This is a genomic window from Lentzea sp. NPDC036955 (genome assembly GCF_055608005.1).
Window position 1 is genome coordinate 118,449 of sequence record NZ_JBVJRC010000013.1, and the last position, 57,671, is coordinate 176,119.

The 57,671-nt window shown below is 71.5% G+C and carries 46 protein-coding genes (1 of these 46 only partly in view); 25 read left to right on the top strand and 21 right to left on the bottom strand.

Annotation, left to right across the window (positions count from 1 at the left end):
- Positions 1-302, bottom strand: a 302-nt coding sequence (locus ACZ7CF_RS36940) for a hypothetical protein (protein ID WP_470371961.1), incomplete at its 3' end; no start/stop codon positions are given.
- Between the two features lie 344 nt (positions 303-646).
- On the opposite strand from ACZ7CF_RS36940, the gene ACZ7CF_RS36945 reads away from it, so the two are divergent.
- Genes ACZ7CF_RS36945 through ACZ7CF_RS36960 form a run of 4 tightly spaced genes read left to right on the top strand, consistent with a single transcriptional unit; the run spans position 647 to position 3,782 of the window.
- The gene (locus ACZ7CF_RS36945) at positions 647-1,177 is read left to right on the top strand and encodes an EF-hand domain-containing protein (RefSeq protein WP_360401029.1); all 531 of its coding nucleotides are present in this window, start codon (positions 647-649) and stop codon (positions 1,175-1,177) included.
- Between the two features lie 27 nt (positions 1,178-1,204).
- A complete protein-coding gene (locus ACZ7CF_RS36950; RefSeq protein ID WP_360401026.1) occupies positions 1,205-2,281 on the top strand; it encodes an isocitrate/isopropylmalate family dehydrogenase in 1,077 nt (358 codons plus the stop codon).
- The gene (locus ACZ7CF_RS36955) at positions 2,278-2,925 is read left to right on the top strand and encodes a cysteine hydrolase family protein (RefSeq protein WP_470371962.1); all 648 of its coding nucleotides are present in this window, start codon (positions 2,278-2,280) and stop codon (positions 2,923-2,925) included. Before ACZ7CF_RS36950 ends, ACZ7CF_RS36955 begins: the two co-directional genes overlap by 4 nt.
- Complete coding sequence (locus ACZ7CF_RS36960; RefSeq protein ID WP_360401020.1) at positions 2,892-3,782, top strand: class I SAM-dependent methyltransferase; 891 nt, start codon at positions 2,892-2,894, stop codon at positions 3,780-3,782. Before ACZ7CF_RS36955 ends, ACZ7CF_RS36960 begins: the two co-directional genes overlap by 34 nt.
- An 8-nt stretch (positions 3,783-3,790) precedes the next feature.
- Here ACZ7CF_RS36960 and ACZ7CF_RS36965 read toward each other — a convergent pair whose 3' ends face one another.
- The 7 genes from ACZ7CF_RS36965 to ACZ7CF_RS36995 all read right to left on the bottom strand — a co-directional run bounded on the left by ACZ7CF_RS36965 (position 3,791) and on the right by ACZ7CF_RS36995 (position 11,543).
- A complete protein-coding gene (locus tag ACZ7CF_RS36965; protein WP_470371963.1) occupies positions 3,791-4,783 on the bottom strand; it encodes a hypothetical protein in 993 nt (330 codons plus the stop codon).
- Between the two features lie 48 nt (positions 4,784-4,831).
- Positions 4,832-5,866 carry a S1 family peptidase gene (locus tag ACZ7CF_RS36970; RefSeq protein ID WP_470371964.1) on the bottom strand — a complete coding sequence of 345 codons (1,035 nt, stop codon included), beginning with the start codon at positions 5,864-5,866 and terminating at the stop codon, positions 4,832-4,834.
- A 207-nt stretch (positions 5,867-6,073) separates the two neighbouring features.
- Entirely contained in the window at positions 6,074-6,505 is a 432-nt protein-coding gene (locus ACZ7CF_RS36975) for a hypothetical protein (protein WP_470371965.1), read from the bottom strand.
- A 55-nt stretch (positions 6,506-6,560) separates the two neighbouring features.
- A complete protein-coding gene (locus tag ACZ7CF_RS36980; RefSeq protein ID WP_470371966.1) occupies positions 6,561-8,678 on the bottom strand; it encodes a discoidin domain-containing protein in 2,118 nt (705 codons plus the stop codon).
- Between the two features lie 211 nt (positions 8,679-8,889).
- Entirely contained in the window at positions 8,890-10,020 is a 1,131-nt protein-coding gene (locus tag ACZ7CF_RS36985) for a cytochrome P450 (protein WP_470371967.1), read from the bottom strand.
- A gap of 376 nt (positions 10,021-10,396) precedes the next feature.
- Positions 10,397-11,137 (bottom strand): glycine-rich domain-containing protein, encoded by a 741-nt coding sequence (locus ACZ7CF_RS36990; RefSeq protein ID WP_470371968.1) that lies wholly within the window; start codon positions 11,135-11,137, stop codon positions 10,397-10,399.
- 205 nt (positions 11,138-11,342) lie between these two features.
- Positions 11,343-11,543: a hypothetical protein gene (locus tag ACZ7CF_RS36995; protein ID WP_470371969.1), complete on the bottom strand. Its 201-nt coding sequence runs from the start codon at positions 11,541-11,543 to the stop codon at positions 11,343-11,345.
- A 39-nt stretch (positions 11,544-11,582) separates the two neighbouring features.
- On the opposite strand from ACZ7CF_RS36995, the gene ACZ7CF_RS37000 reads away from it, so the two are divergent.
- Positions 11,583-12,734, top strand: a complete 1,152-nt coding sequence (locus ACZ7CF_RS37000; RefSeq protein ID WP_360388414.1) for a histidine decarboxylase — start codon at positions 11,583-11,585, stop codon at positions 12,732-12,734.
- Between the two features lie 10 nt (positions 12,735-12,744).
- Here ACZ7CF_RS37000 and ACZ7CF_RS37005 read toward each other — a convergent pair whose 3' ends face one another.
- From ACZ7CF_RS37005 to ACZ7CF_RS37015, 3 genes are read right to left on the bottom strand one after another with little or no spacing between them, the layout of a single operon-like run.
- Positions 12,745-13,230 (bottom strand): phenolic acid decarboxylase, encoded by a 486-nt coding sequence (locus tag ACZ7CF_RS37005; RefSeq protein ID WP_360388417.1) that lies wholly within the window; start codon positions 13,228-13,230, stop codon positions 12,745-12,747.
- Between the two features lie 5 nt (positions 13,231-13,235).
- Positions 13,236-14,423, bottom strand: a complete 1,188-nt coding sequence (locus ACZ7CF_RS37010; RefSeq protein WP_360388420.1) for a carboxylate-amine ligase — start codon at positions 14,421-14,423, stop codon at positions 13,236-13,238.
- Positions 14,420-15,961: an HAL/PAL/TAL family ammonia-lyase gene (locus ACZ7CF_RS37015; RefSeq protein WP_470371970.1), complete on the bottom strand. Its 1,542-nt coding sequence runs from the start codon at positions 15,959-15,961 to the stop codon at positions 14,420-14,422. The genes ACZ7CF_RS37010 and ACZ7CF_RS37015 overlap by 4 nt, the downstream gene beginning before the upstream one ends.
- Positions 15,962-16,303: 342 nt before the next feature.
- Between ACZ7CF_RS37015 and ACZ7CF_RS37020 the strand changes: the two genes are divergently transcribed.
- From ACZ7CF_RS37020 to ACZ7CF_RS37040, 5 genes are all read left to right on the top strand, one after another.
- Positions 16,304-17,530, top strand: a complete 1,227-nt coding sequence (locus ACZ7CF_RS37020; RefSeq protein WP_458432089.1) for a metal-dependent hydrolase family protein — start codon at positions 16,304-16,306, stop codon at positions 17,528-17,530.
- Positions 17,531-17,662: 132 nt separating this feature from the next.
- Entirely contained in the window at positions 17,663-18,871 is a 1,209-nt protein-coding gene (locus tag ACZ7CF_RS37025; RefSeq protein WP_360388428.1) for an acyltransferase domain-containing protein, read from the top strand.
- Between the two features lie 4 nt (positions 18,872-18,875).
- Entirely contained in the window at positions 18,876-21,119 is a 2,244-nt protein-coding gene (locus ACZ7CF_RS37030; protein ID WP_470371971.1) for a beta-ketoacyl [acyl carrier protein] synthase domain-containing protein, read from the top strand.
- On the top strand, positions 21,116-23,512 hold the full coding sequence (locus tag ACZ7CF_RS37035) for an SDR family NAD(P)-dependent oxidoreductase (RefSeq protein ID WP_470371972.1): 2,397 nt from the start codon (positions 21,116-21,118) through the stop codon (positions 23,510-23,512). The genes ACZ7CF_RS37030 and ACZ7CF_RS37035 overlap by 4 nt, the downstream gene beginning before the upstream one ends.
- Positions 23,509-24,723, top strand: coding sequence for a cytochrome P450 (locus tag ACZ7CF_RS37040; RefSeq protein ID WP_470371973.1), 1,215 nt, complete (start codon positions 23,509-23,511; stop codon positions 24,721-24,723). The genes ACZ7CF_RS37035 and ACZ7CF_RS37040 overlap by 4 nt, the downstream gene beginning before the upstream one ends.
- A gap of 37 nt (positions 24,724-24,760) precedes the next feature.
- Here the strand turns inward: ACZ7CF_RS37040 and ACZ7CF_RS37045 are convergent, their stop codons facing one another.
- From ACZ7CF_RS37045 to ACZ7CF_RS37060, 4 genes are all read right to left on the bottom strand, one after another.
- Entirely contained in the window at positions 24,761-25,936 is a 1,176-nt protein-coding gene (locus ACZ7CF_RS37045) for a winged helix DNA-binding domain-containing protein (protein ID WP_470371974.1), read from the bottom strand.
- Positions 25,933-26,985 (bottom strand): aldo/keto reductase, encoded by a 1,053-nt coding sequence (locus ACZ7CF_RS37050; protein ID WP_470371975.1) that lies wholly within the window; start codon positions 26,983-26,985, stop codon positions 25,933-25,935. The genes ACZ7CF_RS37045 and ACZ7CF_RS37050 overlap by 4 nt, the downstream gene beginning before the upstream one ends.
- Positions 26,986-27,130: 145 nt before the next feature.
- On the bottom strand, positions 27,131-27,757 hold the full coding sequence (locus ACZ7CF_RS37055) for a DJ-1/PfpI family protein (RefSeq protein WP_360388445.1): 627 nt from the start codon (positions 27,755-27,757) through the stop codon (positions 27,131-27,133).
- A gap of 97 nt (positions 27,758-27,854) precedes the next feature.
- Positions 27,855-28,838 (bottom strand): GlxA family transcriptional regulator, encoded by a 984-nt coding sequence (locus ACZ7CF_RS37060; protein ID WP_470372019.1) that lies wholly within the window; start codon positions 28,836-28,838, stop codon positions 27,855-27,857.
- A gap of 191 nt (positions 28,839-29,029) precedes the next feature.
- Between ACZ7CF_RS37060 and ACZ7CF_RS37065 the strand changes: the two genes are divergently transcribed.
- The 4 genes from ACZ7CF_RS37065 (at position 29,030) to ACZ7CF_RS37080 (ending at position 33,355) form a co-directional block, all read left to right on the top strand.
- Positions 29,030-30,115 (top strand): sporulation protein, encoded by a 1,086-nt coding sequence (locus ACZ7CF_RS37065; protein WP_470371976.1) that lies wholly within the window; start codon positions 29,030-29,032, stop codon positions 30,113-30,115.
- 111 nt (positions 30,116-30,226) lie between these two features.
- Positions 30,227-31,444 (top strand): heparan-alpha-glucosaminide N-acetyltransferase domain-containing protein, encoded by a 1,218-nt coding sequence (locus ACZ7CF_RS37070; protein WP_470371977.1) that lies wholly within the window; start codon positions 30,227-30,229, stop codon positions 31,442-31,444.
- Between the two features lie 157 nt (positions 31,445-31,601).
- A complete protein-coding gene (locus ACZ7CF_RS37075) occupies positions 31,602-32,255 on the top strand; it encodes a response regulator transcription factor (protein ID WP_360388454.1) in 654 nt (217 codons plus the stop codon).
- Positions 32,252-33,355, top strand: coding sequence for a sensor histidine kinase (locus ACZ7CF_RS37080; RefSeq protein WP_360388457.1), 1,104 nt, complete (start codon positions 32,252-32,254; stop codon positions 33,353-33,355). Before ACZ7CF_RS37075 ends, ACZ7CF_RS37080 begins: the two co-directional genes overlap by 4 nt.
- Before the next feature lie 13 nt (positions 33,356-33,368).
- Here ACZ7CF_RS37080 and ACZ7CF_RS37085 read toward each other — a convergent pair whose 3' ends face one another.
- Entirely contained in the window at positions 33,369-35,102 is a 1,734-nt protein-coding gene (locus ACZ7CF_RS37085) for an ABC transporter ATP-binding protein (protein ID WP_470371978.1), read from the bottom strand.
- A 453-nt stretch (positions 35,103-35,555) separates the two neighbouring features.
- On the opposite strand from ACZ7CF_RS37085, the gene ACZ7CF_RS37090 reads away from it, so the two are divergent.
- From ACZ7CF_RS37090 to ACZ7CF_RS37110, 5 genes are all read left to right on the top strand, one after another.
- A complete protein-coding gene (locus ACZ7CF_RS37090; RefSeq protein WP_470371979.1) occupies positions 35,556-43,364 on the top strand; it encodes an RHS repeat-associated core domain-containing protein in 7,809 nt (2,602 codons plus the stop codon).
- A 12-nt stretch (positions 43,365-43,376) separates the two neighbouring features.
- Positions 43,377-43,832 carry a hypothetical protein gene (locus ACZ7CF_RS37095; protein WP_458432079.1) on the top strand — a complete coding sequence of 152 codons (456 nt, stop codon included), beginning with the start codon at positions 43,377-43,379 and terminating at the stop codon, positions 43,830-43,832.
- The gene (locus tag ACZ7CF_RS37100; protein ID WP_360388468.1) at positions 43,829-44,746 is read left to right on the top strand and encodes a Dyp-type peroxidase; all 918 of its coding nucleotides are present in this window, start codon (positions 43,829-43,831) and stop codon (positions 44,744-44,746) included. The genes ACZ7CF_RS37095 and ACZ7CF_RS37100 overlap by 4 nt, the downstream gene beginning before the upstream one ends.
- Before the next feature lie 161 nt (positions 44,747-44,907).
- On the top strand, positions 44,908-45,639 hold the full coding sequence (locus ACZ7CF_RS37105; protein ID WP_360388471.1) for a substrate-binding periplasmic protein: 732 nt from the start codon (positions 44,908-44,910) through the stop codon (positions 45,637-45,639).
- Position 45,640: 1 nt separating this feature from the next.
- Complete coding sequence (locus ACZ7CF_RS37110; RefSeq protein ID WP_470371980.1) at positions 45,641-46,594, top strand: cation diffusion facilitator family transporter; 954 nt, start codon at positions 45,641-45,643, stop codon at positions 46,592-46,594.
- Between the two features lie 55 nt (positions 46,595-46,649).
- On the opposite strand, the gene ACZ7CF_RS37115 is transcribed toward ACZ7CF_RS37110, so the two are convergent.
- Positions 46,650-47,435: an alpha/beta fold hydrolase gene (locus ACZ7CF_RS37115; RefSeq protein WP_470371981.1), complete on the bottom strand. Its 786-nt coding sequence runs from the start codon at positions 47,433-47,435 to the stop codon at positions 46,650-46,652.
- Between the two features lie 23 nt (positions 47,436-47,458).
- Between ACZ7CF_RS37115 and ACZ7CF_RS37120 the strand changes: the two genes are divergently transcribed.
- Together ACZ7CF_RS37120 and ACZ7CF_RS37125 are read left to right on the top strand one after the other, a co-directional pair.
- A complete protein-coding gene (locus ACZ7CF_RS37120; RefSeq protein ID WP_470372020.1) occupies positions 47,459-48,091 on the top strand; it encodes a DUF998 domain-containing protein in 633 nt (210 codons plus the stop codon).
- An 8-nt stretch (positions 48,092-48,099) separates the two neighbouring features.
- On the top strand, positions 48,100-48,657 hold the full coding sequence (locus ACZ7CF_RS37125) for a hypothetical protein (RefSeq protein ID WP_470371982.1): 558 nt from the start codon (positions 48,100-48,102) through the stop codon (positions 48,655-48,657).
- A gap of 97 nt (positions 48,658-48,754) precedes the next feature.
- On the opposite strand, the gene ACZ7CF_RS37130 is transcribed toward ACZ7CF_RS37125, so the two are convergent.
- Both ACZ7CF_RS37130 and ACZ7CF_RS37135 read right to left on the bottom strand, forming a co-directional pair.
- On the bottom strand, positions 48,755-52,441 hold the full coding sequence (locus ACZ7CF_RS37130) for a hypothetical protein (protein WP_470371983.1): 3,687 nt from the start codon (positions 52,439-52,441) through the stop codon (positions 48,755-48,757).
- Entirely contained in the window at positions 52,438-52,764 is a 327-nt protein-coding gene (locus tag ACZ7CF_RS37135) for a hypothetical protein (protein WP_470371984.1), read from the bottom strand. The genes ACZ7CF_RS37130 and ACZ7CF_RS37135 overlap by 4 nt, the downstream gene beginning before the upstream one ends.
- Before the next feature lie 286 nt (positions 52,765-53,050).
- Here ACZ7CF_RS37135 and ACZ7CF_RS37140 point away from each other — a divergent pair, with 286 nt between their 5' ends.
- The 3 genes from ACZ7CF_RS37140 to ACZ7CF_RS37150 are packed head-to-tail and all read left to right on the top strand — an operon-like array spanning position 53,051 to position 56,134.
- Positions 53,051-54,181 (top strand): acyltransferase family protein, encoded by a 1,131-nt coding sequence (locus tag ACZ7CF_RS37140; RefSeq protein ID WP_470371985.1) that lies wholly within the window; start codon positions 53,051-53,053, stop codon positions 54,179-54,181.
- Between the two features lie 34 nt (positions 54,182-54,215).
- Entirely contained in the window at positions 54,216-55,508 is a 1,293-nt protein-coding gene (locus tag ACZ7CF_RS37145; RefSeq protein WP_470371986.1) for a sensor histidine kinase, read from the top strand.
- Positions 55,505-56,134 (top strand): response regulator, encoded by a 630-nt coding sequence (locus ACZ7CF_RS37150; RefSeq protein WP_470371987.1) that lies wholly within the window; start codon positions 55,505-55,507, stop codon positions 56,132-56,134. Before ACZ7CF_RS37145 ends, ACZ7CF_RS37150 begins: the two co-directional genes overlap by 4 nt.
- A 202-nt stretch (positions 56,135-56,336) precedes the next feature.
- Here ACZ7CF_RS37150 and ACZ7CF_RS37155 read toward each other — a convergent pair whose 3' ends face one another.
- Positions 56,337-56,723, bottom strand: a complete 387-nt coding sequence (locus tag ACZ7CF_RS37155) for a nuclear transport factor 2 family protein (RefSeq protein ID WP_470371988.1) — start codon at positions 56,721-56,723, stop codon at positions 56,337-56,339.
- Positions 56,724-56,793: 70 nt separating this feature from the next.
- Here ACZ7CF_RS37155 and ACZ7CF_RS37160 point away from each other — a divergent pair, with 70 nt between their 5' ends.
- Complete coding sequence (locus ACZ7CF_RS37160; RefSeq protein WP_470371989.1) at positions 56,794-57,090, top strand: ArsR/SmtB family transcription factor; 297 nt, start codon at positions 56,794-56,796, stop codon at positions 57,088-57,090.
- 76 nt (positions 57,091-57,166) lie between these two features.
- On the opposite strand, the gene ACZ7CF_RS37165 is transcribed toward ACZ7CF_RS37160, so the two are convergent.
- A protein-coding gene (locus tag ACZ7CF_RS37165; protein WP_458432066.1) for a cellulase family glycosylhydrolase crosses the window boundary here: on the bottom strand, positions 57,167-57,671 show its end. The gene runs 986 nt beyond the window's last position; the window shows 505 of its 1,491 coding nt (coding positions 987-1,491); the start codon falls outside the window, past its right edge — the gene reads right to left on this strand; its stop codon occupies positions 57,167-57,169.

A 57,671-nucleotide genomic window follows, 5' to 3' on the forward strand; every position in this document is an offset into this window, starting at 1 on the left:
ACCGCACCGGCCTTCCCGCTCACCTGCTCGGCAACCGCACCGGCCTTCCCGCTCACCTGCTCGGCAACCGCACCGGCCTTCCCGCTCACCTGCTCGGCAACCGCACCGGCCTTCCCGCTCACCTGCTCGGCGACCGCACCGGCCTTCCCGCTCACCTGCTCGGCGACCGCACCGGCCTTCTCACCGACCTGACCCGCGATGACGGTCGCCTTCTCGCTCACCTGAGCGGCCACGGCGGTCGCCTTCTCGCGGACCGCGCCGGCCTGCTCGGCCGCGTCGGCGGGGACGTTCTTGTCGCTCATCGGTGTGCCCTTCACTGGTGGGGTTGTCCGCAACTCGATCTCCTCTACCCCGAAGGGCGCCGGTCTACGCCTGCACGGTGCGTCGCAGGCCGCCCCCCGATCGGGAGAACGACCGCGGCGAGGCGAATCGTTCGCAGTAACGGAAGAACCCGGCAGTGCGCCTCCGACGACGACCATGCGCTCCAGATGTGCCGAGACCCGGGAGCAACACCCACATCCGGGGGATTCGGACGGCTCCAGCCGAAATTCACACTTTGCGGTCATGACCGGTCAGTCGCGTGCCTTCTCCGGGCTACGGTCGCCACGGTTCCTGATCACGTTCACCCGGAAAGAGTGGTCCAGCAATGCAGAGCAACGCCCTCGACCGCGTCGCGGTCGTCTTCAGCCTCTTCGACCGCAACGGGGACGGCCACCTCCAGGCCGAGGACTTCGAGATCATGGCGGACGATGTCGTGGCGGCGGCACCGCAGTCAGGCCAGGCGGCCAAGAGCGCGATGCGCGAAGCGTTCGAGCGCTACTGGGAGACCCTGGTCACCGAACTGGACGCCGACCGCGACGGCACGATCACCTTCGAGGAGTTCACGGCCTGCGTGCTGGCGCCGGAGCGGTTCGACCACACGATCAGCGAGTTCGCCGAGGCGCTCGCCGACCTGGGCGACCCGGACGGCGACGGGCTCATCGAACGGCCCGTCTTCCTGGCGCTCATGACCGCGATCGGGTTCGAGCAGGACGCGATCCACGCGCTGTTCGACGCCTTCGGGCCCACGCCGGACGACGAGATCACCGTGTCGACCTGGGTCGCCGGGATCAAGGACTACTACAGCCCCGCGAAGACCGGCATCCCCGGCGACCACCTGGTCACCAGCAGGGTCTGACCGGCCGACGAGCAGGAGAGGAACGCCTTGGTCCCCACCATCGGGCTCGCCGTCGGCCGCGGCACCGGTCCTGAGCTCGCCGACGTCTTCGAACGGGTCGTGACCACGTTCGGGGACGTCCGCATCGTCCGCTCCCCCAGGCTCTACCACTCGTACTTCTCCCTCAAGGCGGAGGCGAGCGGGGTCGCGGAGGTCGGGCTGCTGACCGGGCAGGACGCCGACCACTACGAGCAGTTCTGCCGCGAACAGGCACGCGCGGGCACGACCGCGGTCTTCCGCACCGCGATCAACGCGCAGTCGCTGTACCTGGTCCGCGAACGGCTGCAGGCGGTGAAGGTCGACCTCATCGCCGGCCGGGACACCTCGCTGCTCCTGGTCCGCGACCAGGCCCAGGGCTTCTACACCGGCGAGAACCACCACGAGCCCGGCGTCGTGCGCCGCACCACGGTCTTCAGCAGGGAGATCACCGAGAAGGTCGTCCTCGCCGCGCTGCGGCAGGCCAGGCGGTACTGGCCGGGCGAACCGCTGGGGCAGGTCGTCATGGCCTACAAGTTCCACCTGCTCGACGGTGCGCTGGGCGAGTGGGTGGCCGACATCGGTGCGCGGCACGGCGTGGACCTGCGGCTCGCGCAGCCGGACACGGTCAACCGCAACATCATCGAGCACGGACTGCCCGCCCGCAGCGTCGTCATCGGGTCCAACGAGTGGGCCGACGTCATGCACGTCGTCCTGCTCGACCGGCTGGGCCGCGAGCGCCAGGAGAACCGCTGCACCGAGAACCTCCACCTGCACCCCGACGTGCAGAACCTGGTGGAGTACCAGACGGTGCACGGCTCTGCCGACGACCTGGAGGGCCTGGGCATCGTCAACCCGACGGCGACGATCCGCGCGGCAGCGGCCATCGCGGAGCGGCACGCCGGGGCCACCGGTGCGATCGCGCGTGCGGAAAGCGCTCTCACCGCCGTGGCGAACCAGGGTGTGCGCACCCCGGACCTCGGCGGGCGGAACTCGACCGGCGAGGTGGTGGCCGCGGTGCTCGAACTGCTGCGGGAGCCGGGTCATCGCGGCCGGCACGCGGCACCGGTGCCGGCGGGCGAAGCGTGAGCACGACGGCGCTCGTCGTCATCGACCTGCAGAACGACTTCTGCACCGGCCCTGCCGTCGCCGCCCGGTACCGGGGCGACCCCGCCGCGCTGGACGCGGTGGCCGGCAACGCCGCCCGTGCCGTCGCCGTGGCGAGGAACCGGGCGGTGGAGGTGCTGTTCGTGCGGTTCCACGGCGACGTCGAGCACCAGGGCCCGAGCTGGCGGCGGCGCGACCTGGTGCTCGGCAAGAGTCCCAAGTGCCTGGAGGGCACGTGGGGAGCCGAGTTCCACCAGGTGCGGCCGTTGCCGGGAGAACGCGTGTTCACCAAGCAGGCGCGGTTCGACGCGTTCCTCAGCGACGGTTTCGAGGAGCACCTGCGCCGCACGGGCGTCGAGCACCTGGTGTTCGCGGGCCTGTACGCCGACGTCTGCGTGGACACCACGGCGCGAACGGCGTTCCAGCACGGTTTCCACGTGAGCGTGCTGACCGACTGCACGACGAGCCTGCACCTGCCCGACGACACGGTCCAGCGGTTCATGGCCACCGTCTACGGCGCCCGGCTGACGACGCTGGCCGACCCGGACGTGTGGTCGGCGCCGGTGCGGCACGACCAGGAGAGGCAGGACAGGTGCCGGGTACCGGACACGGCAGCCAGACCGTAGAGCACGGGGTCGCGCGCACCGCCCTCATGGTCGCCGCGGCCCGTGCCATCGAGACCCACCGGCCGGACTCGCTCGCACGTGACGAGTACGCCGAGCACTTCGTGCGCGCGGCCGGCACCTGCGAGGACTGGCCGCTGCGCCTCGACGCGGTCCCGGACGGCGACGACGACCCGTTGTGGGGCAGGCTCGGGCGGTACTTCGGCCTGCGGACGAGGGTGCTCGACGACTTCGTGCTGCGGTCGGCGCAGACCGGGGCACGGCAGGTGGTGCTGCTGGGCGCCGGTCTCGACACGCGGGCCTTCCGGCTGGGCTGGCCGCGGCGCTGCGTGGTGTTCGAGCTCGACCAGGACCCGGTGCTGCGCTTCAAGCAGAACGTGCTCGACGACCTCGGTGCGAGGTCACGCGCACACCGGGTGCCGATCGCGGTCGACCTGCGCGACGACTGGAAGACGTCGTTGCGCGACGCGGGGTTCGATCCCGCCGCGCCGAGCGTCTGGCTCGCCGAGGGCCTGCTGCTCTACCTGCCCGGCGACGCGGAACGGCGCGTGATCGACGTCGTCGACGAGCTGAGCGCGCGGGGCAGCTCGATGGCGTTCGAGGTCAAGCTCGGCGTGGAACGGCCGGAGGTCCGCTCCAGCGCCGTGTACTCGGCGGCGAGGCAGCGGATCGGCGTCGACCTGCTCAGGCTGTTCGACGCCGAACCGCGCCCGGACTCCGCCGGTGATCTCGCGAACAGGGGCTGGGTCACGCGGGTGACGACCCCGTTCGACTTCACCGCGGAGTTCGGGCGCGGTCCGCGACCGGAGCCCGACGACGCGCTGGCGAGCAACCGGTGGGTGTTCGCGGCCCGGCTCTGACGAAGCCGTCAGAGCGCTCGTGCGATGGCGATGTTGCCCGCGAGCCGGTCTCCTGCTTCGTAGATCATGTACTCGTGGCCTTGGTAGGTGCCGAACGAGGGTGCGGCGGAGCGGCCGTTGTCGGGTGCGCCGGTGAGGGAGTCGTGGAAGACGCCGAGGTGGCGGCGCTGGGTGAAGTCGCGGCCGAGTTCGGTGATGAGGATGTTGCCGCCGCTGCCGATGTCGGTGTTGTAGACGACGTAGGCGCTGTTGTTGCGGAAGAGCAGGTGGGGTCCGCCGATGTTGACGGCGCCGACGTCCTGGTGGCGGACGAGCGGGGTCTGGGAGAAGGTCCAGTCGCGGGCATTCGGTGACCAGCCCCAGCCGATGTCGCGGTGGTTGGTCTTGTTGTTGATCATGAAGACCATGACGTAACGGGCGCCGCGGGCGGGCAGGTCGTGGCGGAAGACCCTGGCGTAGGAGGTCTCGGTGGTGCCCGCGGGCATCAGCCGGGTGGACAGGACCTCCTTCTCGTAGCGGAAGTTGATGCCGTCGGCGGAGCTGGCCAGCCGGGTCACGGTGTTCTCGCCGTGGAAGTACAGGTACATGCGCTTGACGTCGTCGTTCCACATCGCGTGCGGTGAGGACACGTGGCTCACGCTGTACTCGCCGGGCCAGCTGCGGGTGATGATCGGGTTGCCCGGGTACTCGGTGAACTCCTCGTCGAGGGTGTTGGCATAGGCCAGGCAGATCCCGCCCGGTGCGTCGTGCGGCGCGTAGTACAGGTAGTAGGCCGCCCTGGCGCCGGGGATGCGGTCCTTGGTGCCGCGGATCGTCGGGAAGATCAGCTCACCGGTCGGGTTGTACCGCAGCTTGCTCTTGACCAGGGCGAGCCTGCGGTAGCGGTAGTCGGGAAACCCCGCCGGCGCCGCGGCGGCGGTACCGGCCGCACCGGTCGCACCCGCGGTGCCCGCCAGCAGAGCCGCACTGCCCAGCAGAAGACGGCGACGGTTGACTGTCATGGAACGCTCCTCGACGCTGAAGAATCCATTGTGGAGTGACGGTGGACGTCAGTAGATCGCCACGCCGTAGGCACGGAGGGCTTCGGTGACGGGCTGGTAGAACGACCGGCCGCCGCTGGCGCAGTTGCCGCTGCCACCCGAGGTCAGGCCGAGTGCGGTGTTGTCGGCGAACAGCGGCCCCCCGCTGTCGCCGCCCTCGACGCAGACCGTCGTCGCGATCATGCCGGTCACGGTGGTGCCGTCCGCGTAGTTCACCGTGACGTTCAGGCCGGTGACCTTGCCCCGGTGGAACCCGGTGGTGCTGCCGCTGCGGCCGACGGTCTGCCCCACCACGGGGTCGCCGGCGCGGGCGATGTCGCGCTGGGAGCCGTTGTACAGGTTGACCGAGCCGGGCCGGCTGATGCCGCTGGTGTAGCGGAACAGGGCGTAGTCGTTGCCGGGGAAGCTGGTTCCCGTGCGGGACGCGACGACCTGACCGCCGGAGGTGCTCCAGGTGGACGTGAGGTTGCCGCAGTGACCGGCGGTCAGCAGGTAGGCGGTGCTGGTGCCGGGCGTCTTGACGTTGAACCCGAGCGAGCACCGCACGCCGCCGCCGAGGATGGCGTCACCGCCGGTGATGGTGGGCCGGAACGAGCCGCCGACCTGCTCCAGCCGTGCCGTGTCGCCGAGACCGCCGACCACGGACCTCAGCCGGGCGAGCGCGGAGCCGGTGACGGTCGCGTCGGCGGACACCACGACCTGGTTGGTCGCGGGGTCGATCCCCCAGGAGGTGCCGGGAATCCGCGCCGTGCGGTCCAGGACGGCGGCGCTGGCACCGAGAGTCGCCGCGCTGTGCTTGACGATCTCGGCACGCGCACCGGTCGCGGTGACGGTGTCCGCCGCGGCCCGGTCGGTCACCGTGACGACGAGTCTTCCTCCCCCGTCCACGTAGGACCCGGCGCTCGCGGCTCCGAGCCGGTCTGCGAGGACGTCAGCCAGCTGGCCGGGATCGGCTGCGGCGTGCGCGACGGGCGCGGTCACGACCAGACCGGCTGCCAGGGCCACGACCGATGCCAGCTTGAGGGCGGCGGTGCAACCGTTCATCGTCTCTCCTCGGCTGTTCTCGACGGACGGCGGGCGGCGCGCCGGGTGTGCACAGCAGAGTGCTCGACCAAAAGAGGGACGTCCAGACGATAATATTTATTTCCCGCAGGTCACGAGATCAGCGAGAGCGTCAAGCCGCAAAGGGCGGAAAATAGTATTAGCGCTTTCAATAATGCCATTCCGCTGTGCTTCCGGCCGTGCCCAGCCCTAGTAGTCAAGCTCGAAGTCGTGGTGGTCGTCGGGGTCGACCGTCGCGACCAGCTCGTTGCCCGGCCGCAGGCTCGGGTCGTACCTGGCGTCGTGTTCGGCCACGAAGCCGGGCACGTCGGGGCCGCTGATCCAGAGCCGGACGCGGACCGTGGCGTCCTCGCTGATCGGCTCCATGGTCAGCACGTGGGCGGTCGCGGGCAGACCCACCTCGTCCAGCCGCAGCAGCCGCCGCTCGGCCCGCCCGATCCCGCGCCACACGGAGATGCCCAGCGGCACCAGCACCGCGGTGAGCACGATGCCGACGGTGCTGTCGTCGTTGGCCGCGTAGACGATCGGTCCGGTGAGCATCAACGCCACGGCGAACAGGTGCAGGAACACGTTGTTGCCCCGGTTGGCCCCGTGGATCTCGACGAATCCGCTCTCCGCCATTCCGGCACCTTAACCGGATCATGTGGTGCCGTGGGCCGGTTTGGTGCGCCGGGCATCACCTGCGGTAGACGCCCAGCTCGTAGAGCGAGTAACCCCAGCCGGTTCCGCGTTGGGTGGCGTACAGCCGCACGTACCGCCCGGTCGCGGTGACGTCGATCGAGTCCACGCCGCCGTTGCCGGTGGTCGTGCCGTACACCGAACGCCAGTTCGTGCCGTCGTCGGACACCTGGACCTCGTACGCCCGGCCGAACGCGCCCTCCCACACCAGCTGCACGTGCTGGAACGTCGTCACCGCGCCGAGGTCGACGCGCAGCCACTGCGGGTCGGCCCAGTCGGTGGCCCAGCGGGTCGCGCCGTTGCCGTCGACGGCGTTGGCCGGTGGGAACGGGGCGCCGTCACCGACCTGCTGGTACGACGACGCGGTGACCGCCTTGCCCCGCGCGACGTCCACCCCGGCGGGCTGCGGTGCCACGACCCGGACGGACCTCGTCTCGATGCCGATGTTGCCGCGGCCGTCCTCGGCGATCACGTAGACCTTCCACACGCCGAGCCGGTCGGGTGCGGTCACGGTCAGCCGGTTGCCGTTCACCCGCACCGGCGCGTTCGCGAGGCCGCCGCTGTTGTCGACGTACTTGCTGTTGAACGCCGCCGACCAGGCGATGGCGTCCCCGTCGGGGTCCGACGCCGCGACGTCGATCGTGAGCGGCGCACCGGCGGCGACGGTCTGCGGGACGGTCATCGCGGAGACCACTGGCGGGGTGTTCGCCGGCGTCGCACCGCCGAACGCGCGCTGCACCGAGTAGAACGACAGCCGCTTCTTGCCCGCCGGGGTCAGGTTGAACCACACGGCGCCGAAGTCGTACTCGGTGCCGTAGTGGAACAGCGTGCCGCCGAAGGAAACGCCGGTGTGGCCGGTGATGCAGTTCCACGCCTGCGTGTAACCGTCGCGCTTCTGCACGTCCGTGGGCTCGGCCGGAACGCCGTTGGCGTCGTTGGGGACCTCCCACTCACCGGCCGGGCCGGCCTCGGTGAGGATGTACGGCTTGGTGTAGCCGCCGCCGACCCAGTCCTCCCGCACCTTGCAGACGTTGCCGTAGGAGTTGACCGCGTACAGGTCGAGGTCGGGAGCGTGGGCCTTCAGGTACACCCACGCACCGGTCCAGGCGTCGGTGTTGGTCACCGGGTGGTTGGTGTCGATCGCGTGGATCGCGCGGGCGGCCTCGTTGACGTACTTGGCGTAGGCGACGCGCTGGTTCTCCAGCTCGGCGCCGGAGTAGCAGTTCTGCAGCCCGAGGATGGACTCGTTGCCCACGTTCCACATCAGCACGCCGGGGTGGTCCCGGTAGGCGGTCACCCACTGCCGGATCTGACCGAGCGTGTCCGCCTTGTACTGCGCGTCGGTCACGTAGTTGACGCAGCCGCCAGAACCGGGACCGCCACCGGGCTGCAACCAGAAGCCGTTGATCACGCGCAGCCCGTTCGCCGCCGCCGCGTCCAGCAGCGGGCGGGTGGAGGCGTCCGTGCCCCAGGTGCGCACCGTGTTGGCGCCCATGGACTTCAGCTCCGGCATGTACCGCGCGGCGTCCGCGGCGGGCGGGCCCCACGTCAGGCCCTTCACCGTCCACGGCCGGCCGTCCACGGTGAGCTGCCAGTTGCCCTGCGAGCCGGTCACCCGCACCCCGGTGCCCGGCTGCGGGGTGGAACCCTGCTCGCCGAACACCCGGAACTCCCACAGCGAGACGCCGTAACCGTTGGCGCGCTGTGTCGAGTGGACCCGGACGTACCGGCCGGTGCCGCTGACGTCGAAGCCCTGCCGGCCGCCGGTGCCACCGGTGACCGAGCGGACCGGCGTCCACGCGTCACCGGTGGCGGAGACCTGGATCTCGAACGCCGTGGCGTAGGCACCCTCCCAGTCGAGCTCGACGCGGGTGATGGACGAGGACGCGCCGAGGTCGACCCGCAGCCACTGCGGGTCGCTCCACGCGCTGGACCAGCGGGTGCCGGCGTCACCGTCGACAGCAGCGGATGCCGGGGTGCCCGCGCCCTCCGTCGACGAGGCGGTGGCGGGTTTTCCCTGGGACAGCAGTGAGGGCGCGGCGCTGACCGGGCCCGGCACTACTGCGAGTCCTACGAGTACGGCGATGACTGTGCCGATGGAGCGGAGGCGGGACATTGCGTCTCCTGCAGGGTCGACTGGGGATGAGAGATGCGGGAGAGCGCTCTCACAGCCCCTGCCGACGAATGTTACGAACGCAGGTCAGCGATGTCAACGAGCCCTCTTGACACTTCCGGACGCCCAGCGGGACGCTGTTTGGGAGAGCGCTCTCCAGTCATCGTCCGCGTGAGCAGGAGGACAGGCGACCAAGAACTTCGACAACACCGATTCACCGGGGACGCGGAACCAGGGCCACACGCAGGCGGTGCGGTGCGTTCAGGACACCTCGCAGCGGCTTGGGCGTCTGGCGCGGCAGGACGTGGTGACCTGCGAGGACCGCGGCGAGGACGACGGTGAGTTCGGCGGTGGCCAGGTGGGAGCCGGGGCAGAAGCGGTGCCCCAGCCCGAAGGGCAGGTAGGAGCCAGGGGAAGGGCGCGGAGCGGAGGTCCACCGGTGGGGGTCGAACCGGTCCGGGTCGAGGTGGACTGCCGGGTCGCGGTGGTTGACGTACGGGCTGAACAGCACCTCGGCGCCGGCCGGGAAGCCGGGGACGGGGGCGTCCAGGACGCGCCGCAGCTGCCAGATCGGCGGGTGCAGGCGCAGGGTTTCCCTGACGACCGCCCGGCACAGGGGCAGGTCAGCGGCGCCAGGGTCCGGAAGTGCGGTGGCCTCGTCGCGGACCCTCCGCTGGAGATCGGGACACCGGGACAGCTCGTGCAGCGCCCACGCCAAGGCGGCGGCAGGAACGTGGTGGCTGGACAGCAGCATGGCCCGCACCGCCAGCGTGGTGCTCCGCTCGTCCAGTCCCGCGGCGGCCAGGTCAGCGACGAGTCCTCTGGCCGGCGTTCGGTCGCGCAGGTGGGTGCGCAGGGCGGTGTACGTGGCGAGCTGCCTGCGCGGCAACCGGCGGGACACGGGGAAACGGGTCCGCTGCGCGGTCGACAGCTCGTTCCCGACGAGGGCGGTGATGACCGGGGCCGGTTCACCCAGGACGTAGTGGGTGTTGACCGCCGCCATCAGGCGGGTGGCTTCGGCCATCGCGTCGATGCTCGTCATCGACGCCCACCCGGTGACGGCCCGTCGGGCGTACGAGCCGGTGGTCGGCTCGAACCGGGCAGCGGCAGCCGCGGTCAGTCCTGGGCGCATGGCGCGGCGGGCCGCCATCCACCGCTCCAGGCCGTCCTCGCCCCAGGAGATGACATCCGCGCCCCGCTCGGTCCTGGCGGTCAGGGCGTGCCGGCTCGCCAGCAGGCGCTCGGTGGTGGCGGGATCGGTCACCAGCCACGTACCGGGCCGCAACTCGACCACGCCACCCCCGGACCGCGCCACGGCGGTCAACGCCTGCCGCGGGTCTCTCACGCGGACGGCTCCCGGTCCGGGCCGCCCGAGCGGGCGGCCCGGAAACAGGACCGGATCACACCGCCGGGTAGGCGTAGTAACCGGGCTTGGCGAAGCGACGACGGACAATCCTCTTCAGCAGTTTCACCAGACCACTCCTCACCTCGGGAACACCCAGTGTTCTCGGGCGATTACCCGCAGTCAACAGGCTGGCGTTGCGACAAACGAGGCACTGCGGTGTTCCGCCCGAGCTGTCCGACCGAGTGGACGCAGGCGGCGGCACGGAGCTCAACTCTCAAGCACCTGCCTACCGCACCGGACCTGATCAGTCAGGTCTGCCACTGACCCCACACCGGCGAGGAGGAAGGGTCAGCGGCCTCGTCCGGACAGAGCCGGATCAGTACCTGAGGACGACGCAGCCGTTGCTGCCGACGTCGCCGGTGAACCCGTTGAACACACCGCCGTTGGCGCCGTTGCCCCCTCGTCCGGTGCCGGCCGCGCATTCGGCGGGCACCGTCGAACCGGGCGCACCGCCTGGACCTCCGCCGCTGCTCAGCACACCGTTGCCTCCGGTGGCTCCAGCAGCGCCGGGGGTTGTGGTGACCACCGTGCCGCTGCAGCTCGCCGAGCTGCTCCCGTTGCCCCCGACCCCGCCGGTGTTGTCGCCGAGGGAACCTTGCCCGCCTTGACCGCCGCCACCGTTGGCCCGCACGGTCGTGCCGATGGTGATGCCGGAGCTCCCACCGGACGCGCCGGCCTTGGCCTGGTAGACGCCCTCGCGCGGACCGCCTCCGGTGCCCCCCGCACCGACCGAGATCTTCAGGACGGCACCCGCGGTGACGGCCAGCGTGCAGGTCGCGTTCGCCCCGCCTCCGCCGCCGCCACCACCGGGTCCGGGCACGGGGAAGAACCCCCAACCACTGCCACCGCCCCCGCCGCCTGCCCCGACGACGTGCACGGTGACGGCGGTGACTCCGGCCGGCACGGTGAAGGTGAAGTTGCCGGGGTTGGTGTAGGTGTTGACCAAGGCCGCGTGAGCGGGCGCCGGCGCGGTCAACGGCAGCAACAACGCTGTCAGCGCCGCTGCTGCCAGCCCTCTTCGGGTGAACGAGCGGCCGACTGAGTCGACAGGTGACATGAATCCTCCAAAGATTGCAAGTGGCGGTGTTCATTCGTACTCGGAACACACTGGGAACAACAGGTTCGATTAGGTGAAGCTCGCACCCCGGTGTCGATCTATTCCAATTTCCGGCGAAAGTCGAGATTCCACCTCGATCGCGAACGAAGAAGGGCGCGGAACGGCTCGGACCAGAAGTGGACACCCCGGCTGGGACAGCGTCTGGTCAGCGGTTCACCCGCGAGGAGCAACGGGTCGCCCATTCCTCGCCGCGGCGCCGCAGGTGTGTGAAGCCGCGTCCGTGAACGGGCGGATCGAATTTCACCTGTTTCGCGCTGACGGTGGCCGTCGTCTGCCCGGCATGATGGAACACGGTCCATGTCGGAAACGACATCGTCTGCCGCCGCAGGGCGAGCGCGGGCAGCACGGCGGTGACGACGGTGCTCCTGCCCAATAGGTGGTCTTCGTGTTCTCACCGGAAGAACTGCGGATCCCGGTGCACGGCGACGCCCGCCGAGGCGCGGACGTCGAACTGTTGCAGCGCTTCGCGGCCTCGGTCCAAGAGCGTTCCCGGCACATGACCGGTTTTCCGGTCAACCTGGAATTCGACTACGGCCCGTTGGCCCCGTTCCTGTCGATGCACCTCAACAACGCGGGCAGCCCTGACCAGGCGAGCGAGTACGGGCTCGACACCAAGCCGTTCGAACAGGCGGTGATGACGTTCTTCGTCGAGCTCGCCGGCGGGTCACCGGACGAGGTGTTCGGTCACCTGGCGCACGGCGGGACGGAGGCGAACCTGTTCGCGGCCTACGTGGCGCGTGAGCGGTACCCGGACGGCGTGCTGTTCGCCTCGCGCGAGGCGCACTACTCCATGCCGAAGATCGCGAAGCTCCTGCGCATGCCCTACGTGGCGGTGGACGTCGACGAGCGCGGCGTGCTGGATCTCGCCGCGCTCGGGCACGAGATCGGCAGCAGAGGCGTGCCGGCGGTCGTGGTCGCCACCATCGGCACCACCGGCAGGAGCGCTGTCGACGACATCCCCGGCATCCGGCGGGCCGCCACCGACGCGGGGGTGGACCGGGTGTTCGTCCACTCCGACGCGGCGTTCGGCGGGCCGCTCGCCGAGTTCGGTCGACCACGCCGCCCCTGGTCGTTCCCCGACGGCGCGGACAGCGTGTCGATCAGCGGCCACAAGATCATCGGGTCGCCCCTGCCCAGCAGTGCGGTCCTCGTGCGCGAGGTGGACGCGGACGCGATCCGCAGGCCGGGGGTGGCGGTGGGCAGCGACGACGACACGATCGGCGGGTCCCGGGACGCGCTGTCGCCGTTGCTGCTGTGGTATGCCTTGCGCGGACTGGGACGCGACGGGCTCGCCGAACGGGTCCGGCACTGCCTGGAGGTCACCGAGCACGCGGTCCGGCGCCTGGGGGAAGCGGGGCTCAACCCGACCCGCTTCCCCGGCGGCAACGTCGTGCTGTTCGACCGCCCCGAGGACGAGGCGATGAGCGCCTGGCACCTGCTCGACGTGGACGGGCGCGCGCACCTGTCCGTCATGCCCCACGTCACCACCGAGCTCATCGACCAGCTCTGCGCGGACCTGACCGGTCAGCGCGCCTGAGCCGGCCGGTTCACCGCGTGCGGTCGGCGTACCCGTCGGGCAGGTCCTCGGGTGCGCGGTCGATCACGGTGTCGTCGTCGGTGTCCCGCTGGTCGACGAAGGTGATCCGCGCGGCCTCGTCGACCACCTCGACCGGGTAGGTGGGTCCGGCGTCGCGGAGGGCGGTCATCCGGTCGAGGTGGTCGTTCTGGAAGCACGCGGTCTCGGCGGGGTCGTCCCACACCCAGCGGGGGAAGAAGATCGCGCCGTGCAACTGGCGGTGCTCCAGGTCGACGACCAGGGCGACCGAGGTGCCGGTGGGTTCGGTCCAGGACACGGTGTGGGCGCCGGAGTCGAGGCGGGTGATGTGGACGGCCTGGTCCTTGACCCACCGGCCGCCGACGGGCCCGCTGTGGATGCGGTAGTCGATGCCGGTGGCGTTCTTGACGTACAACTCGTACCGCCATCCGCTGTCGTAGGTGTAGATCAGGTGCTTTCCGAGCAGGGCGTCGTTCACGTCGCTCACCTCCTGAGTGGTGTCACCGGTCCGGCCGGTGGCGGTGTCCCACCTTCCGCGTCCCGGACGAGCAGGTCGAGCGCGCCGGGCACGCCGTGCAGAACAGCGGCCAGGCGCTGCCGCATGGCCCCGTTGCCGCCGGTGAGCACCGCGTGGAGCAGCGTGCGCACCTCGTCGAGGTCACCGGTCGCGGCCAGTGCGTCCTCGACGTGCCGGAACAGGCGGGACACCATCGCGCCCGGTGCTGTGCGCGTGCCGCTCCACGGGTCCACGGCCGGGCCGTCGAGGCCGTGTCGAGCGGCCGCCCACAACGCGTCGCCCAGCACGGTGTCCCCGAGGCGGCGGGCCTCCCGGCCGGCGTCCAGCTCGCCTAGCGCGGTGCGCACGAGACCGCGGACCAGAGCAGCGTGGAGCACCGCCTCGTCGGTCGTGGCCGTGGTGTCGGCGACCCTGACCTCCACGGTGGGCAGGTGGTCGGACAGGCGGGCCAGGCGCAGGCCGCCGTGGTCGGGGGGCAGCAGCCCGCACTCCCGCAGGCGGGCCAGGTCGGCGTCGTACTCAGCGGTCGAACCGAACCACGGCGGGATGCCGGAGGCCGGCAGGCGGGTCAGCACCATCATCCGCCAGCTGTGGAACCCGCTGTCCCGGCCTCGCCGGAAGGGTGAGTTGGCGGTGAGCGCCAGCAGCGTCGGCAACCACGGTGCCAGGTGGTTGAGCACGGCGACGCCGATCTCGCGGTCGCCGAGCCCGATGTGGACGTGGCAGCCGCAGATCTCCTGGTCGGCCAGGGCCCCGGCGTAGGTCTCGCTCATCCACCCGTAGTGGCCGTCGCACCGGGGAGGCGCGGTCTCGGCGCCGAACAGCGGGTGTCCCGAGGGCACCAGCTCCAGGCCCAGTGACCGGGCCGACCGTCGCAGCGCGGCGCGGTTGCGGGTGAGCTCGTCGCGCACCTGCGCGAGGTCGGAGCAGATTCCGGTGGTCGCCTCGACCTGGGTGTCCCACAGCTCGTGCACCACGCGGCTCTCACCGGGCAGGTCCGCGGGAGGCACACCGGCCAGCACCGCTGCGGCGTCGCCGACCGGCAGCCGGGAACCGCGGCTCACCAGGAGGAACTCCTCCTCCACGCCCATCGTCACGCCGGTGCCCTCCGGCAGGCCGGTCGACGCGCCGAGAGCGCTGTGGCCGGCGTTCACCGCTCACCGGTCCGCATGACGGCCCCGGTGCGCAGCAGTCGTGCGACGACGCTGACGTCACCTCCCACGCCGCGGTCGTCCTCGACCGGCGGCACGTGTTCGCGGACGAGGTCGCGCACGGCTTTCGTGGCGGGCGCGGCCCGGTCGGCGCCGCGGAGGTCCAACGCCTGGCAGGAGGCCAGCAGGTGGACCGCGGCGATGTTCTCCACCAGCTCCACCACGGTGTGCGCGTCGCGGGCGGCGATGGTGCCCATGCTGACCTTGTCCTGGTTGTGGCACTCGGTGGAACGGGAGAAGGCGGTGGCGGGCATGGTGTTCTTCAGCGCTTCGGCCGCCAGGGCGGAGCAGGTGATCTGGGCGGCTTTGAAACCGTGGCGCAGCCCGGCGTGCGGGTCGTCGTCGTCCACGCGGGGAATGAGGTTCGGGGTCAGGTCGCGGTTGTACTGCTCGTCCACCAGCAGCGCGACCTGCCGGTCCAGCAGGTCGCCGATGGACGCCGTCACCACCTTGAGCGAGTCCATCGCCTGGCCGACGTGGCCCGCGTAGAAGTTGCCGCCGCTGTACGCCTGGCCCGTGCGCGTGTCGAACAGCGGGTTGTCGTCCACCGAATTGATCTCCACCTCCAGCCAGCGGCCGACCCAGTCGAGGGTGTCGCGCAACACCCCGATCACCTGCGGGGCGCACCGCAGGCTGTACGGCTCCTGGATCGGCTGGTCCAGCTCCTCGTAGTCGCCGTCGACCTGGTCGTCATCGCCCAGGGACGCGGGGTGGTCCTCGACCAGGCCGGACCGGTCCAGCAGCGACAGCAGGGCTTCAGCGCTCGCCCGCTGCCCCGGGTGCGGCTTGTGCTCGTGGATCACGGGGTCGTAGTGGCTGCGGTCGGCGTCGAGGGCTTCGCAGGCCATCGCCGTGCACACCTCGGCGGCGTGGGCCAGGCGGGTGGCGCGCTGCAGCGCGACGACCGCGAAGGCCGAGGAGAACGACGTGCCGTTGATCAGCGCCAGCACCTCCTTGGGCTCCGGCTCCCACGGCGTCAACCCGCACTCCCGCAGCGCTTCGGACGCCGGCCGCCGCTCACCCCCTACCACCACCTCGCCCCGGCCCAGCAGGACGTTCGCGATGTAGCACAACGGCGTCAGGTCACCGCTCGCGCCGACCGAACCGCGCTGGGGCACAACGGGAACCAGGTCGTTCTCCAGACAGGACAGCAGCAGCTCGACCAGGCCGCGGCGGACCCCGGAGGCGCCCTTGGCCAAGCAGTTGGCCCGGATCAGCATCGCCGCCCGCACCACCTCCGGCGGGGTCTGCGGACCGACCCCCGCCAAGTGGTACTCGGCCAGGCCCAGCTGCAGCTCCACCGCCTTGTCCGCGGACACCACCCGGCGCGCGCTGTCACCGAAACCGGTGGTCACCCCGTACAGGGGTTGTCCGGCCTCGACCAGTTCCCCGCGCAGCGCCGCGCTGCCGTCGACCCGCTCGGCCGCCCCGTCGGACAGCCGTATCCCGCCGCGGAGCTCACGGGAGGCGACCTCTGCCACCGTTCGCGGGTCGAGAGAATTCTCGCCCAAGATCAATGACCGGTCTCCGGCCGTCGTGTCCTCCACCGTCGTCCTCCACGGTATTCACGCGTATTCGATTTCGCTCGGAATTCAACCGCACAGTTCCCTTAATTGGTGATGCCCGCACGGGAAGCCCGCTAATCCACCACGGAGCACCTCATTCATTGGTAAGATCGAAATGGAGGGAAACCCGTCACTCGAACAGGCGCAGGAGCCTACGGTCAGCAGCAACACGTCCACCGGGACTGCGCTTTCCGGGTGCGGATTCCCACAAAAGAGTGGCCCTGCGACCAGTCGACCGGTGAAAGTGAAGGGCAATCGATGTCAATCGCGACGAACCCCTTGATCGTGGTCGCCGACCGGTTCTGGGACGGGATCGCCGACCGTCCTTCCGGGCGGACCTCGGTGCTCGTCGCAGGGGGCCGCGTGGAGGAGGTCGGCCCGACGCGGACGCGGGGAGCGGAGGTGGTCGACCTGGGCGATCGCACCCTGGTTCCGGGGTTCATCGACTGCCACGTCCACGTCGTGCCCGACCTGCCACCCGACACCTCCGTCAGCGCGCAGACCCTGGCGGCACTGACGTCGTTGCGGACCCTGCTGCACAACGGCTTCACGACGGTGCGCGACCTCGGGTGCGCACCCCCGTCCGTCACCGTCGACCTGAAGCAAGCGCAGCGCGAAGGGGTCGTCGACGGTCCGCGCATGATCGTGGCGCCGCGCATCATCTCCGGCAGAGGTGGCCACGGCGACAAGTCCGCCGGGTTGGGCGAACGCTTCGGCGTCGAGCTGGGCGCCCTCGCCGACGGCGTCGACGAGGTCGTCCAGGCCGTCCGCGTCGAAGCACGGCAGGGCGCGGACTGGATCAAGTTCGCCGGCACCGGCGGGTTCGGCTCCGAACACGACGACCCCGAACTGGTCACCTACTCCCAGGCGGAAGTCGACGCCCTCGTCGCCACCGCGCGCGACCTCGGGATGCCCACCGCTGTCCACGCGTTCAACGACGAAGGCGTCCTGCGCGCCGCCCACGCCGGCGTCCGCTCCGTCGAACACGCCTCACTCGCCACCCCTTCCACGCTCACCGTGCTCGCGGACAAGGGCATCTGGCTCGTCCCCACCCAGTTCGTCACCGTCGAATGCCTGCGCCACCTCGACGACGACGACTTCTGGACTGACAAGCCGGACCACCTCAGAGACACCTTCCGCACGCACGCCGACCGCCTGCACCAGTGCGCCACCCATCCCGCCGGCTCAGCGGCCCGGATCGCGTTCGGCTCCGACGCCAGCGTCCTGCCCCACCGCGACAACTGGCGCGAGTTCCCCACCATGGTCTCCAACGGCATCAGCGAGCTGCGCGCGCTCCGCGCCGCTACCTCCGAAGCCGCCGCGCTGCTCGCCACCCCCGACCGCGGCACCATCCGCCCCGGCGCGCTCGCCGACCTCGTCGCGATGCCCGGCAACCCCTTCGAGGACATCGGCTGCACCGGGAACGTCGACTTCGTCATGCAGAACGGTCACATCAAGCGGCACGCCCATCCGGATGTTCGGTGAGGCACGCCGGAACGGGTCGTTCCATCGAATGGGACGGCTCGTGGAAGGCGAAGTCCTGATGCCATACCGTCCAGCGGGACAGGTCAGCTTCGATCCGCACAGCAGCGCAGAGGTTCGACATGACGGGATTCCATGAAGACCGCATTCGTCTTTCCCGGCCTCGGATCGCTCTTCACTGATCCGTTCGCCCACTACGCAGCAGGTCGACGGCACGCGGCCGAGCTCGCGAGCCGGATCGACGCCGTGACGGCTGACCTCGGGTGGCCGTCCGTCTTGAGCGAGCCCGAGCCCACGGCGTGGAGCCCGTTGAGCGAGATGCAGACCTACCACGCACAACTGAGCTGTCACCGGGTGCTCCTGGAGGAGTTCGGGCTTCGCCCGGACGTCCTGCTCGGACACAGCCTCGGTGAGATCACCGCGATGGTCGCCGCGGAGGGCATCACCGTCGAGGACGGCGCCCGCCTGTTGTGCGAACGCGCCAAAGCGTTGCAGGCACACGCAAACGCCGATGCCGCCACCGCGGCGTTCATGCTGTCGTCCTGCCAAGCGGCAGCGGTCGTGGCAGGTGCCAGGAGCGTCGTGGTCGCCGCGGTGAACAGCCCGACGCAGGTGATCCTCTCCGGCCCGGCGGAAGAGGTCGAGCGGCTGGCGCACCACGCCCGTGCGCAGGGCACCACGGTGACCGCACTGCGCGCGGGCCCCTACGCCCAGCACCACGTCACGCTCGGCCCCGCGTTCGAACGGTACCTGGAGTCCGTACGTGGAATCCGGTCAGCGCCCCTGAAAACGGCTGTGTGGTCACCTGTGCTCGGGCGCGCGGTGGGAGCCGACGACGACCTGGTCCTGCTCGCCGCGCTCCAGATGGTGCGGCCGCTGGACTTCTGCCACGCCGTCACGGAGCTGAGCTCGGAGGGGGTGGCGGAGTTCGTGGAATGCGGCCTGAAGGACACGCTGACCCGGCTCGTCTCCGAGACCCTCGGCAGCAGGGCGCGGGTGTGGGCGCCGTTCAGGAAACGCGTGACCGAGACCGATGTCCGACAGTTGACCACTCTTCTCACCAGCCCCAGGGAGTCAGCCATGACCAGCTCAGACGACGTGGTGACCACCTACCTGCGCGAAAGCTACGCTGCCGCGCTCGAGATCCCGGAGGACATGGTCACCCCGGACGTCGACCTCGAAGCCGAGTTCGGCCTGGACTCCCTCCAGCACCACCTCGTGCTGGTCAAGGCCCAGCAGCGGTGGTCGGTCGAGCTCGGTCAGGTCGAGTCGCCCGCGACCATCACCGTCCGCACGGTGGCCCAGCTGCTGAAAGACGCCGGTGCGGCGCGGGAAACGGCTTGATCCGATGCACGCCGACCAGGTCTGCGTCGTCGCCGCCGGTGTCGTGACGCCGGGTTGCGACGACGTCGAGGAGTTGTGGAGGCGCGCGCAGGACGGCCCCCTCGTGTTCGGGCCCTCCGCCCGGTTCCGCGGGCTCGAATCGTTGGCGCGGTTGACCCACAGCGACACGGGTGAGCCGTACGAACTCCGGTTCGGCGAGGTTCCGACGGCGCCGGGGGACGACGCCGGCGACCTCCAGGTGTCCTGGCTGCGTCGTGCGCTGCATCAATGCGTCACGACCACGTCGCCCGGTCCGACCGGCCGCACCGGTCTGTTCCTCGCCTCGTCCACGGACACGAGCTACGAGATGGACCTCGCGCTCGCCGCGGACGCCCTCGCCGCCCAGACCGCGGCACGGCTGCCGGGAGACCGGCGCGACGCGATCAGGCGGAAGCTCGCGCAAGCGGACCCCTGCGCGCACCGCGGACACACCGAGTTCCTCCCCCACCACCAGGCCGTCCGCGCCGCGAAGGGACTGCTCCCTCCAGACACGCACGTGCTCGTCTCCGACAACATCTGCCCGTCGGCGCTGTACTCGGTGGACCTCGGCGTCAGGCACCTGCTGGACGGCGAGGTGGACGTCGCGTTCTGCGGTGGCGTGAGCTCACACGGACCGTTGCGCCAGGTGTACTTCGGCGAGATGGGCACGCTGTCGCGCACGGGACAGCTGCGCGCCTTCGACGCGGCGGCGGACGGCACGGTGTTCTCCGAAGGCGCCGGCGTCGTCGCGCTCAAGCGGATGAGCGATGCCCTGCGGGACGGCGACACGGTGCTCGCGGTGCTCGCCGGGTTCGGCGCCGCGTGCGACGGCAAGAGCAAAGCGATCTTCGCACCGAGCCAGGAGGGCCAGACCCGTGCGATGACGCGGGCCAGAGATGTCAACGGCGTCGTCGGCGCCGAGGTCTCGTGGATCATCGGGCACGGGACCGCGACCCTGGCAGGGGACGCGACGGAGTTGCGCTCCATCGCCGCCGCCCACGCCGGTGGCACGCCGTGGGTCACGGGGAACAAGGCGATGCTCGGCCACACCGGCATGGCCTGCGGGATCGTCTCGCTGATCCAGGCCGCGATCGGCCTGCACCGGTCGACGGTGCCCCGGCAGCCCAACCACGCGTCGCTGCCGGAGTACGCCCGCTCCCTTTCCGTCCGGGTGCCGTCGGCACCGGTGCCGCTGGCGGCGGAGGAACGGTCGTTCGTCGGGGTCTTCGCCTGTGGACTCGGTGGCATCAACGGACATCAGCTGCTCTGCCCGCCCGGCACGCGGACCCGTGCCGTGCGGTCCGCTCCGCCCGCGTCCTGCGACGAGCTGGTGCTGGTGCGGTGGAGCGCGTTGCTGCCGGGCAAGCCGGAGGACGAGTCGGTCGCGCACCGGCTGTCCCGAGGCGACGATCCCGCCGACACGACCCGGTTCGAGGCCCCGTACCCGCTTCCTCCGTTCGCGAGCTCGTTGATCGTGCCCAAGGTCGCGGCTCAGCTGGACATGAGTCAGCTGCTCGCGGCCGAACTGGCGGGCCGGCTGGCCGGATCGGGGGACGACACACCGTGGTGGCAGGGACTTGAGGAACGCACGGGTGTCTTCGGCGCCCGGTACGGCGTCAGCAGATCGGCTGTCGAGTCCACCGTGCGGTGCCTGGGTGACGGGCTTGCGGCGACGTTGGACGGCGAGGAGAAGGCGGCTGCGGAGCAGTACCTGCGAGAGCTCCACGACCGCAGCCGAGCCATCGGCCCGTACAGCCTGGTGGGACGCATGTCGTCCATCGCACTCGGGTGGATCAGCAACCGGAGGAACCTGCGCGGGCCGACGATGATGGTCGACGCCGGAGCGGCGTCAGGGCTCGCCGCCGTGCACACCGCGGGCTGCTACCTGCGCCGGGGCGACATCGATCTCGCGCTGGTGATGGCGTGGAACACCGATGCCTTCGGCAGCACCGGCTCGGTCGTCAGCGAGGGCGGGGAGAGCGCCGAGGGTGCGTTCGCGGTGGCGCTCGCCCGTCCCGAAACCGCTGCCGCCCGTGGCTGGCAGGTGCTCGCACGCGTGCGAACCGAACTGACGCCCGCACCCGCGGCGGCACCGCCACGCCGAAGCACCAGCTACCTCGCCGCGGACGGGGTGCTCGACGTCATCCGGAGCGTCGTGCGGGACACCCTGCCCCAACGGTTCTCCGCGGAGTCCGGCCCGACCGTCCACGTGCTCCCACCGCTGCCATGACGGCCACGGACGCGGTGGAGACGACTGTGCGGCCGTACGACCTCCGCTTGGTGCCACGTCCCGCTGTGGCCCGCTTCCCCGAACGCGATCCGCTGCCCGCCGGAGCGCTGGTGCTCACCGACGACGCGGAGATCGCGGGCCAGGTGCGCGCCATCGCGGCGCACGAGGTGACGGTCGTGCTCGTGCCGGACGCCGCGGCCACCTGGGACGAGGAGGCGGTGACGAACCTCGTCACCTCGGCGGGAACGGTCAGCGACCAGCTGTGCGTGATCACGTCCCTGCGCGGTGCCGCGTGGCCCGACGCGCCACGTCCGGGTCTTCTCGCCCTGCAGGAGGCGACCTTCGTCGCGTTGAAACAGCGTGCCGACCCGGCTCACGAGAACTCGTCGGTCGCGCTCCTCGTGCTCGACCGTTTCGACGGCGGAACACCACATCCGCACTGCGCGCTGCTGACCGGGATGGCGAAGTCGGTCGCGTGGGAGCTGCCGGCGGCGCACGTGCTCGCCGTGGTCACCGACGACGTCGGCCTCGCTGCCGCGTTGGCACGGCTTCGCGCGGAGTCCGGGTGCGGCAGAGGCCTGCCCGTCGCCTACTACCGGACCGGGTCGGCCCCGGCGGTCAGGTGGGAGGAACGACTTCTCCCGCTCGAAGAGCCGTCACCTGCCGTCGAGGACCCAGCCGTCACCGGCCCCGTCGTGGTCGCGGTGGGCGGCGCACGTGGCATCACCGCACGGTGCTTGGAGGCGATGAACCCTCCGCCGTCGGTGCTGTGGCTGCTCGGCAGCACCGAACCGGACACCATGGCTGCCGAGTCCGCGGAGATCGGTGACCTGAGCAGCGCCGACTACGTGCGCAGGAGGCACCACGAGGACCCAGATGCCCACATCGGTGGCCTGCGGGCGACCTACGACCGTTGCCGCAGGTCGCGGGAGGCGCGTGCGACCATCGCCGCCCTGCGCGACCGGATCGGGGCAGACCGGGTGCACTACCTGGGGTGCGACGTGACGGACCCCGCCGCGGTCCGGCGCGCGGCGGCGGTGATCACCGCGACGACGCCCCGCATCGACCTGGTGCTGAACGGCGCGGGGATCAGCGGCGCCCGCAGGCTGAGGGCCAAGGACCTCTCGACGTTCCGGCGGGTGCGTGACACCAAGGTCATGGGCTACCACAACCTCAGGGCGGCGTTCCGCGACCCCGTGCCGCTCGCGTGGTGCCACTTCAGCTCCGTCGCCGGTGCGTTCGGCCTGCCCGGCGAGATCGACTACGGACCGGCCAACGACGTGCTCAACGCGGCCGCCCGGTACGAGTCCGGCCGCAGCTCGGGCGCCGAGTGCGCGATCGGCTGGAGCCTGTGGGGTGAGTCCGGGCTGGGGCCACGAAGCGGTTTCACCGACTACACGGCGAAGACCGGGCAGCTCGGCCTGATCAGCGACGCCGAGGGACAGCGGATCTTCACCACGCTGGTGCCGGCGAACCACCTCGGGCGGCACGCGGCACCGGTCCTGCTGGGCGAAGCGGAGTGGCGGCTGGTGGGATCGCGGTTCCCCGGCCTCGTGGGCGACGGTGCCGGACTCCCCTACGTGGGCAACCCGTCCCACACCGACCGGGACGACACCGTCTGGCGACTTGACCTCTCGCGGCACGACCACCTGCGGGGCCACGTGCGGCAGTCGCGCGCGCTCGTGCCGGGTGCGCTCGTGCTGGAGCTCGCGGCCGCCGTCACCGGCCACCTCACCGGCGGCGCTGTCGTGGACAGGTTCCTGGACGTCCGCTTCGAGGCTCCCATCGCCGTCGACCCCCAGGTTGCGGAGTACACCCTGGCCGCGTCGTTCACGCCGGCGGGTCCGGATGCCGGCGTCGTGCGCGTCACCGTCCGATCGCACCTCAGGGCCGGACACCGCAGCCGCCGTGTCCACCACGTCGAGGTTCTGGTTCCGGTCGGCGGCACCACCGACAGCACCGTCACGCCTGCCCGGCCCCGTCAGCTCAGCGTCCGGCGCGCGCCGGCGACGATGTCCATGTCGGGCCTGTTCGACCAGGTTCGCGACCTCAGGTTCACGACCGGCACGACCTCGGCTCGCTGGGAACCCCCACTCGCAGATGGCGAGTTCTTCGCCTCGCACCGGACACCGTGGCTGCTCGTCGACGCCCTGTTGCAGACCGCCTGCGCCATCGACACCCCGCACCGGTACGCGACGCCCCACTCGATCGCCGAGCTGAGGCTGCACACCGGGCACAACGACCTCGCGTTGGCAGCACAGGCGAAGAACGGCATCCACCTGCACGTGACGCATGTGGACGGTGTCGCCGACGGCATCGCCGGCACGGCCGACGGCAGTCCACTCGTGACACTGTCCGGACTCGTGCTGAGCGGACGGGACGGCATGCCGTGACCAGTCCTCACGACGTGCTGCTGCGGCTGCTGTCCCCCGAGGGGCGGACCGCGCCCTACCGCCACTACCGCGAGCTGGTCGAACACTGGCCGGTGCTGCCGATCACCCCTCAGCGCCTGCTCGTCACCGGCTACCGGGAGTGCGCGGACGTCCTGGTGAACCCAAAGCTCTTCCCCGTACCCGACCGCCACTACGCCGACCGGCTGTGGCCCACCTGGTACACGGTCCCGTCGACCGATCTGCTCTACCGCAGCCTGCTCTTCCGCAACGCACCCGACAACCAACCCGCCCGCCGCCTCATCGCGCGCTTCTTCGCCCCCGACCAGGTCGAGCGGATGCGCCCGATGATCACGCGGCACGCCGGCGCCGGCACAGCGCCGTTCGGCGAGGGCGACGGCCTGGTGGACGCCACCCGGTCGTTCACGACCATTCCCGACTCCGTGATGGGCGAACTGCTCGGTCTGCCGCGGCACGACGGCGAACGAGTGGCCGGCTGGCTCGACAGGTTCCTGGAACGCAACGAGATGCACCCGCCGGACAAGGCGCTCGCAGCCGCCGAAGAGGCATCGTCACACCTCGTCGACCACATCACGAACACGGTCCTGGCGAAGCGGGGAAGCGAAGCTCCGCTCGTCCGTTCGCTCAGGGAGCACAGCCAGATCGACGAGCGGGACCTCGTCAGCAACCTGGTGTTCCTGCTCGGCGCGGGCACCGCGACCACCGCGTCGCTGCTCGGCAGCGGCCTGCGTCAGCTCGCGGCGCACAACGACCTGTTGCCGGGTCTGCGCGACGACGACGCACTGCTGAGGTCGTTCGTCCTGGAGGCACTGCGGTACGACCCTCCTGTCCAGTACGGCGTCAGGGTCGCGGCGCAGGACACCGAACTGGCCGGTGTCCCCATCGCCCGCGACAGCGTGGTGCTCGTGTGCTTCGGTGCGCTCGGCCGGGATCCCGGCAGGTTCGGCGATCCGGACTCGTTCGTGGCGGACCGGTTCCTCACGCCGGACACCGGGCCACGCGACGTCCTGTCGTTCGGGCTGGGCGCGCACCGGTGCGCTGGAGCCGAGTTGGGGCTCGTGACCGCTGAGGTCGCGTTCCGGCAGCTGGCGCTGCGGGTGGACGCGATCAGGGAGGCCGAGCAGCCTCAGCGCCAGGCGCGCGCCGTGGTCCGTCGACACACCCGGCTCGTCGTCGACGTCACCCGGCGGTGAGCCGTGCAGCCGATCCCCGCCGAGACGTCCTCGGCGGTCATGCCGCCAGCTCGCGCTCCAGCGGAGTGCGCATCCGCGGTGTCACCCGGACCCCGCCCAGCCAGGTCGCACAGCGGCCGGCTGCCTCCTCCACCAGCTCCCGTTCGTCCGACGACACGTCTTCCAGCAGCCGGTGCACGACCTCGCCGCTCGCGCGCTGCGCCCAGCCGCCCACGACGCGGCCGTTCACCCAGACCGTCGGGCCGATGTTGCCCGCGCGGTCGAACAGCGCCGCCCGGTGCTCACCCAGGAACCAGTCGCGGTCCTGCCAGCCCATCGACGTCGGGTCCATGCTCGGCAGCAACGCCGCCCACGGCTCCGGCACGGGCACCGGTTCCAGGTCGTCGGCCAGCACCAGCCCCGGCACGCCCGCCAGATCGACCTCCGCCGTCGCCACCCCGGCCAGGGCGCTCCTGGTCTGGCTGACCGTCCAGCCCGTCCACCACCGCAGGTCCGACACCGGCGCCGGACCGTACGCGCGCAACCACAACCGTGCCAGCTCCGTCCGCGCCGCGTCGGGCTCCCACGACCGCAGGCCGTCCGGAACCCAGTCCCGCAAGGGGTGCCAGACGTACTGCGTGCTCAGCCACGTGCCGCGTGGACGGCCGCGGACGATCCGGCCGTCCGCCGCCAGCTGGAACAACACCCGGCTGGTGACGTTGCCGATCGCCTCGTACGGCTTGCCCTCGAACATCCGCAGTTGCTGGCGCAGCCGTGGCTCTTCATCGGCCAGTTGCGTCGCTGTCGCCGACCCGAGCCTGTGCAGAGCGGCCTCGACGGCGGTTTCGACCTCGGTCAGCCACGTCGCCGGTTCCGGCACGTTCTCCGGGTGTCCCTGCTGCCCGAGTTCTCTCTCCAGCAGCCGCCGTTGCTTCGTCGCGACGTCGGCGGAACAACCGTGCTGCACCAGAGCCGCGGTGTCGAGGTCTGTCACGAACATCGTGCGGCGCATCCCGAGCAGCCGCAAGCAGGTGCGCTCCTGGTACAGCGCGTGCTCGACCTCCGCAACGGCCGGGCGCATGAGCCGTGCGGCCGCTGAGAGGTACACCGTCGCGGGGTCGGTGGCGTGCAGCGCGACGACGCCCTCGATGACCTCTTGGACTGTGGTCGCGGCCGTGGCCAGGTGGTGCCGGACACCGAGACGAGCCCGGCGTTGTCCGACGTCGACCTTCACTGCGGAGACCGTTGCCGTGCGGCGCGGGTGGCAACAGGACGACGGCGGAGATGAGGGTGAGCGACTGGCGGGGTGACGTGGGCGACGTCCATGGGCCCCACATCCGTGCCCGGCGGCACGATCTCGTCGATGCGGTCGAGCACGTCGTCGCCGAGCAGGGTGTCGGCTCCCGCGATCAGGTCGTCGAGCTGGTCCAGGGTGCGCGGGCCGATGATCGCGGACGTGACCGCGGGGTGGGCGGTCACGAAGGCCAGTGCGAGGTGGGGCAACGACACCCCGGCCTCCTCCGCGACCTGTGCGAGTGCTTCGACGGCGTCGAGCTTGCGTTCGTCGGTCAGGTGCTTCCCGGCCCAGTGCAGGCGGCCGGCCGAGGCGGTCTCGGCGCTGCCCTTGCGCAGACGGCCTCCGAGCAGGCCCATCGCCAGCGGGCTCCACACCACGACGCCCAGTCCGTAGCGCTCGCACACCGGGAGCACCTCGCGTTCGATCCCGCGGTTGAGGATCGAGTAGTGCGGCTGCTCCGAGCGGAAGCGGGCCAGCCCGCGCCGCTCGGCCACCCACTGGGCCTCGACGATCTCCGCGGCGGGCAGGTTGGAGTGCCCGATGGCGCGGACCTTGCCCGCTCGCAGCAGGTCGGTCAGCGCGGCGAGCGTCTCCTCGACGTCGGTGCCGGGTTCGGGGTGGTGGACCTGGTGGAGGTCGATGTGGTCGACCCCGAGGCGGCGCAGCGATCCTTCGACGGCGGAGACGATCCAGCGGCGGGAGCTGCCGCGCTGGTTGGGGTCGGTGCCCATGGCGCCGTTGAACTTGGTGGCCAGCACGACCTCGTCGCGGCGGCCGCGCAGGGCCTTCCCGAGGATCGTCTCCGACTCCCCGTCGGGGCCGTAGACGTCGGCGGTGTCGACGACGTTGATGCCGGCGTCAAGGGCGCGGTGCACGATGCGGACGCACTCGTCCTGGTCCGGGTTGCCGTACGAGTTGAGCAGCATCGTGCCCAGCGCGTAGGGACTGACCTGGATGCCGGTGCGGCCGAGCGGACGGGTTCGCATGACTGTTCTCCTGCGTTGACTGCGAGTGGACTTCGTCCCCGGACGCTTCCGATGACAAGGGCACTGTGTCGCAAGTACCGGTCAGCGTTCGTCCTCTACTCGTGCCCACCGGCATGTCACCGGCGGTGATCCGCCGGAGGTGGGCTCAGCTCGACATCATCCGCATCGCGTTCTCGACCACGGCCGCGGGAGCGGAGTCCACCGAACCCGCGTCGTAGGGCGGCTCCGGCGCGTACTCGATGATGAGCTGCACCGTCTGCGCCACGTCGTCGCCCGCGATCAGACCGGCCAGGGTCAACGCCATGTCGATGCCGGCGGACACGCCGGCCGCGGTCGCGTAGTGACCGTCGACGACCACCCGCTCCTTCGAAGGAGTCACACCGAACTCGGCGAGCTGGTCGAGCCCGCCCCAGTGGGTGGTTGCCCTGCGTCCGCCGAGCAGTCCGGCACCCGCGAGCAGGAAGGTGCCGGTGCAGACGGCCGTCGTCCACCTGCTCGTCCGGTCGGTCGTGCGCAGCCACTCCAGCAAGGCGTGGTTGGACATCTGCTCCACCTGGCCCGGGCCTCCGCCGACGAGAACGACGTCGGGTGCCGTGACATCGGCCAGGGTGGCGACGACGTCGATCGACAGGCTCTTCAGGTCGTTGACCACCAGGCCCGGCTTCTCGGCCACGAAGACGACCTCGGTGTCGGGAAGGCGGCCAAGGACCTCATAGGGCCCGAGGACGTCCAAGGAGGTGAAGCCGGGGTAGAGAACGATGGCGACCTGCATGTCGGGACCCTTCAGTCAGACGTTGTGGGCAACGGTAGGTCCGGTCGGTCGCCGTGCCCATGTCGTGCACCCCAACGAATCTGCCATCCGTCCCGGATCAGGCCCGGCTGCGCCGGTACTCCGTGGGCGACACACCGAGCTCGCGCAGGAACGCGCGGCGCATCCCTTCCTGCGTCCCGTACCCGCACCGGCGCGCGATCCGCAGCACCCCTTCCCCGGTGTCCGCCAGCATGCGTTGCGCGGCCTCCAGCCGGATGAGGTCCACGAAGCGGCCCGGTGTCACGCCGGCCTGCTCGGCGAACGCGCGAGCGAACTGACGTGGCGACAGCCCGGCCCTGCCCGCGAGCGCCGGAACGGACAGGTCCGCCGCGAGGTTCGCGGTGGCCCAGTGCTGGACGTCCCGAAGCGGGTCGGAGTACGCGGCCTGGGCCGACAGCTGCGCGCTGAACTGGGCCTGGTTCCCCGGCCTGCGCAGGAACACCACCAGCAGACGGGCGATCTCGTGGGCCACCGCGCGGCCGAAGTCCTCCTCGACCAGGGCGATGGCGAGGTCCACACCCGCGGTGACACCGGCCGACGTGTAGAACGGGCCGTCCTGGACGAAGATCGGTTCGGTCTCCACCCGCACCCGCGGGTGCTTGTCGGCGAGGTGACCGCAAGACTCCCAGTGCGTCGTGGCCCGTCTCCCGTCCAGGAGACCGGCCTCGGCCAGGAGCCACGCCCCCGTGCACACCGACACCACTCGTCGCGAACCGGGAGCCCGCTCACGCAGCCACGCGACGAGCCGCTCGTCGACGTCCCCCACGCCGGGACCGCCCGGCACCAGGAGCAGGTCCGGGGTGTCGGCAGCGGCGAGGTCGAGGTCCGGGACCACCCGCAGGCCGCCGGCCGCGCGGATCGTTCCGCCGCCCAGTGAGGCCGTGCGAACGACGTAGGGCGGGGTGTCCGCTGTTCCGACGCAACGCGCTGCCAACGAGAACACGTCCAGAGGACCCGCGACGTCAAGGGGTTGCACGCCGTCGAACAGGACGACGAGCACCGAGTGGGTGCGTGTTGGGGCAACGCCGCGACGATCGTCCATCACACCGCCGAGGCTACCGAGGACAGGTTCAGCCTCGGCGGGACGTGGCCCACCCCGCCGATCGGCGGGGTCAGGTCCAGCCGGGTAGCGGGGTGTTCCGGACGTCCGGCAGCTGTGCACGGTCCGACGGGCTCACGAAGCTGGGACACGGCAACAGGTTCGATCCGTTCGTCCCAGGAGGAGAGCTTCTCATGTTCAATCGGATGCTGAGCGCCTTCGGCATCGGTGGCCCGTCCGTCGACACCGTGCTGGACTCGCCGCACGCCGTGCCCGGTCAGCCCGTCACCGGGCAGGTGCGCATCCAGGGCGGCAGTGCCGACGCCGACATCGGCCAGGTCGTGCTGTCGCTGGTGGCGCAGGTCGAGCGGGGTGGGTTCGCCTTCGCCCGCGACGACGAGCACGGTGGCGCGGAGTTCTTCCGGGCGGTGGTGCAGCAGGGTGTGCGGGTGCCCGCGGGGCAGCTGGTGGCGGTGCCGTTCCAGCTGGAGCTGCCGTGGGAGACGCCGATCACCGCGGTCGGCGGTGCGGCGCTGCCCGGGATGGGGGTGGGACTGCGGACCGAGCTCGTCGTCGCGGGTGCGCCCGACAAGGGTGATCTCGACCCGGTCCTGGTCGGTCCGCTGCCGTCGCAGAACAAGGTGCTGGACGCGTTCGGGCAGCTCGGGTTCTCGTTCCGCGGTGCGGGTGTGGAGAACGGGCGGCTGCCCGGTGTGCCGCACGAGCTCGGCTTCTACCAGGAGCTGGAGTTCTTCCCGCCGGGGCGGTTCGCGGGCCGGGTGAGCCAGGTCGAGCTGACCTTCGTCGCCACCGCGCACGAGCTGCACGTGGTGCTCGAAGCCGACCGGCGGCGGGGCGGGTTCTCGATCGCCGGCGACACCTCCGGGCACCTGCGGGTCTCCCACCAGGAAGCGCTGGTCACCGACTGGGTGGCCGCGATCAGCGGCTGGTTGGCGCAGGTCGCCGAGCGCGGGGCGAACCCGGCGTTCGGTGGTGGCGCCCAGAACCCCGCCTTCGGTGGTGCGCAGAACCCCGCGTTCAGCGGGCAACCCGGGCACCACCCCGCCTTCGGCCCCCCGACCGGGTACGGCGGGCAGCAGGGCTACCGCGGCCGTGGTCACGACGACGACCACCACTACCACCAGCAGGACCAGCGGCGCGGAGCCGGCATGGGCGGCATGCTCGCCGCCGGTGCGGCCGGTGCCGCGGGCGGTGTGCTCGGCGGCATGGCGTTGAGCGGCATGGCCGAGGAGTTCTTCGGCGGCGACGACGAGGGATGACCGTCCACTGCGGACGGTTCCGGTCGGCCGGGCGGTTCCGGCCGACCGGCGGGGTGCGCACCGCGACCTGACAGGTGGTCCGCCACCGGGCCGCACCGAAAAGGTGGCTGTGTGAAACAGCTGCCACCACAGGACATCTCCACCGCCCACCAGCCCGGCACACCGGTCACACCCTCGACGGCACGGCTGGTCGGGGTGGACCTGGCCCGCGCACTGGCCGTCTTCGGCATGTACGTCGTGCACCTCGGCCCGGCCGCAGACGCCACGTCCGGCATCGGTATCTGGGTGCGCCACCTGGCAGAGGGCCGGTCCTCGGCGCTGTTCGCCACCCTGGCCGGGTTCTCGCTGGTGCTGCTCGCCGGTCGCCTGGAACCCAGGACCGGTGTGGCCGGACGGCAGGCCAAGGCCCGCATCGCGATCAGGGCCGTGGTCCTGCTGGCGCTGGGCACGGTGATGGCCACCGTCTACGGCGGCGTGGTGATCCTCGCCTTCTACGGTCTCTACTTCCTGCTCGCCCTTCCGCTGGTGCGGTTGCGCGCCCGCACGCTCGCGATCGTCGCGGCCGCGCTCGCCGTCGTCCTGCCGCCGCTGGCGCTGGGGCTCCGGTCGCTGCTGAGCGACCCGGTCTCGGCCGCGCTCAAGGCCCACGACCCGCTCGACCGCGTCGGTGGTGTCGGGGTGCTCGACCTCCTGCTCACCGGCTTCTACCCGGCGCTCCCCTGGATGGCGTTCGTCGTCTCCGGCATGGCGCTGGGCCGGCTGGACCTGTCCTCGGGCACCGTGCGGCGCCGGCTGGCCGTGTTCGGTCCCGCCCTGGCCGTGTTCGCCTACGGCACCTCCTGGCTGATGTCGCAGCTGTTCGACGGCGTCCGGTCGGCTGCGGAGGTGCAGCGTCCCTCTGTCGCAGGGAAGGCGGGACCGGAGGACCTCGGCGCCGACGCCGTCGGGTCGGCGTGGTCGTTGCTCACGGCAGGTCCGCACAGCGGCATGCCGCTCGACGTCATCGGCTGCGTCGGAGTCGCGATCACCGTGGTCGTCGGCGCGACGGTGCTGCTCGACCGCCTGCCGCTGCTGCGCCGCCTGGCCACGCCGGTCATCGCGGTCGGGACGATGTCGCTGACCGCCTACGTCGGGCACTTCGTCCTGTCGCCACAACCGGCCGGGGCATCGGGAAGCACCGGCGCCGAGTCCACGGCGTCCTGGGTGCCGGTGCTCGTGTTCGTCGTCGGCGTCACGGTGTTCGCCGGCGTCTGGTCGCGGTTCTTCCGCAGGGGACCGCTGGAGCACCTGCTCCACCTCGCCACCACACTGGCGAAGCACGTCCGCTGAGCCGGCTCCCCCGAACCGACTCCCCTGCGCCGGCTCCCCTCCGCCGACCGGCTGGTCGCGCCCGCCGGTCGGCGGAGGGGCCCGGCCGGTCCCCGGATGGCGCGCTCGCACGACTCCTGGGGACACTGCACGGACAGTATCCACAAAGGAGCGGTGCATGATCCGGGTGGTCGTTGTGGACGACGAGGAGCTGGTGCGGACGGGGTTCCGCCTCATCCTGCAGGCGGCGGGGGACATCGAGGTGGTCGCGACCACGACCGGGGCGCAGGCGGTGCGGGAGATCGGCCTGCGGAAGCCGGACGTCGTGCTGCTCGACATCCGGATGCCGGACGTCGACGGCCTCACGGTCCTGCGCCAGTTGCAGGGCCTCAAGCCGCCACCGGTGGTGGCGATGCTCACGACGTTCGACTCCGACGAGTACATCGCCACGGCGTTGCGGACCGGTGCGGCCGGGTTCGTGCTCAAGGACACCGGGCCCGAGCAGCTGGCCCAGATGGTCCGCACGCTCGCCTGCGGCGGTGTGGTCCTGTCCCCCAAGGTGACCCGCACGGTCGTCGACGGGTACCTGGGCTCCGGTTCGGGCTCGCCGGCCTCCGAGCAGGTCGGCCTGCTCACCGAACGCGAACGCGCGGTGCTCGTGCTGATCGCCGAGGGGCTGTCCAACACCGACATCGGCGCGCAGCTCCACCTCAGCGTCGGCACGGTGAAGGACCACGTCAGCGCCATCCTCACGAAGCTGCGCGTGGGCAGCAGGGTGCAGGCGGCCCTGGTGGCGCAGCGCGCCGGCCTGCTCGACGGGACCGAGCGGTGAGCCGCCGCCCGCCCCGGTGGCTGGTCGACGCGGCGGCGCTCGCACTCGCGGTGGCCGAGGGGGTGCTCACCATGGTCAGCGAGGAGGACCCGGGCGGGATCGTCACCATCGCGGTCGCCGTCGCCGCCCTCCTGCTCGTCCACCGCGTCCCGGTGCCCGCCTTCCTGGCGACGCTGCCGGCGGTGCTCTTCCCCGGAGCGATCGTCCCCACGATCATCGCGCTGTACGTGGTCTCGAGCCGCTACCGCGACTGGTGGCTGCTCGCGGGGTGCTGGCTGCTCGCCGCGGCCGGTTTCGCGTTCCCCATGTCGGAGTTCGCTCCGACCATCTGGGACACCTACACCCTGCTCGGCGTCATCTACGCCACGATGACCGCGTTCGCACCGGTCCTGCTCGGCCAGTTCCTGCGGTCCCGGCACGAGCTGGCGCTGCGGCTGGAGGAGGTCAAGGAAGCCCGTGAGCACGAGCGGCGGCTCGACGCCGAGGCGATCCTGGCCCGCGAACGCAACCAGCTCGCCCGCGAGATGCACGACGTGGTCTCCCACCAGGTCAGCCTGATCGCGGTGCAGGCCGGGGCGCTCCAGGTCAGCACCCCCGACCCGGAGGCGAGGAAGGCCGCCGAGAACGTGCGCCTGCTGTCGGTGAACACGCTCGACGAGCTGCGGCACATGGTGAACCTGCTGCGGGCCTCCGGTACCCCGGCCACCGAGCTCACCCCGCAGCCCACGCTGACCGACCTGGAGCGCCTCATCGCGAACAGCGCGATCGACGCCCGCATGGTCGGCACCGCACCCGAGGGCCTCGAACCGCCGGTGCAGCGCGCCATCTACCGCACCATCCAGGAAGCGCTGACCAACGTGCGCAAGCACGCGCCCGGCGCCGGTGCCACCGTCGAGATCAGCCACGACGACACCGACCTCACCGTGACCGTCACCAACACCCCGCCCACGCGGCCGCACCTCGCGCTGCCCAGCGCACGGCACGGCCTGGTCGGGCTGCGGGAGCGCGCCGCCCTGCTGGACGGCACGCTCCACACCGGCCCCACCGCCGACGGCGGCTTCCGGCTGCGGCTGAGCCTGCCGGTCACCGCCCGCGGCTGAGCCTGCCGCCGGGTCAGCCGCTGAGCAGCTGCGTGGTGGCGAACTCCGCGTACAGCGGATCTTGACCGACCAGCTCGTCGTGGGTGCCGGTGGCCCGCACCGTTCCGCCGTCCAGCACGACGATCCGGTCGGCCTGGGTCACCGTCGACAGCCGGTGCGCCACCACGAGCACCGTCGTGGTCTTCGCGACGGCGGTGACCACGTCCCTGATCGCCATCTCGTTCGCGGCGTCGAGCTGCGAGGTGATCTCGTCGAGCAGCAGCAACCGCGGCCGGGTGATCAGCGCGCGAGCGAGCGCGACCCGTTGCCGTTCACCGCCGGACAGGAAGGTGCCGCGGTGCCCGACCGGGGTGTCGAGCCCGTCCGGCAACCGCTCGACGAGCGCGTCGAGGCGGGTGTGCGCGACCACGTCGCGGATCTCCTGCTCGGTCGCGTCCTGGCGGCCGTAGACGATGTTCTCGCGCAACGACCCGGACAGCAGCGGTGCGTCCTGCTCGACGTACCCGATGCCCGCGCGCAGCTCGGCGAGGTCCCAGTCCGCGAGGTCGCGGCCGTCGAGGCGGATGCGGCCGGAGTCCGGCTCGTAGAACCTCTCGATCAACGCGAACAGCGTGGACTTCCCGGCACCGGACGGGCCGACGAACGCGGTCAGGCCCACCGGCGGAACCTCGACGTCCACGCCGCGCAGGACCTCCGGCAGGTCCGGGCCGTACCGGAACCGCACGCCGGAGAAGCTCACGCGGGCCGCACCCGGTGCCGCGGCGGTGGTGCCCGTGCCGACCGGTTCGGTCTGCAGCTGCTCGACCTCGCCCAGCCTGCGCACCGCGGCGAGTCCGATCTGCAGCTTGCTGCCGGCGTGCAGCAGCTGCCCGATCGGCTCTTCGAGGAAGAACAGGAACAGCAGGAAGGCCACCAGGGTGGACAGCGGGATCGCCCCGGTCGCGACGCGAGCACCACCGACACCGAGCACGGCGAGGAACGACGCCTGCACCGCAAGGCCGTTGAAGCCGTGCACCAGCGCCTCCCACCGCGCCGACCGCACACCGGCACGCCACGCGTCCTGCGCACCCCGCTCGATGGCGGCGAGCTCCACGGCCTCGGTACCCGCGGCCTTCACGGTCCGGAAAGCCCCGAGCACGCGCTCCAGCCGCGCGCCCGTCTCCCCGACAGCGCTCTGAGCGGCGTGGGAGGCCTTCTCGATCATCGGCATCCCGGCGAGGGCGAGCAGCCCCACCACGGCGAGCACGGCCAGGGTGATGCCGAGCAGGACGAGGTCCATCACCCCCATCATCACGACCATCACGACGGTCGTCGCCGACCCCGTGACGAGCCCGACCAGAGCGTGGGTGCAGACCTCGCGCAGCAACGTCGTGTCGCCGGTGAACCGGGACAGCAGGTCACCGGGCTCGGCGCGCTGCACCGCGGGCACCCGCAACGACAGCAACCGCGCGGCCAGCCGTTTCCTGGCCCCGAGCACGACCGACTCCGCGGCACGTTCGAGCAGGTAACCGCCGGCCATCGCGATCACGGCACCGGCCAGCGCGATGCCGACGAGCAACGCCAGCAGCCCGGCAACCCCCTCCCCCGAGCCCAGCCGGTCCACCAGCGCTTTGGCCGCCAACGGCAGCGCGGCGGCGGCGAGACCGCTCAGCAGGACGAGGAACCCTCCACAGAGGATGGTGCGCCGCTGTGGTTCGGCATACCCCAGGAGGGTTCGCCAGGTCGTGCGGTCGATCAGGGTGCGCACGGTGACACGACTCCGTTTGTTGTGGCTGTGTGGGTGGTCCGGGCAGGCGGAAGCGCCACCGCGGACCGGCTCCACCATCGTCACGCCCCGGTGCACCGTGCGGCACCGGTGACGCGGCTGGGTGCACCGGTCAGATGGCTGGACAACGCCCGTCACCTGGGGGGTGAGCAAACCCGTTGGGATCGCGCGTCCTGGGCTTTGGAGCTTCCGGATGTCGTGCAGCAGCACAAAATCCTGCCCGGTTGTCAAGCCGCAGCCATAGCCGTTGATGAACTCGTCATAGGCGGACACGATGAACCGATCGGCCGCCTCGTTGGTCTTTTTCGTCCCGGTCGCTACGACAAACGAGTAATTTTCTCGGTTTTCCGGTTTGAGTGGACACACGGGCGGCGGGACCGGCGATAGTTCCGGGGGGAGTCGGCAGACCCCGCGCCGAGCGGTCGAGGAGACGACGTGCACACGAGGCTGCGGCAGTACTCGGTCCTGGTGTCGGTGGTGGCGGTGGTCTCCTCGGCGGTCACGGCCACCGGCGTGCCGGTAGCGGCCGCTCCCCGCGACCTGCCGGCCAGGACGGAGGTGGCGGCACCCCGCGCGGCGGCACCCCTCGTCGACCCACCACCCGGTCCCGCGACCTACGCGTACGACGCGCTCGGACGGGTCGCCGGCGTGGTCGGCGCCGACGGCTCGGTCGCGCGGTACACCTACGACCCGGCGGGCAACCCGTTGTCGGTCGAGCGGCTCGGCACGCCGGCCGTCGCGGTCCTGTCGACCGTGCCCGGCATCGTGCGTCCCGGTGACGCGATGGTGGTGTCCGGCAAGGGCTTCGGCACCACCGCGGCGGCCAACACCGTGAAGGTCAACGGTGTCACGGCGACGGTCAAGACGGCCGCCGCCGACCGGCTGACGGTCACCGTGCCGACGTCGGCGACGACCGGCGCGGTCACCGTGACCACGTCGACCGGCACCGGCACCGGCCCGGTGGTCACCGTCGTCCGCAACGACAAGCCGACCGTCACCGACGTCACGCCGAAGATCGCCGCCGCCGGGTCGACCGTCACCGTCACCACGACCAACTCCGACCCCGAGTTCGCCAACAACCTGGTGCGGGTCAACGGGATGCTGGCCGCGGTCACCGCACGCTCCGGCGGCTCCCTCACCGTCCGGATTCCGCCGGGTGCCGCGACCGGCACCGTGTCGCTCAGCACCCCGGCCGGCACCGGCACCAGCTCGGCCGTGCTGGTCGTGCCGCCCACCGGCATCGACCCGGCGAGCATCGACACCGCCGCGGCCATCACCGCGGGCACCGCGACCCAGGTGCCGGTGGCGGCGCGCAAGTGGGCGGTGCGGTACTTCTCAGCCGCCGACGGGGACCGGTTCGCCTTCTCGCTCAGCGACGGCACCTTCGGCTCCTGCGGCCTGTACGCCCGCGTCCACGACGAGCGCAACCGGCAGACCGCCACCGGCAGCTGCGTCGGCACCGGCGGCTGGATCGACACCGGCCCCACGAGCGGTCCCGGGCTGCGCACGATCTTCCTGCGCAACGACACCGACACCGCCGGCACCACCACGGTGACCGTGCGGAAGGTGCCGGCCGACCTCAACGCCGGCGCGCAGTCCCTGTCCGGCACCGCGAAGACGGTGACGGTCGCCAACCCCGGCCAGAACGCCTACACGACGTTCTCCGGCACGGCGGGCGGCCGCGTCATCATCCAGACCACCAACGCGTCGTCGCAGTTCGGCTGCTGCGGCCTGTACTGGTGGCTCGTCGCACCGGACGGCACCCGAGTCGGCGACACCAAGTACCCCAACGACACCCTCGACACGACCACCCTGCCGCAGACCGGCACCTACCGCGTCTTCCTCGATCCGGGTGGCGCCAACACCGGGTCGGTCACGGTCAGCGCGTGGTCGGTCCCGGCGGACCTCAACGCGGGCACCCAGCCGCTCGACGGCACCGCGAAGACCGTCACCTTCACCAAGCCCGGCCAGAACGCGTACACGACCTTCGCCGGCACGGCCGGGAACCGGGTCACCGTCCAGTCCACGAACGCGTCGTCGCAGTTCGGCTGCTGCGGCCTGTACTGGTGGCTCGTCGCACCGGACGGCACCCGCGTCGGCGACACGAAGTACGCCAACGACACCCTCGACACGATCACGCTCCCCCAGACCGGCACCTACCGGATCGTGGCCGACCCGTCGTCGGTGCTGATCGGCTCGGTCACGTTCACCGCGTGGACGGTGCCCGCCGACCTCAACGCGGGCACGCTGACCCTCGACGGCACGGCCAAGACCGTCACGATCTCCAGCGCCGGCCAGGACGCCTACGTCACGTTCTCGGCCACGACGGGTCAGCGCGTGCTGTTCCAGTCCCTCGACACGTCCGCCAACCTGGGCTGCTGCGGCGCGACCTGGCAGGTGATCGCGCCGGACGGCACGCGTTTGTCCGACGAGTACATGAACTCCACTGTGGACACGCGCACGCTGCCCCAGACCGGCACGTACAAGATCTGGTTCGGCCCGCGCGGCACCAACACCGGCTCCACGACGTTCAAGGCGTGGACCGTGCCCGCGGACCTCAACGCCGGCACCTTGACGCTCGACGGCACCGGCAAGACCGTCTCGATCACAAACCCGGGCCAGGACGGTTACGTCACCTTCTCCGCGACCGCGGGCCAGCGGGTGATCTTCCAGTCCCTCGACACGTCGGCCAACCTGGGCTGCTGCGGCGCCGCCTGGCAGGTCTTCGCACCCGACGGCACGCGGATCTCCGACGAGTACATGAACTCCACCGTCGACACCAAGACGTTGACGCAGACCGGAACCTACAAGATCTCCTTCGGCCCCTACGCCGCCAACACCGGCTCCACCACGTTCAAAGCGTGGACCGTGCCCGCCGACCTCAACGCCGGCACCCTCACGCTCGACGGCACCGGCAAGACCGTCTCCATCACCAGCCCCGGCCAGGAGGGCTACGTCACCTTCTCCGGCACCGCCGGGCAGCGCGTGATCTTCCAGTCCCTCGACACGTCCGCGAACCTGGGCTGCTGCGGCGCCGCGTGGCAGGTGTTCGCCCCGGACGGCACCCGCATGTCGGACGAGTACATGAACTCCACGGTGGACACGAAGACGTTGCCGCAGAACGGAACCTACAAGATCTCCTTCGGCCCCTACGGCACCAACACCGGCTCGACCACGTTCAAGGCGTGGACCGTCCCGGCGGACGTCAACGCGGGCACGATCACCCTCGACGGCACGGGCAAGACCATCTCCATCACCAACCCGGGCCAGGACGGCTACGTCACCTTCTCCGGCACCACGGGCCAGCGAGTGATCTTCCAGTCCACCGACACGTCGGCCAACCTGGGTTGCTGTGGCGCCGCGTGGCAGGTGTTCGCCCCGGACGGCACGCGAATGTCCGACGAGTACATGAACTCCACCGTCGACACCAAGACGTTGTCGCAGACCGGGACCTACAAGATCTCCTTCGGGCCGTACGGCACCAACACCGGCTCGACGACCTTCAAGGCGTGGACCGTCCCGGCCGACCTCGACGCGGGCACGATCACCCTCGACGGCACCGCGAAGACCGTCACGGTCACCAACCCCGGCCAGGACGCCTTCGTCACCTTCTCCGGCACGGCCGGCCAGGCCGTGACCATCGGGTCCAGCAACACCTCCGGCTCGCTGGGCTGCTGCGGCGCGGCCTGGCAGATCATCGCGCCGGACGGACAGCGGTTGACCGACCAGTACATGAACACCGAGGTCACCGGACGCACGTTGCCGCAGACCGGCACGTACAAGGTGTGGTTCGGCCCGTACGGCATCAACACCGGCGCCACGACCTTCACCGCGCGGACCGCCACCGCCCTCGCCGCGGCGGTCGCACCACCGGCTGAGCAGGCCAAGCAGAACGAGCGGACCGAGCAGGCTCCGGCGGCCACGGCCGTCGCCGAACCGAAGCACGAGACCAGGACCAAGCCCCAGCTCCTGCCGGCGCGGCTGCGGGACGACTCGCTGCGGGTCGACCCCGACCCGGCCTCCCCGAACGCCGCGACGCTGGTCCGCGACGACCGGCTCGACGCGGCCTGGACGCCGGACGCGGGCAACCTCGACGGCCGTGACTGGCTGACGCGGCGCGGCCCGGCCACACCGGTGACCGACCTGACCGCGCCCAAGGGCGTCACCGCGATCAGCGGGCACGTGCTCGGGCTCGACGGCAGGCCGCTGGCCGGCATCCCGGTGCGCGTCGACTCGATCCGCACCACCACCGACGCGAGCGGCCGGTTCCTCCTGTCCGGTGTCCGCGCCAACGCGACCATGATCGTGGTCGACGGGTACGCGGCGGCCACCGGCAAGAGCAGGTACGGCACGTTCCGCATCCACGCCAGGGTCGAGCGGGGCAGGACGACGCCGCTGGACGCGCCGGTGTGGCTGCCCAAGCTGGACATGGCGCACACGGTCAAGCTCGCCGCGCCGACCGCGAACGACACGGTCCTGACCACGCCGGCCATCCCCGGCCTCGAGGTCCACATCCCGGCCGGCACCGTCGTGCGCGACATGGACGGCAAGGTCGTCACGGAGCTGGGCATCACCGCCATCCCGATCGACCGGCCGCCCTACCCGTTGCCGCGCAACGGAATCGTGCCGACGTTCTTCACCGTCCAGCCGGGCGGGGCGACGATCTTCCCGGACGGCGCGAGCGTGGTGTACCCGAATTACACCAAGCTGCCCGCCGGCACCGTCGTCGACTTCTGGAACTACGACCCGGCCGAGAAGCAGTGGTACGTCTACGGCCACGGCAAGGTCAACGCGGACGCCAGCCGGGTGATCCCGGACGAGAAGACCAAGCTGTGGACCCTCGACGGCGCGATGTTCAACACCGGCGGCAACCCGAAGCCGGACAAGCCGTGGTGGCAGGACCTGCTCGACAAGCTCTCCGGTGACCCGGTCGACCTGTCCACCGGTCTGCTGACCGACACCCACACCGATCTCGGCCTCGACGACACGGTGCCGATCGCGCTGAACCGGCAGTACTGGCAGGGCGACAACCACAGCCGCGACTTCGGGCTGAACTCCGGCGCCGACCACAACATGTACCTGGCCTCCGAACAGCAGTACCAGGAGGTCGACCTCTACACCCCGGGCGGCGGGCGCGCGCACTACGTCCGCACCTCGCCCGGCACCGGCTACGGCGACGCGGTGTTCGCCGCGGTCGGCTCCCCCGGCCGCTACACCGGCTCCACCATCGCGCAGGAGAACGGCGACTGGGTGCTGACCCTGCGGGACGGCACCAAGTGGTTCTTCCCCTGGTACAGCAGGCCGCGTGCCATGCGTGACCGCAACGGCAACGAGGTCACGTTCGTGCGGCCGAGCGGCGCCAACGGCGAGGTCACCCAGATCGTCTCGCCCAACGGCCGCTGGATCGGGCTGGAGTACGACGCCTCGGCCCGCGTGATCAGGGCCAGCGACAACATCGGCCGCCAGGTCGGCTACACCTACGACACGGCGGGCCGGCTCGCGACCGTCACCGACCCGGCGGGCAAGGTCACCACCTACACCTACGACACCGCGAACCGGGTCACCGGCATCACCGACGGGCGCGGCAACACCTACCTGAGCGTCGCCTACGACGCGAACGGCAGGGTGTCGCGGCAGGACATCGCCGACGGCGGCTCCTTCACCTTCGCCTACACCCTCGACGCGCAGAACCAGGTCACCGAGACCAGGGTGACCCAGCCGAACGGGTCGGTGCGGCGGGTGACCTTCACCGCCACCGGGATGGTCGCCACCGACACCACCGCCTTCGGCACGTCGCTGGCGCGGACCACCACCTACGAACGCGGTGCAGGCAACCGGCTCGACGCCGTGGTCGACCCGTACGGCCGGCGCGCCGAGTACACCTACGACGCCGCAGACCGGGTGGTGAAGGCGACCGGCCTCGCGGACACCGCGGGCGAGTACACCTCGGCCGAGGCCACCTGGGGGCCGTACGACCAGCCGACGACCACCAAGGACGCGGCCGGGCGCACCAGCACCTTCACCTACGACGCGAAGGGCAACCTGCTCACCGCGACCGACCCGCTCGGCCGCACCACGACCACCACCCGCACGTCGGCGGGGCAGGTCGCGACCCTGCGCGACCCCGCGGGCGCGACCACCACGTTCACCTGGGAGTCCGGCACGCTGACCGGGGTGCGCGACGCGCTCGGCCGCACCGCGACGACCTTCCACGACGCGGCCGGCCGGCCGGTGCTGTGGACCGACGCGGCGGGGGCGCGCAAGCTCGTCGCCTACGACGCGCTGAACAACCCGGTGAAGGTCACCGACGCGCTCGGCGGCGTCAGCACGTTCACCTACGACGCCAACGGCAACCGGACCGCCTACACCGACCCGCGTGGCAAGACGACCTCGTGGACCTACGACAAGGCCGACAGGGCGGTCACCCGCGTCGACCCGTTCAACCGCACCGACACCACCACCTACGACGGCACCGGCCGGGTCACCGCGACGGTCAGCCGCGCCGGGCTGCGCACCGAGATGACCTACGACCAGCTCAACCGGCCGACGAGCATCAGGTACGGGGTGACCGGCGCCGGCACGCAGCAGTCGAAGATCACCTACGGCTACGACGCCCTGGACCGGCTCACCACGCTCACCGACACGGCGGGCGGCACCACCAGCCAGACCTGGGACTCGTTCGACCGGCTCGCCACCACCACCGGACCCAACGGCACGGTCGGCTACACCTACGACGTCCTCGGCCGCACGACCGGTGTCACGGTGCCGGGGCTGCCCGCCACCACCTACACCTACGACAACGCCGACCAGCTCACCGGCGCGACCCGCGGTGGCGACACGGTCACCGTGACGCGGGACGCGGCCGGGCGGGCCAGTGCGGTCGCGTTGCCGGGCGGCTGGCGGCAGGCCTTCACCCGGGACGCGATCGGGCAGGTCACCGGCATCGCCTACAGCCACAACGGCACCGCCAAGGGCGACCTCGGCTACACCTACGACGCGGTGAGCAGGCGGACCTCGGTCACCGGCTCGCTCGCGAATGTGGCGCTGCCGGCCGCCAGGTCGGACCTGGCCTACGACAACGGCAACCGGCTGGTCTCCGCCGGTGGCACGGCGCTGACCTACGACAACGACGGCAACCTGCTCTCCGACGGCACCACCACCTACACGTGGAACGCGCGCGGCGAGCTGACCGGCACCAGCCGGTCCGGGCTGACCAGCACCAACGTCTACGGCCCCACCGGGGTCCGGGACACCCGCACGGTCGGCTCGGCCACCACCCGGTTCGTCTACGACGGCGCCAACGCCGCGGCCGAGCTCGACGCCGCGGGCACGTTGTCGGCCGGGCTGCTCGCCATGGGCACCGACAAGTGGGCGGGGCGGGCCAAGGCGGGCATCACCGACAGCGTCCTGACCGACGGGCTCGGGTCGCCGCTGGCGCTCGGGCGAGCGGACGGGACGCTGGCCGCGACCCAGTCCTACGACCCGTTCGGCGTGCCGGCCACCACCGGTGACGCCCGCGGCTCGGACCTGTCGTTCACCGGGCGGCAGGACGACGGCACCGGCCTGCTCCAGTACCGCGAGCGCTACTACAGCCCCGCGCTGGGCCGGTTCATCTCCGAGGACCCGATCGGCTACCAGGGCGGCGGCAACCTCTACGCCTACGTCGGCAACTCGCCGGCCAACGCCACCGACCCGAACGGCACCAACCCGCTGCTGCTCGGCTGCCTCGGCGGGGCCGCGATGGACGCGGCGATGGACTACGCCGGGCAGCGCCTGTCCGGGCGCAAGGTCGACTGGGGCTGGGGCGGCGTCGGCGGTGCCGCCGCGGCCGGCTGCCTCGGCGGGATGCTCGGCGCCGGGATCGGCAAGTGGCTGTCGAAGGCCGCGGACATGCGCGACATCCAGAACGGGTGGAAGGCGGCGAACGGGAAGGGCTGGCAGCGCGGTCAGGACATCTACTCCAAGACCGCGGCGGGCAACGACCCGGCCTGGTCGACCGTGCGGTCACGGTACTGGAAGAACGCCGCGGAGCACCCCAGCGCGAGCCGGCAGTGGTCCGACGCCGACCTCGCCAGGATGCGGTCCGGGCAACCGCCCACTCGCTACAATCCCGACAAGGGCGGCATGGAGTCGATGGAGCTGTCCCACGAGCCGATCCCCATGCGCGACGGCGGCAAGCGGGTCGTGCCGCGCTGGCCGCAGGACCACGCGGCCAGGGACCCGTTCCGGCACCCCGGGTACTGACGAGGGACTGTGATGGCCAAGAAGCTGGGCGAGTTGTTCGCCGAGGGGCGGGGTGCGCCCCTCGACGTGGCCGGGCAGCGCGTGACGATGACCTACGAGCTGCCCGACCCCGCCGACGGCCAGACCCTGCGGATCGCGTTCACCGGCGCCCGCCGGGACCGGCGGGAGGGTCTGGTGGTCAAGGCCAGGGGCGGGGTGCTGGAGGTCAACGGCCAGCGGCTCGCCGAAGTGGTGCTGTGGACCGACACCGCACCGCCGCTGGTCGAGCTGACCGTGCGCCGGTCAGGGCGCGGGGCGCTGCTGGTGCGGATGTGGAACACCTGGGTCGACGACGCCGGCGTCGACCAGGCGTGGGTCGGCAACGCGGGGATCGTCGTGGAGGAGACCGGCGACGGGGCGGTGCTGCGGTGCAGCGACGGCTACGACGACCCCTCGTTCGACGACCTCGTGGTCGCGGTCGCCCGGTGATCGACCGCCGCGACCTGCTGGTCGGCGCCGGCCTCGGCACGCTGCTGGCGTGCCTGGGCCTGTCCGGCTGCGGCACACCGGGCACCGACCCGCCCGGCACCCACCCGGTGCTGCGCACCCCGCGTCCGGCCGGGGCGCTGGCCCTGCTGCGGGCACGGGGGACGGACGCCAGGGCGCGGTTGCTCGGCGTGCGCGGCGACGACGTGATGGTCGGCCTCGGCCCGACGCTCGCGGACGTGCCCGTGATGCCCGACTTCCCCGGCGAGACCCTGGACCGCGACCGGTCCCGCACCGACGCGTTCGTCCAGGTCGAGGGGGACGACCGGGACGACTGCGCGGACCGGCTGGCCGAGGTGCTCGCCGAGCTGCCCGGCCTCACGCCGGTGTGGACGGTGCCGGTCCACCGCGACGTCGCCCCGCCGCTGGACGGCAAACCCCTGCAGCGCAACCCGTTCGGCTTCGTCGAGGGGCAGACCAACGAGCAGTCGGTGCTGCTGCCCGACGGCGACACCCTCGCCGCGCTGCGCGTCATCCGGCTGGCCCACCCGCTGTGGGACGCCGACAGCGCCGAGGCGCAGGCCAGGATCATCGGCCGCCACCCGGACGGGACCTGGCTCGACGGCACCCCGCCCGGCCGCGTCCCCGACTACGCCGGCGACCCGGACGGTGTGGCGATCCCGCTGAACTCGCACGTGCGCGCCATGAACCCGCGCACCGGGGACACCCCGGCGCCGCGCATGCTGCGCCGGTCGTGGATCTACCAGGAGACCCCTGCCGAGACCGGTGTGGTGTTCATGGCGTTCCAGTCGTCCTTCGAGGACGGCTTCGCCCGCGCACAGTCCCGCCTGGCCTCGGACGCGCTGCACCCGTACCTGCTGACCACGGCGGGCGGGTACTACCGGGTGCCCGCCTGACCCCGGTCCTCGCGTTCTCCCCCGCGCGAGCGGTGCCGTTCCGGTGGCTGCGGTGAGAAGACACCGCTTTCGGGCGTTTCATCCCGGTTGCGCCTGTGAAAGGCGTTCCTGAGTGGATCATCCGATGGTTGAACGGGGTGGTCTTGGGCAACATCACCCGCATGGCATCGGTTGCACTGGCTCGGCACGTGTGGCAACGAGCGGCCGCGGTGGTCCTGGTCCTGGTGTCGGTGGGCGGTTGCCAGTGGCCGCGCGACGCCGACGGCACCTTGGACCGGGTGCGGGAGGGCACGCTCCGGGTCGGGGTCGCGCACCGCCCGCCGTGGACGATCACGGACGGGAACCAGGCACCGGGCGGTGCCGAGACGGTCCTGGTGCAGCGCTTGGCCGACAGCCTGGGCGCGCGCGTGCAGTGGGTGTCCGGCGGTGAGGCCGAGCTCATGACCGCGCTGTCCGAACGCAGCCTCGACCTCGTCGTCGCGGGGCTGGACGCCGAGTCGCCCTGGGAGAAGGACGTCGCACTGACCACCGACTACCTCACCACGGACATGGTCGTCGCCGTGCCCGCGGGAGCAGCGGCTGACATCACGGGGCAACGGGTGCTGGTGCGGGAAGGCAGCGCCGAGGCCGCGCTGCTGTCCGACGAAGACGCGACCGCCGTCCCCGTCGCCGACGTTCCCGAACGCCCCGGCGGTGCCGCTGTCGTCCCGGACTGGCGGGTGGACGCGGCCGGCCTGACCGACTCCGGCATCCACCTGTCCAGTGCCGATCACGTCATGGCGGTGCCCGCCGGCGAGAACGCCTGGCAGAGCACGGTCGAGCGGTTCCTGCTGGACCTGAAGCCCGACGAGGTGCGCCGGCTGCTGCTCGACGCCCGCCGTGAGGGGGCGTGACATGGCCGCGATCCACGACAGCTTCGAGCTTCCGCCCGACAAGGCGGCGCTGCACCGCCGGGCCGTGCGCCTGGAATGGTGGACGGTCGCGTTCTTCGTCGTGGCCATCACCGTGCTGGCCGTCGTGCTGGGCCAGTCGCAGGCCATGAAAGCGGCCTGGGTGGAGGACATCCTCGCTCTCGCGCCGCCCATCGCGTTCCTGGTCGCCGATCGCTACCGCAACCGGCCCGTCGACGAGGAACACCCCTATGGGCATCACCGTTCGGTGGCCATCGCGTTCCTGGCCTCCGCCTTGGCACTGCTGATCCTCGGCGGCTACATCCTCGTCGAGTCCGTGCTGCGGCTCGTGCAGGGCGAGCGCCCGCCGATCGGGTTGATCGAGGTCTTCGACCACGCGGTGTGGCTGGGGTGGCCGATGATCGCCGTCCTGCTGGCCACCATGGTCCCCGCGATCCTGCTCGGCCGCGCCAAGACGAAGCTGGCCGCACAACTGCACGACAAGGTCCTGCACGCCGACGCGGAGATGAACCGCGCGGACTGGCTCACCGCCGGCGCCGCCGTCCTCGGCATCCTCGGCATCGGCGCCGGGCTGTGGTGGGCCGACGCCGTCGCCGCGATCATCATCTCCGCCGACATCGTCCGCGACGGCCTGCGCACCACCCGCACCGCCGTCGCCGACCTGATGGACCGCCGGCCCCGCACCGTCACCGACGACCAACCGCACCCCCTGCCCGCCCAGCTCACCGCACTCGCCCTGGACCAGCCCTGGGTCACCGACGCCTGGATCCGGCTGCGGGAAGAAGGCCACGTGTTCGTCGGCGAAATGCTCGTCGTACCCCGGCCCGGCACCGACGACCTCGTCGACCGCCTCGACCGGCTCAGCCACCGGCTGCGCGACGCCGACTGGCGCATGCACGACATCGCCGTCATGCCCGTGCGCGAGATCCGCCGGTGACCCGGCATCCGCACGCCGCGTGCAACGCCGATCTTGAACATGCGGCCGGGAACTGTCAGGACGACGAGAGGCAGCGCCGCACCGCATCGGCCACCGCACCGGGATCGTCCAACTGCACCATGTGCGACGCTTCTGGCACGATGCGATGAAGGCCATGAGCGGAAAGGGAGGCCATCGATCCGTGGGCGGTGAGGATGTGCAACGCCGACCTCGCGCCGCCCAGCGTCCCTCCCGCCGTGAGCACCTGCCACGGCACGTCCGGCAACGGGTGCGTGCGCAACGCGTCCACCTCCGCGACCAAAGCGGGATAACCGGCGAGCTCTTCGACCACGGCGGCGGTGGCCGGTGGCCTGCCGAAGAGCCGGAGCAGCGGACCGGCGCAGCGTGCGGCCGGTCCTGCGGCGCCCACCCGGAGCAGGGCCTGCGCGAACACGGCGGAGAGGTCGAACGGGCGGTCGACTCCGGGCGGGACAAGGCTGGGGTCCACGAGCACCGCGCCGCGCACGCGTTCCGGGCGCAACCGCGCGTACGCCTCCACGTGCAGGCCGGCGAGCGAGTGCCCGACCAGCACGGCCGGGGCTCCGGCGACGTCGAGGACCGCGTCCAGCACCGCCACCTCGCGCCGGGCCGACGGGGGTTCGGACGACGGGGTGCTCGCGCCGGTGCCGGGCCGGTCGAAGCGCAGCACCCGCGCGGACGGGGTGAGCAGGCGGGTCACGGCGTCCCAGTCGGCGACAGCGCCGGCCAGGCCCGAGGTGAGCACCACCGGCGGCGCGTCCGCCGGTCCGTCCACCAGCAGGTGCAGGGTCGATCCCACGACGTTGGCCACGGGACACAGCATGGCGCAAGGATGAGGCGAGCGTGATGCGGGAACTGTCGTCCCGCCGGCCGCACGGGTGGTTGGTCGCTGCCGCGGTCCTGTACTCGTGCTGGCTGCTGGAGCTGGTCCTGCCGACCGGGTTGTCCTCAGTGGACAGCTACGTGAGCGAGCTGCTCGCCGACGACCAGCCGTACCGGTGGCTGTTCCGCGTCACCGACTCGCTGGCCGCCTGCTGCCTGCTGCTCGCCGCCCGCGGGATGCGCGGACGACTGGTCGTCGCCGCTGTGCTCGTCTTCGCGGGCGCGACCCTCGCCGACACCGCGCTCGCCCTGGACTGCGCGCCGAGCGTGGACATGGTGTGCCGCGCCCGGGAGAGCAGCGGGTCGGTGTCGCTCGGACATCAGTTGCACCAGGTGACGAGCGTGCTGACGTTCCTCAGCGCACTGGTTGCCGCCGTGGGTTTCGCACGGAGCACACGCTGGTGGAGCGCCTGGGTGGTGGCGGTGCTGCTGGCCGTGACGGGGGTGTTGTCCGCGGTGCTGGTCAACCACCCCGGTGCCGGTCTGGTGCAGCGTGTCCAGCTGCTGACCGTCGCGACAGGACTGCTGCTCGGGGCACGGGCGTCGGCCCGGTGGGCTCGCACCGGGCCGGCTGCCCCGCCGCGCGAGCCGCGGTGACACGGGTCATGCCATCACGGCGCCGCCAGGCCACGCTGGTCGTCTGCTTCGCGCTCGCGGTCTGCCTGCTCGCAGGCGCGTGGTGGCTGAGCACCCGGCACCGGCCGACGGGTTCGTCGTCGGGGACCTCGGTCTCGTGCATCACGGCGCAGGACGAGAAGGACGACCACTGCGGGCGGGTCGCGGCCGACATCGCCCGGCGCACGCCCCTCACCTCCGCGCAGCGCACCGCCGCTGAACAGGTCTACAACAACGTTCAGCGCGCCATGTCGGTCGACTCGCGCTGCAGTTCCGCGCCGAACGACAGGTGCGTCGTGCCCTCCAGGCGTCCACCGGTCACCGACGACGCGGATCGCCGCCGCACGGCCCTGGAACGGGCCGGGTTCGTGAACAGCGTGGTGCGCATCGCCCGCCCGGACGACCCCGCGCCTTCCGGGACCCTGCTCTACGCGGTGCCCGTCGCGGCGAACGCCTGCCTCGTCGGGTACGTCACGAGCGTGCCGGGTGGAGGGGGCGGGAGCTTCCTGGGAGGGCTCCTGCCCCACGGCCGGTGCCTCGACGACTAGGGCCTGTGTCGAGGTCCCGTTCGATGAGAGTCGCGCCTGAGGTGGTTCCTGGCGGCCTCAGGCCCGGCTATCGCGAACACGGACCTCGGCACAGGCCCTAGTTCCGCGGTCCTGACCGCAGTGCGCTCAGGACGATCCGGCACAACCGGAGCTCACCCTCCGCGTAGTCCGCTCCGCCGAGCTGGGAGAACGTCGCGATGGCCTCCTCGACCTCGACGACGGCCCGGTCCAGCTCGGTGCGCGCGTCGGCGCGGATCGCGGCGAAGATCCGCTGGGCCCGGGCGTGGGTGGCCGTGTCACCGGAGCGGGCCGCGAGCTCACCGAGTGTGGTGACCGCCGTCTGGCTCGCAGCGAGTGCTTCGGTGGTGCGGCCCGCGGTCTGCTGGAGGGCTGCCGCCCTGGAGAGGTCGACGGCCCGCTGCCTGAGCAGGCTGTAGGTCAGGTCGGAGCCGGTGGGGCTGTGGGCCAGCAGCGCCTCGGCATCCCGTGCGGCGCCCAGGTAGGTGTCGATGGCGTCGTCGAGCCGTCCGGCGTCGAGGAGCTGCCTCACGTGGGCTTCGCGCAGCTCCGCCGCCACGGACACGCTACCGGCCGGGGAGACGACGTGCGTCGGGATGTCGCGGTCGAGGGCCGCCTGCACCAGGGGGTGGTCCGACTGCGGTGCGGCGGTCGGTGGCGGTGGCGCGGGAGCTCTTCCGGCGCGGGCGATGCGCCACCACCTGTGGGCCTGGTGCGTCTGGTTGTGCCGCATCTGGTGGTCGGCGAGCTCCTTGGCGGCGTCGGCGTGGCCCGCCTCGGCCGCCTTGGCGAGCTGGACGGCGGCTTCCGCGTGCCGGCCCTGTTCCGCCAGGGTCAGACCGAACCGGTAGTGGCCCTCCGGTTCGCCGCGTTCGGTGGCCGCGATGAACCAGCGCTCGGCCTCGGCCGGTGCGCCGTCGTCGCGGTACATGCTTCCCAGGACCGTCATGGCGATCGCCATGCCCGCGTCGGCGCCGGCGTGGAACCACCGGCGGGCCTCGTCCCGGCGCCCCTGTTGCAGGCACAGCGCGCCGAGGTTGAAGCACGCCGAGGTCATGCCCGCGGTGACGGCGGCGGTGAACCAGCGCTCGGCGTCCGCAGGCCGGCCACCCGCGCGGTACAGATGACCGAGGTTGAACATCGCCTCGGCGAGACCCGCGTCGGCGGCTCCGAGGTAGCAGTGTTCCGCTTCGGTCGTGCGACCGGCTTTCTCCAGCAGCACACCGCGGTTGAACAACTCGACGGTCTCCGGCTGCGGTGTCCGGGAGGCACCGGCCGCCGGTGTGGAATCGAGGATTCGCAGGTTGCGCAGGGCTGTGTCCAACATGGACCGATGGCTTTCGTTGTTCACCACCAGGCGTTCGTACAACGCGACCGCTTCACGCAACGAGTCCACCGCGCGGTCGCGGTCGACCTGCGCGTAGACGCTGCCGCGGCTCGACAGCGTTGCGGCGAGCAGGGCTGTGTGGCGCACGGGGTCGGCTTGGGCGAGTTTCCTGGCCGACGCCACGGCTTCGTCGGCGGTGGCCGTGGCTTCCGCGTCCCGGCCGACGTCGCAGAGCCGACCCGCGTGGTTCATCAGCGACAGCGCCAGATCGGGCGCGTAGGCCTCTCGGTTCACCGCGACGAGGTCACGCCGGATGTCCACGGCCTCCGCGGAGGCTTCGAGTGCTTCAGCCGAACGTTCGAGCCGGAAGCAGGCGGTGCCGAGGTTCGTCAACGCCCGTGCGAGGCCGGGCAGGTGCGCTTTCGGGGCCGAGTCCACCAGGCTCCGGTACCTCTCCACGCTCTCGCCGAGCGCCCGCAGCGCCGCTTCGTCCTCGCCGACGGCCATGAGCCTCGTGCCGAGAGCGGTGAGCGCGAACGCGAACATCGGCGGGTCCGCGGCGGCGGTGCCCTCCAGAACCCGGTGCAGCGCAACGGACTCCTCCGCGGCGGCAACGGCGTTCCCGCGTTGGCCGACGTTCTGCAGCTGGTTGCCGTAGTTCGACAGGGCCAGTGCCAGGCCGGCACGGGCCGAGTCCTCGGTCTTGGCGCGCAGCAGCTCGACCGCGCGACCGGTGAAGCCGACCGCGGTGTCGTGCCGGCCGAGGTCCGACAGGTGGGCGCCGACGCGCATCAGGCACAGCGCGACGTCGACCCCGTAGGTCCGCGGGTCGAGCTCTTCGAGCCGGCTCAGCGCCGCGAGCGCCTGGAGGCCGTACCGGACCGCCTCCTGCTTGCGACCGGCGTGCCCCAGGCGGGTCCCGAGCCGGGAGCACCAGGACGCGACGTCCTGGAGCCGGGCGGTGTCGGTCACCCGCTCGCGCACGAGCCGCTCGGTGACCGCGGCGGCGCCCTCGTCCAGGTCGACCTGGCGATCATCGGGCAGGTGGACCTCGACGGCGAGCAGCACGTCCGTGTCGACGTGCCTGGCCTCGGCCAACGCGATCAGCGCCGCGCTGTCGGCGTGGACGGCGACCTGGGGGCGTTCGCTCAGCAGCGCGCCGAGCTGCCGGCCCACGTGCGGCCACCGGCCGGCGGCCGAGGCGAGCACCGTGATCGTCCTGGCCACCGTCGACGGCACCGCCGCGTCCGGTTCGTCGACACCGAGCAGCACGCCGGGCACGTCACCGGCCCACGGGTCCGGGTCGTAGCCGGTGATGTCGTGCCCCGGCAGCATGAGTGCGACGAAGTCCTCGGCCAGGCGGTCCGGCTGGAGCGGTTGCAGCACCCGGGAGCGGTCGTGCGGCGGGTAGCAGAACCGGTGGTCGTCGAGGACCTGCTGGGCGGCTTCGAGCCGCAGGCGGGTGAGCCGGGCGAGGCCGTCGCGGTGGGACATGCTGTCGCTGAGCACGGAGGTGAACACGGCGCGGGCCATGTCGGCCGACGTCGTCCTGAACCCCGGACGCGGTTGCAGGCGTTCCCACCCCATGCGTTCCCGATCGAGGAGGTACGCGGCGATGCCCTCGACGCCGTCGGGCACCGGCCCACCGGGGTGCCGCGCGCGCAGGGCCGTGACGAGGGCGGCCATGTGGATGGTCAGGACCTGCCCGAACTCGTCGCCGTCCAGGCCGCGCGCGACCTCGTCGACGGGCGCCGGCACCCCGAGCACGGCCGCGAACCGGTCGCGGGCGGCGGCGAAGGCGCGTTCGCGGTCGTCAGTGCCGTCGGCGAAGTCTGGCAGCAGGAGGTCGCCGACGTCGGCACCGATCTCCCGCAGCTCACCGCGCAGAGCGGGCCACCACTGCACCGTCCGGCCGACGAGCAGCACCCGCACGGGTCTGCCCACCTGCCCCAGCTCCCGCAGGAGCGCGACGAGCTCCAGGTGCGGCCACCGGTCGGCGTAGTCCACGACCACCAGCAGACCGCCGGCCGTGCGCGGCTCGAACGTCGCGCCGGACCAAGCCGCCTCGGACGCGTGACGGGCCAGCGCCATCTCCCAGCCGGCGGAGGCGGACACCTCGGCGAACCGCGCGGCCAGCCGCGTCTTGCCCTGTCCGCCGGGGCCGTGCACGAGCAGGGCGGACATCGGCGCGACCGCGGTGTCCCTCCACCTCGCCAGCGCGGCGAGCTCGTCGTCGCGCCCGCTGAACGGCACGACCTGGCTGCGCGCGTCGAGCAGCCGGCTGGGCTGGTGGGCCAGCCGCGCGGGGTCCACCGCAGGGACGAACGAGAACGGCTCGAGCCGGTGCGCCGGCGGCGTTCCGGTCACGGTGACCGGCCCCTGCGGGTGGTTGATCTGGACGCTGCCGGACCCGGTGACGAAGTGCTGGTCGCCGGTCATGGTTCCCGGCGATCGGGCTGCTGCTGCGTGCCGTACTGGACGTTGACCGTGCCCTGCGGGGAGTTGATCTGCGTGCTCTGGGGGCCGGTGACGTAGTACTGGTTGCCGCCGCGCGGCTCCTCCGGGGCGGCCTCGGCGCGGGCGCGTCTTTCCAGCACCACCAGGACCGCGGTCAGCACGACCGCGACCGGCACGCCCACCCAGGCGAACCGGGCCCAGGTGTCGGGCAACGCCCCCGTGGCGATGTTGACCGCGCTGGGCAGCAACAACATCCCCACGACGATCCCACCGGCCAGCGGCCGGCGCCTCGCATCCCTCGCCATGATCGACCTCCCCTGGAAGACATCGGCGGACCGGGCTCCGGTGTGACATCTCCGACGTCGATGAAACCACCCGCGGGTCTCGAGCAGGGACCGGTGGCGACGCCGTCAGCACAGGTGTGCCCGGCGTTGGCCCGTGCGCTGCGGCTGTCCGATGAGGAGCGTCGAACCCTGCCGTGCTGACGGCGTCCATCCTCCGATCGGAGGATGGACGGGGTCCACCGCGCCCGCCGTGATCCGCGTCCGCGTGGTCGATCCGGTGCGCGGGCGGCAGCGGCAGGCTGTCCGCATGGCATTGTCCGACGTCGTCCGCACCTCTCGTCCGGCACGCATCCGCTACCTCGACAACCTCCGGATCTTCCTGACGTTCCTCGTGGTCGTGCACCACTGCGCGGCGCCCTACAGCACCATCGACGTCTGGCCGAACTGGCAACCGCCGGCGTCGGAGGCCGAAGCGGTGCCGTTGACGCTGCTGCTCGTGGTCAACCAGTCGTTCTTCATGGGGTTCTTCTTCCTGCTGTCCGGGTACTTCGCGCCCGGTGCGGCCGACCGCAGGGGGCCGCGCGCGTTCGCGGTCGAGCGGCTGAGGCGGCTCGGGATTCCGCTGCTCGCGTTCGTGGTGCTGCTGCGCCCGTTGTTCGACCTGCCGACCTACCTCGCCCTGCCGGCCGGCACCCGGCCGTCGTTCGTGGCCTACTACTTCACGGCCTGGGAGGTCGGGCCCGCCTGGTTCCTGGAGGTGCTGCTGATCTTCTCGCTCGGGTACGCGCTGTTCCTGCACCTGCGCGGGACCGCTGCGCCGGTGCGGTCACAACCGTTGCGGCGGCGGGATCTCCTCGTGTTCACGCTCGTGCTCGCCGTGGCCACGTACGGCTGGCGCATCCTCGTCCCGCTCGGCACGGACGAGCCGGTGCTCGGGCTACCCAGCCCTTCCTACCTGCCGCAGTACGTGCTGCTCTTCTTCGCCGGTGTCGTGGCGTACCGGCGCCGGTGGCTGGAGTCGCTGCCGCAGCGGACGGGTTGGTTCGGCGTGGTCCTGGTGGTCACGTCGTTCGTGCCGCTGGCGCTGGGCGGGTACCGGGGGTTCGTGGCGGCCGGCGAGCTGGCCGGGTACGACCTCCCGCACCTGGCACTGGCGCTGTGGGAGTCGGCGTTCGCGGTCGGCGTCGTCCTGGTGCTGCTGCGGGTGTTCGCGCGGTTCGTCGCCGGCTCGTCGCGGTTCAGCCGGTACCTCGCCGACAACGCCTTCGCCGTGTACCTCGTGCACGCGCCCGTCATCGTCGGTGTCGTGGCGGTCTTGCAGCCACTCGACGCGGCGCCCGTGCCGAAGTTCCTGCTGGCACTGGTGATCGCCGCTACTGCGAGCTGGGCGGTCTCGGGGGCGTTGCGCCGGGTGCGCGCTGTGCGTGCGGTTGTCTAGCAACGGCTCCCCTTGCCCTGGGAACGGTCGTGCGATGATTCCCGGGGTGGGGGTCGAGGCCGAGTTGCGCGAGGAGTTCGACCGCTGGGAGCACAGGGAGACCGCGGTCCTGCAGCTGCTCCCGTACCCGTTGCTGGTGGTCAGCGTCGTGTTCACGCTGCTGCAACCGCTCTGGGGCGCTCCCCTGCACCTGCCGGAGGTGCTGGTGCTTTCGGCCGTGCTCACCGCGTGGGTGGTGTGGTTCCACACCTCGCACCCGCAGTGGCACGGCGACAGCGCGCGGATGGCCTGGTACTACGCGGGGCTCGTGGCGTTGACCGCCTGCCTGGTGCTGGTCACGCCGTGGTTCGGCTTCTTCGCCTTCATCGGCTACGTGCACGCGTTCCAGTACCTCAAGGGTCGGTGGCGTTACGCCGGCGTGGTCGTCACGGCCGCGGTCTGCGCGATCTCCTACGTGGGCGGGGCGGACGGCATCAGTGCCGACGAGTGGTGGAAGTGGCCCGCCGTCAGCGCGGTCACGGCGGTGCTGGCCACGGCGGCCTTCTCCGCCGACGTGATGTCCGACCGGCGCAACCACCGGCAGAAGCGGGCGCTGGTGGAGCTGCACAGGGCGAACGCCGAGCTGGAGAACGCGCTGGCGGAGAACGCGGGCCTGCACGCCCAGCTGCTGGCGCAGGCGCGCGAAGCCGGTGTGCTCGACGAACGGCAGCGGATGGCGCGGGAGATCCACGACACCCTCGCCCAGGGCCTCGCGGGCATCCTCACCCAGCTGCAGGCAGCCGAGCAGGCCGCCGACGAACCGGTGGTGTCGCGCCGGCACGTGGCGAACGCGGTGGAACTGGCCCGCGAGAGCCTCACCGAGGCCCGGCGGACGGTGCACGCGGTGGAGCCGGCCGCGCTGGAGCGGACGCGCCTCCCGGACGCCATCGGCGACGTGGCCCGGCGCTGGTCGCGGGTGAACCGGGTGGAGGCGGTGCTGACCACGACCGGTGAGGCCCGGCCGATGCACACCGACGTCGAGGTGGCGCTGCTGCGGACCGCCCAGGAGGCCCTGGCGAACGTCGCGAAGCACGCGCGGGCCGGCCGGGTGGCCCTGACCCTGTCGTACATGGAGGACCTGGTGACGCTCGACGTGCTGGACGACGGGGTGGGATTCGCACCGGACGCCCAGCGCACGGGCGGTTCCGCGGACGGCGGTTTCGGGCTCGCCGGCATGCGGCAGCGCGTGCAGCTGCTCGCGGGGCGGCTGGACGTCGAGTCCGAGCCGGGCGGGGGCACCGCGATCACCGTGGCGGTGCCGGCGATCCCCGCGGGAGGTGTGCGGTGATCTCGCTGCTGATCGTCGACGACCACCCCGTGGTGCGCGACGGGCTGCGCGGCATGTTCGGTTCCGACCCGCGCTTCGAGGTGGTCGGCGAGGCCGGTGACGGTGCGGAGGCGATCGCGGCCGGGGAACGCCTGCGGCCCGACGTGATCCTCATGGACCTGCGGATGCCCGGGACGGACGGGGTCGCCGCCATCCGGGAGCTGACCAAGCGCGGGGTGCCGTCCCGGGTGCTGGTGCTGACCACGTACGACACGGACAGCCACGTGCTGGCCGCGATCGAGGCCGGCGCCACCGGCTACCTGCTCAAGGAGGCGCCGAGGGAGGAGCTCGTCCGCGCGGTGGAAGCCGCCGCACGCGGGCAGGCGGTGCTCTCCCCCGCCGTGGCGACCCGGCTCGTGGGGCAGGTGCGCAGACCGGCTCCGGCACCGTTGTCGCAGCGCGAGCTGGAGGTGCTGGAGCTGATCGCGCGCGGCTCGACGAACCGCGAGGCAGCGAAGCGGCTCTTCATCAGCGAGACGACCGTGAAGACGCACCTGCTGCACGTGTACGCGAAGCTGGGCGTCAACGACCGGGCGGCCGCCGTGGCCGTCGCGTTCTCCCGCGGCTACCTGACGCCGCAGGACTGACGGCCGCTCACCTCCGCCCGCCGCGTGGTGCGTGGTCGAGGAGGACCTCCGCGGCGGCACGGGCGTGCCGCCGGTAATCAGGGTCGTTGAGGAGCACGGCGCGGCTGATCGCGCCGTCGGCGAGGGTGACGAGCTGCTGGGGTCCTCGACGCCGAGCTCGGCCACCAGACCGGTCACGAGCGTGAGCATCCCCCGCAGTTCGTCAGGCGAAGAAGCGGTTCATGCCGTCCACATCGGACAGGAACGTCTCGATCCGGGACACCTTGCCGTCCGCCAGCGTGAGGACGGTGGCGAGGTGCTCGTCGAGCACGACCTCGCCCCTCATCGCGGTGTTGTGGAGGTTCAGCGCGACGTTGTCCCGGCTCACCAGCACGTGCAGCAGGGCGAAGTCCACGCCGAAGCCGCTGATCAACCGCACCCGGTCGACCACGCCGTCCTGGCCGGTCACGGTTCCGGAGACCTGGTTGTCGCCCGGCAGCGTCCAGGTCACGTCCTCGGTGAGAATCCCGCGCAGCAGGTCCCAGTCCTGGCCGGCCAGCGCCTTCATGAACGTCGCCGCCACGTCCTGCTTGACCTGTTCGGTCGTCATCACGCCCCACCTCAACTGTTCGATTTGATTCGAACCGTAACAGTTCGAGTCAAGTCGTACAATCGGGTGTGTGAAGACCGAAGAGGGCCCTGCCCGCGGGGACATCACCATCGAGGCGGTGCTCGCGGCGCTCGACCACCCGCTGCGGCTGCGGGTGGTCAGGACGCTGGCGGCGGCGGAGGAGCTGAACTGCCAGGAGATCCTGCCGGACATCACCAAGAGCACGGCCAGCCACCACTGGAAGGTGCTGCGGGAGGCCGGGGTCGTCGAACAACGACGCGAGGGCCGGTATCTGTACCTGCGGCTGCGGCGCGAGGACCTGGACAGCCGGTTCCCCGGCGTGCTCGACGCGGTGGTGCGGGGCTGATCCCGCCGGGTGCCGCAAAAGGCCCGAGTCTGGTCCGCGAGCACGTGCTCGCGGACCAGACTCGGGCGGTTGAGCCTTACCGGGCGCCGTACGGGTCCTGGCTGAGCAGGTGGGCCTTGAAGCCTTCACCGACACCGGGCTCCGGCGTGCCGTTCCAGTCCTTGATGAGCACGGCGCCGGAGCTGCACCCCCACGGGTTCCAGGTCCACGCGAGGTAGCTCAGCTCGTGCGCATCCGCCCAGTCCACCAACCGCTGCATGTAGTCGAAGCCGCAGTTGTCCTGCCCGAACTCCCCCACCACCACGGGAACCTGCTCGGCGAGCGGGGCGATCTGGGTGTCCCAGCAGGCTTCGCTGGCGCAGGCGTTGAAGCTGTAGGCGTGCCACGACGCCGCGATGTTGTTCAACGGGTCCACCGGCTTGTGGGCCAGCCACTCCCGCATGTCGTTGGCCCATTCGAGGCCGCCTAGCATGAGCACGTTGGTGGCGCCGGTGGCCCGCACCGCGTCGACCAGGTCCTGCATGCCGGCGGTCTCGTAGGGCAGGCCGGTGCAGGTGCCGCCGTCGCGCCAGCACTGCCAG

What these genes read in the sequence shown, in the direction of transcription:
- ACZ7CF_RS37060 (WP_470372019.1), bottom strand. Translation starts at nt 28,838, where the DNA reads ATGGACGATCGTCGCGGCGTTGCCCCAACACGCACCCACTCGGTGCTC.
- ACZ7CF_RS37055 (WP_360388445.1), bottom strand. Translation starts at nt 27,757, where the DNA reads ATGCAGGTCGCCATCGTTCTCTACCCCGGCTTCACCTCCTTGGACGTC.
- ACZ7CF_RS36975 (WP_470371965.1), bottom strand. Translation starts at nt 6,505, where the DNA reads ATGGCGGAGAGCGGATTCGTCGAGATCCACGGGGCCAACCGGGGCAAC.
- ACZ7CF_RS37115 (WP_470371981.1), bottom strand. Translation starts at nt 47,435, where the DNA reads ATGCTGTGTCCCGTGGCCAACGTCGTGGGATCGACCCTGCACCTGCTG.
- ACZ7CF_RS36965 (WP_470371963.1), bottom strand. Translation starts at nt 4,783, where the DNA reads ATGACAGTCAACCGTCGCCGTCTTCTGCTGGGCAGTGCGGCTCTGCTG.
- ACZ7CF_RS37110 (WP_470371980.1), top strand. Translation starts at nt 45,641, where the DNA reads ATGGCCGCGATCCACGACAGCTTCGAGCTTCCGCCCGACAAGGCGGCG.
- ACZ7CF_RS36970 (WP_470371964.1), bottom strand. Translation starts at nt 5,866, where the DNA reads ATGAACGGTTGCACCGCCGCCCTCAAGCTGGCATCGGTCGTGGCCCTG.
- ACZ7CF_RS37125 (WP_470371982.1), top strand. Translation starts at nt 48,100, where the DNA reads ATGCCATCACGGCGCCGCCAGGCCACGCTGGTCGTCTGCTTCGCGCTC.
- ACZ7CF_RS37065 (WP_470371976.1), top strand. Translation starts at nt 29,030, where the DNA reads ATGTTCAATCGGATGCTGAGCGCCTTCGGCATCGGTGGCCCGTCCGTC.
- ACZ7CF_RS37050 (WP_470371975.1), bottom strand. Translation starts at nt 26,985, where the DNA reads ATGCGAACCCGTCCGCTCGGCCGCACCGGCATCCAGGTCAGTCCCTAC.
- ACZ7CF_RS37020 (WP_458432089.1), top strand. Translation starts at nt 16,304, where the DNA reads ATGTCAATCGCGACGAACCCCTTGATCGTGGTCGCCGACCGGTTCTGG.
- ACZ7CF_RS37120 (WP_470372020.1), top strand. Translation starts at nt 47,459, where the DNA reads ATGCGGGAACTGTCGTCCCGCCGGCCGCACGGGTGGTTGGTCGCTGCC.
- ACZ7CF_RS37140 (WP_470371985.1), top strand. Translation starts at nt 53,051, where the DNA reads ATGGCATTGTCCGACGTCGTCCGCACCTCTCGTCCGGCACGCATCCGC.
- ACZ7CF_RS36945 (WP_360401029.1), top strand. Translation starts at nt 647, where the DNA reads ATGCAGAGCAACGCCCTCGACCGCGTCGCGGTCGTCTTCAGCCTCTTC.
- ACZ7CF_RS36980 (WP_470371966.1), bottom strand. Translation starts at nt 8,678, where the DNA reads ATGTCCCGCCTCCGCTCCATCGGCACAGTCATCGCCGTACTCGTAGGA.
- ACZ7CF_RS37095 (WP_458432079.1), top strand. Translation starts at nt 43,377, where the DNA reads ATGGCCAAGAAGCTGGGCGAGTTGTTCGCCGAGGGGCGGGGTGCGCCC.
- ACZ7CF_RS36990 (WP_470371968.1), bottom strand. Translation starts at nt 11,137, where the DNA reads ATGTCACCTGTCGACTCAGTCGGCCGCTCGTTCACCCGAAGAGGGCTG.
- ACZ7CF_RS37145 (WP_470371986.1), top strand. Translation starts at nt 54,216, where the DNA reads ATGATTCCCGGGGTGGGGGTCGAGGCCGAGTTGCGCGAGGAGTTCGAC.
- ACZ7CF_RS37075 (WP_360388454.1), top strand. Translation starts at nt 31,602, where the DNA reads ATGATCCGGGTGGTCGTTGTGGACGACGAGGAGCTGGTGCGGACGGGG.
- ACZ7CF_RS37105 (WP_360388471.1), top strand. Translation starts at nt 44,908, where the DNA reads ATGGCATCGGTTGCACTGGCTCGGCACGTGTGGCAACGAGCGGCCGCG.
- ACZ7CF_RS37025 (WP_360388428.1), top strand. Translation starts at nt 17,663, where the DNA reads ATGAAGACCGCATTCGTCTTTCCCGGCCTCGGATCGCTCTTCACTGAT.
- ACZ7CF_RS37135 (WP_470371984.1), bottom strand. Translation starts at nt 52,764, where the DNA reads ATGGCGAGGGATGCGAGGCGCCGGCCGCTGGCCGGTGGGATCGTCGTG.
- ACZ7CF_RS37035 (WP_470371972.1), top strand. Translation starts at nt 21,116, where the DNA reads ATGACGGCCACGGACGCGGTGGAGACGACTGTGCGGCCGTACGACCTC.
- ACZ7CF_RS37030 (WP_470371971.1), top strand. Translation starts at nt 18,876, where the DNA reads ATGCACGCCGACCAGGTCTGCGTCGTCGCCGCCGGTGTCGTGACGCCG.
- ACZ7CF_RS37155 (WP_470371988.1), bottom strand. Translation starts at nt 56,723, where the DNA reads ATGACGACCGAACAGGTCAAGCAGGACGTGGCGGCGACGTTCATGAAG.
- ACZ7CF_RS37130 (WP_470371983.1), bottom strand. Translation starts at nt 52,441, where the DNA reads ATGACCGGCGACCAGCACTTCGTCACCGGGTCCGGCAGCGTCCAGATC.